Source organism: Embleya australiensis, from assembly GCF_051903075.1.
Taxonomy (GTDB): domain Bacteria; phylum Actinomycetota; class Actinomycetes; order Streptomycetales; family Streptomycetaceae; genus Embleya.
This window is the reverse complement of record NZ_CP182422.1, coordinates 3,040,594-3,097,576: the sequence shown is the minus strand read 5'-3', so window position 1 is coordinate 3,097,576 and position 56,983 is coordinate 3,040,594. Positions and strand designations below refer to the sequence as shown.

Below are 56,983 nucleotides of genomic sequence, written 5' to 3'. Positions count from 1 at the left end.
TATCTGGGCTCGGCCGAACACCGCGAGGCCGCCGGACGCGCGCTCGGCGTGGTCCGGGTGCTGGCGGCCCAGGCGCCGCGCGGGATCGGCTGGGGCCTGGCGGTCGCCGAGGCGTGGCTGGACGGCCCGCGCGAGATCGCCGTGGTCGGCCCGCGCGACGACGACGCGACCTGGGCGCTCTACCTGACCGCACTGATGACCACCGCGCCCGGCGCCGTGGTCGCGATGGGCGACCCGGCCGAGGACCCGCCGGTGCCGCTGCTGCGCGACCGCACGCCGGTGGGCGGCAGGCCGGCGGCGTACGTGTGCCGGCACTTCACCTGCGACGCCCCGGTGACCGACCCCGAGCAACTGGCCGACCAGGTTCTGGCCAAGGCGGTCGCCCGAGCCTGAACCCACCCGCCTGAACCCACCCGCCTGAACCCACCCGCCCGGGCCCGACCACCGGGTCCGGGCCCACCCGGCCCGAGCCCGCCCCGACCCCGTCACGGCCCCTCCCGCAACCCCGCCTCCAGGATCCCCAACGCCCGGTCCACCAGCACCGCCGGATCCCCGACGCAGCCGCCCTCCGCCCAGGTCAAGATCGCGTCCGCCATCGCCGCGTTGATCGAGGAGACGGCCACCCGGAGGTCGAAGTCCTGCGCCGAGCGCCCGGTCCGGGCCGCGTACGTCTCGGCCATCAGCCGCCACGTCTCGATCTGCTGTTCGTAGCTGCGCCGCCGCAGCGCCGGCACGCCGACCACGAGCGACATCCGGGTGATCATCTCCTCGCCCTCCTCGCGCATGATCCGCCGCAGCGCGTCCACCACGCCGGTGCGCACGATCCGGATCAGGCTGGTGCCCTCGGGGGCGCTGCGCAGGATCTCCACGAGCATCGGGTCGTACTCGTCGGTGAGCACGACGTCCTCCTTGCTCGGGAAGTAGCGGAAGAAGGTGCTCGGCGAGATCTCCGCGGCCTCGGCGATCTGGTCCACGGTGGTCGCGTCGTAGCCGTGCTCGCGAAAGAGCCGATAGGCCTCGCAGCGGATCGCCCGCCGGGTCTTGATCTTCTTGCGCTCGCGCAGCCCCGCGGGGGCGACGGGCAGGTCAGGGATGGAGGACTCCTTCGCGGTCATGCTCCGATTCTCCCGGTCCGGCCGCACCGTCTGCTCCCGGTCCGCCCGCGCCGTCCGTCGGAGCCGGGGCCGTCGCGGCGCGGCGAGGCAGGAAGACCGCCACCGCGGCGGCCAGCACCAGTGCGGTGACGCCGCAGATCAGCAGGCTCAGGTCCATGCCGTGCACGAACGCGTCGCGGGCCGAGTCGAGCAGCGCGGGGTCGGCGCCGTGGCCGGCCACCTTCGCCGCGCCGCCGATCGACTCGCGCGCGGTGTCGGCGACCGGGTCGGGACGCCCGCCCGTGTCGATCCGGTCCACGTAGGCCGACGCGAGCACGCTGCCCAGGATGGCCACCCCGAGCGCGCCCGCGACCTGGCGCAGCGTCTGCACCAGGGCCGACCCCATCCCGGCCCGCTCCGGCGCGACGCCCGCCATCACCGCGTCCATCGCGGGCACCAGGGACAACCCCAGGCCCATCCCCGTCAACACCAGCCAGCAGGCCGTCCACCCGTAGCCGTCGTCGGCCGAGCCGGTCGCGCCCAGGAGCAGTCCGCAGCCGAGCAGGAACATCCCGCCGGGGATGACCACCTTGTAGCCGAAGCGCGGCGCGACCCTGTCGCTGGCCAGCGCGGTCACGAACAGCCCGCCGAGCAGCGGCAACAGCCGCAGCCCGGTGCCCAGCGCACTGCTTCCGTCGACGCCCTGGAACCGCTGCGGGACCAGGAACAACACGCCCGACATGGCGAAGGACGGCACCAGCGCGGAGATCGTGGCCCACAGGAAGTTGCGGTCGCGGAAGAGCCCGAAGTCGATCATCGGCCGCCGGGCCCGGCTCTCGCGCACCGCCACGCTCGCCGCGAGCAGCGCCGCCGCGCCGAACAGGGTGAGCACCCGCGCGTCGCCCCAGCCCCACTCGGGCGCCTCGATCACCGCGAAGATCAGCGTGGTCAGCGCGGCGGTCACCAGGACCGTGACCGCGACGTCCACCCGGGGTGCGTCGGCGGAGCGGGAGACCGGCAGCAGGAACCCGCAGACCAGCAGGGCGAGCCCGACCATCGGGATGTTGATCAGGAACACCGAGCCCCACCAGAAGTGCTCCAGGAGCAGCCCGCCCAGGATCGGTCCGAGCGGGATGCCCAGCGCCGTGCTCGCGGCCCAGATCGAGATCGCCCGGCCACGCTCGGCGGCGGGGAAGAGCGAGGGCAGGATGGACAACGACAGCGGCATGATGAACGCGCCGCCGACGCCCATCAGCGCGCGGGCCGCGATCACCCCCTCGACCGAGCCGACGAGCGCGCCGACCACCGAGCCGACGCCGAACACGGCGAGCCCGACCAGCAGGAAGCGCCGCCGGCCGTAGCGGTCGCCGATCAGTCCGGCCGGGAGCATCAGCGCCGCGAACACCACGATGTAGGAGTCGGCGATCCACTGGAGATCGCCCGTGCTCGCGCCCAACTGATCGCTCATCGTCGGCATCGCCACGTTGATGATCGTGGTGTCCAGGCCGACCACCAGGAGGCCGACCACCAGCGCTCCCAACGCCCACCATCGCCTGGGATCCGGCGGCCCCTCGGCCTCGGTCGTGCGGGTCGGCTCGTCCGTCGTCGCTTCCATGACATCTACCTCCTATTGAGTGCTTCTACTTTATGACAGTAGCTCTCAAAAGTCAGTGGCAGTCACTTCTCTCGGCAAAGGGCAGCCCAAGCTCGGGGGAAAATCCGGAAAAGCCCGAAGGCCCGCAACTCCCGGGGGAGCGGCGGGCCTTCGGGCCGACGAGTGTGGGTCGGGTCAGCGCAGCGCGACCAGCGCGACGGCGACGAAGTGGCTCGCGAACGCGAGCAGTGTGAAGGCGTGGAAGACCTCGTGGAAGCCGAACCACTGCGGCGACGGGTTGGGCCGCTTGATCCCGTAGACCACCGCGCCGAGGCTGTAGAGCACGCCGCCGACGATCACCAGGACCACCACCGCGACGCCGCCCTCGCGCATGAACTCGGGCAGGTAGAACACCGCCGCCCAGCCGAGTACGACATAGATCGGGGTGTAGAGCCAGCGGGGCGCACCGATCCAGAAGACCCGGAATCCGATGCCGGCGAGTGCCCCGATCCACACCGCCCACAGGAGTGTTTGGTCGCTTTTGCCCAGCAATAGGATGGTCAACGGGGTGTAGGTGCCCGCGATGATCAGGAAGATGTTGGCGTGGTCGAGGCGCCGCAACACCGCCTCGCCGCGCGGTCCCCAGTTGCCGCGGTGGTATACCCCCGACGTGCCGAAGAGCATCGCCGCGGTCAGTGCGAACACGCCGCACGCGACGCGGGATTTGGCGTCGTCGGACAGCGCGACCAGGACTATGCCCGCGGCCACCGCCAGCGGAAAGGTGCCCGCGTGGATCCATCCGCGGAGCCTGGGTTTGATGGGCGACAAGGGCGCCGTGAAGCCATGTGCGTCCACACTCATGGGCCCGAGTGTACTTACGCAGACGTAGGTTACCGGCAAGTACGGAGTGAGACGCATCACGGGAGATCTTGTCCCGGAGGGGCGCGAAAGCGCACGTCTTTGGGGTTTTCGGTCCGGGACGGGGCACAACTTCCAGGTGGGGGCCTGATCCCGGGCGGTTCCGTGTTCGACCGACCGGATAAAATCCCCGCAACCCTCAACCCGACGCCGGGGACTCGCCGTCCCGGGCGCGAAATGGAGCGATCGTGGCCAACGAGGTCCCGACGAAACACAGGCAGCTGCTCGACTGGGTGAGCGAGATCGCCCGGCTGACCCAGCCCGACCGAATCGAATGGTGTGACGGTTCGGAAGAGGAGTACCAGCGCCTCGCCGACCTCCTCGTCGAGAAGGGCACCTTCCGCAAGCTCGACGAGAACAAGCGCCCCAACAGCTACTACGCGACGTCCGACCCTCGGGACGTCGCGCGTGTCGAGGACCGGACCTTCATCTGCTCCGAAAAGGAGGAGGACGCGGGTCCGACCAACAACTGGATAGCCCCGGCCGAGATGCGCACCAAGCTCGACGGGCTGTTCGCCGGTTCGATGCGTGGTCGCACGATGTACGTGGTGCCGTTCTGCATGGGTCCGGTCGGCTCGCCGCTGGCCGCCTACGGCGTCGAGATCACCGACTCCGCCTACGTCGCGGTGTCGATGCGCACGATGACCCGCATGGGGCAGGCGGTCCTGGACTACCTGGGTACCGACGGCGAGTTCGTCAAGGCCGTGCACACCGTCGGGGCACCGCTCGCCGAGGGCGAGGCGGACGTGCCGTGGCCGTGCAACACCGAGAAGTACATCACGCACTTCCCCGAGGACCGGGAGATCTGGTCCTTCGGCTCGGGCTACGGCGGCAACGCCCTGCTCGGCAAGAAGTGCTACGCGCTCCGGATCGCGTCGGTCATGGCGCGCGACGAGGGCTGGATGGCCGAGCACATGCTGATCCTGAAGCTCACGCCTCCCTCGGGCGCCGAGCCGAAGTTCATCGCCGCCGCCTTCCCCTCCGCGTGTGGCAAGACCAACCTCGCGATGCTCCAGCCGACCATTCCGGGCTGGACGGTGGAGACCGTCGGCGACGACATCGCGTGGATGCGGTTCGGCGAGGACGGCCGGCTCTACGCGATCAACCCCGAGGCGGGCTTCTTCGGGGTCGCGCCGGGCACCGGCGAGCACACCAACGCCAACGCGATGAAGACCATGTGGGGCAACTCGGTCTTCACGAACGTCGCGCTCACCGACGACAACGACGTCTGGTGGGAGGGCATGACGGAGGAGCCGCCGGCCCACCTGATCGACTGGAAGGGCAACGACTGGACGCCCGAGTCGGAGACTCCCGCCGCCCACCCCAACGCGCGCTTCACCGTCCCGGCCGCCCAGTGCCCGACGATCGCGCCGGAGTGGGAGGACCCGAAGGGCGTGCCGATCTCGGCGATCCTCTTCGGTGGCCGTCGGGCCAGCGCGGTGCCGCTGGTGACCGAGTCCTTCGACTGGCAGCACGGTGTCTTCCTCGGCGCGAACGTCGCCTCGGAGAAGACCGCCGCCGCCGAAGGCACGGTCGGCGAGCTGCGCCGCGACCCGTTCGCGATGTTGCCGTTCTGCGGCTACAACATGGGCGACTACATGGCGCACTGGCTGGACATCGGCCGGGCGACCTCGGCCGACAAGCTGCCGAAGATCTACTACGTGAACTGGTTCCGCAAGGACGCGGACGGCAAGTTCGTGTGGCCGGGCTTCGGCGAGAACAGCCGGGTGCTCAAGTGGATCGTCGAGCGCCTGGAAGGGCTCGCCGACGGCGTGGACACCCCGATCGGCGTACTGCCCACGCGCGAATCGCTGGACCTCAAGGGTCTGGACCTGAGCGACGCGGACCTGGACCTGCTGCTGAGCGTGGACCGGGAGATCTGGAAGCAGGAGGCCGCACTGGTCCCCGAGCACCTGGAGAAGTTCGGCACCCACACCCCGCAGGGCCTGTGGGACGAGTACAACAAGCTGGTCGCGCGACTCGACGGCTGAGCCGGCCCCGCGCCGACATCGAGCGGACGGTACGCCGACGGGTGAGCTGACTCGACGTCAAAATACCGGTACGCTCCGGGCCCGGCGGGATCTCCTCCCGCCGGGCCCTCGGCGTTTCGACCGGTTCCTTCCCCGGCCGGGACCCGGCCGGCCCCGAAGCGCGTGTCGTGGCGCGACACGCCGTGCGCGGGCCGACCTTCACCGCATCTTCACGCCCCTCCTCCGCCGCGTGAGATCGAGCGGGCGTCGGACGGGAGTAGGGTTTTCGGCGCGGGTGATCACGGACGGAGGAGCAGGTGGACATGGGCCTGCGGGACCTCGCATACGGCGCGTACGGCAAGCGCATCGAGGCGTCGCTCGACCGTACGGTGATACCGCGTCACGTCGGCGTCATCCTCGACGGCAACCGCCGTTGGGCGAAGGCGTACGGCGAGCAGGTTGCCGAGGGGCACCGCAAGGGCGCCGACAAGATCCACGAGCTGCTCACCTGGTGTGAAGAGGTCGGTGTCGAGGTGGTCACCCTGTGGCTGCTGTCCACCGACAACCTCAACCGGCCGCCCGACGAGTTGGCCGACCTGATGGTGATCATCGAGAACGCGGTCACCGACCTGGCCGCCGCGCGGCGCTGGCGGGTGCACCCGGTGGGCGCGCTCGACCTGCTGCCCGAACACACGCGCGAGGTGCTCAAGCGATCCGAGGCCGAGACCGCCGACCTGACCGGCGTCTTCGTCAACGTCGCGGTCGGCTACGGCGGTCGGCACGAGATCGCCGACGCGGTGCGTTCGCTGCTGGTCGAGCACGCCGGCAAGGGCACCTCGATCGAGGAGTTGGCCGAGGTGCTCGACGTCGAGCACATCGCGGAGCACCTGTACACGCGCGGGCAGCCCGATCCGGACCTGGTCATCCGAACCTCGGGTGAACAGCGGTTGTCCGGCTTCCTGTTGTGGCAGAGTGCGCATTCGGAGTTCTACTTCTGCGAGGCCTTCTGGCCGGACTTCCGAAAAGTCGACTTTCTCCGGGCGTTGCGCGACTACTCCGCCCGCCATCGCCGCTACGGGGCCTGACGCCTCGTCACCGGGCTTGTCGGAGCCAGGGGTTCCACCGGTGTGTGATCATCCGGTTTGTGTTGGACCCCCCGCGGCCGGGCATAACCCCGTCGGGCCGGCGCACATCATGTGGGCCGGTGCGATATGTGGGTGACACCCCGTCACCTGCCCGGGAGGCCCTTCCGTGCACTTCAAGCTCCACTGTTCACGGCGACAGGAGGGTCGGGCACCCGGCCTTCGGGCCGGGGCCCGGACTCCGAGCGATCAGGGCGCACGGTGCGCGTGCCCTGAGAGGGGGCGAGGCACTCCGTGGCCACGATCCAACGCCGTGCTCCGCAGCACCGGACGTATGTCCTCGACACCAGCGTGCTCCTTGCCGATCCGTCGGCGCTCTTGAAGTTCGACGAGCACGAGGTGGTTCTGCCCGTCGTCGTGATCACCGAGTTGGAGGCCAAGCGGCACCACCCGGAGCTGGGCTACTTCGCCCGGCACGCGCTGCGGATGCTCGACGAGCTCCGTACGCAGTACGGGCGGCTCGACGCGCCGGTGCCGATCGGCGAGTCCGGCGGCACCCTGCGGGTGGAGCTCAATCACATCGACGCGACGGTATTGCCGCCCGGCTTCCGCCTGGGTGACAACGACTCGCGGATCCTGGCGGTGGCCAGGCACCTCATGGCCGAGGGGCACGATGTGACGCTGGTGTCCAAGGACGTCCCGATGCGGGTCAAGGCCTCCGCCGTGGGGCTGAGCGCGGAGGAGTACCGCGCCGAACTGGTGAACACCTCGGGCTGGACGGGGATGGCCGAACTCCAGGTCGACTCCGCCGACATCGACGCCCTGTTCGAGCACGACCGCACACACATCGAACAGGCCGCCGACCTGCCCTGTCACACCGGTCTCGTGCTGGTCTCCGAGCGCGGCAAGGCGCTCGGCCGGGTCACCGCCGACAAGCAGGTCCGACTGGTGCGCGGCGATCGCGACGTGTTCGGTCTGCACGGGCGCAGTGCCGAGCAGCGGATAGCGCTGGATCTGTTGCTCGACCCCGACATCGGCATCGTGTCCATGGGCGGCCGGGCCGGCACCGGCAAGTCGGCGCTGGCGATGTGCGCGGGCCTGGAGGCGGTCCTGGAGCGCAATCAGCACCGGAAGGTGATGGTCTTCCGGCCGCTGTACGCGGTGGGTGGTCAGGAACTCGGCTATCTGCCGGGCACCGAGAACGAGAAGATGAGCCCCTGGGCCCAGGCGGTCTTCGACACGTTGTCGGCGGTGACCACGTCGGATGTGATCGAGGAGGTCGTCGCGCGCGGGATGTTGGAGGTCCTGCCGCTCACCCACATCCGCGGGCGTTCGCTGCACGACGCGTTCGTGATCGTCGACGAGGCGCAGTCCCTGGAGCGCAATGTGCTGCTGACCGTGCTGTCGCGGATCGGCAGCAATTCGCGGGTGGTGCTCACCCACGACGTCGCCCAGCGGGACAACCTGCGGGTGGGTCGGCACGACGGAGTGGTCGCGGTGGTGGAGAAGTTGAAGGGGCATCCGCTGTTCGCGCACGTGACGCTGACCCGATCGGAGCGCTCGCCGATCGCGGCCCTGGTGACCGAGATGCTGGAGGACCTGCCGGGCTGACGGATGCCTGGTGAACGACCCGCGGGAGTGCTTCGACCGGCCCCGTCGGCGACGTCTCGACTGCTTCGAGACGTCGGCGGCGGGGCCTCGACGTGTCCGCATATTCCGGGTGGAAACGGTCTGCGGCGAAATGGAAAAGGCTTGGCGATTCCCGGAGTTGTGATGTTCGCCACGTCTCGGGAAATTTGCTTCCCGATGTTTGGCTGAGGCAGGCTGCTGGACTTGTAAGACCTCCGCGTACAGCTCGGCCCAAAAACTCAACACATGACCTGCTGTACGCCACCCACGGCACGCGCCCGGCGAACGATCAGGCGCGCAGGCCGAAACGCCCCCCGAGGGGGCGGGGGAGACCGGAGGTTGGACCCGTTCGCCGCTTGGATCGCGGTGCACGCCTGCCGGAAGGAACGTGTGTGAGCCGGATCTCGGTTCGGGGGATAGCCGTGGCGTCAGCCACCGCTGTCACGGCCGTTGGCGCCGTGGTCGGATTCAGTGGCACGGGCGTTTCCGCGTCCGCCGACGCCCAGACGGCAGACGAAGCGAGCACCACGAAGCTTCTCGAGGTTCCCTCGGCCCCCGCGGCGCAGCAGTTGAGCACCGGTATCACCCACCAGGCCGACGCGCAGACCGCCGCCTACGACGAGGCGCAGCGGGTGCAGGCCGAAGAGGCCGCCCGGGTCAAGGCCGAGCGCGACGCGGCCGACAAGGCCGCCGCGGAGAAGGCAGCGGCCGACAAGGCGGCTGCCGAGAAGGCCGCCGCCGAGAAGGAAGCCGCCCAGAAGGAGGCCGACCGCAAGGCGGCCGCCGAGCGCGCGGCGCGATCCGACAACCGCGGCGCGGTGGAGAAGGTGTCGGCGTCCGCCGCCGACGCCCAGGCGATCGCCAAGTCGATGATGAGCGCGAGCTCGTACACGTGCTTCAGCAACATCGTCGAGCGCGAGAGCGGCTGGCGGGTCAACGCCACCAACTCCTCCTCCGGCGCGTACGGTCTGATGCAGGCGCTGCCCGCGAGCAAGTACGCCTCCGCCGGCGCCGACTGGCGGACCAACCCCGCGACGCAGATCAAGTGGGGCCTGAGCTACATGAACGAGCGCTACGGCAGTCCGTGCCAGGCGTGGACGTTCTGGCAGAACCACAACTGGTACTGAGCCGGCCGCGGGTCTCCCGACCCGCCCCGCCGCATACGACCGAGCCCCGCCCGCCTTTCGGCGCGCGGGGCTCGGTCGTATGCGGCGGGCGTCTCAGATGCGTTCGATGATGGTGCCCGACGCGTTGGCGCCGCCGGCGCACATCGTCACCAGCGCGAACTGCTTGTCGGTGCGTTCGAGTTCGTACAGCGCGGTGGTCAGCAGTCGGCCGCCGGTGGAGCCGACCGGGTGGCCGAGCGCGATCGCGCCGCCGTTGACGTTGACCTTGTCCAGGTCGGCCTTCTGCACCTGGGCCCAGGACAGCACGACGGACGCGAACGCCTCGTTGACCTCGAACAGGTCGATGTCGGACATGGTCATCCCCGAGCGGGCGAACAGCCGCTCGGTCGCGTCGTTCGGGCCGTCGAGGTGGTAGTGCGGGTCGGCGCCGACCATCGCCTGCGCGACGATCCGCGCGCGCGGGCGCAGGCCCAGCGCGCGGGCCCGGGCCTCGTCCATGATCAGCAGCGCCGCGGCGCCGTCGGAGATCTGCGACGAGTTGCCCGCGGTGTGGATGCCGTCGGGCAGGACGGGCTTGAGCCGGGTCAGGCTCTCGATCGTGGTGTCGCGCAGGCCCTGGTCGCGGTCGACCACGGCGGTCTCACCGGTGGGGTTGCCCTCGGCGTCCAGGATCGGGGCCTCGACCGGGATCACCTGCGAGGTGAAGCGGCCCTCGTCCCAGGCACGTTTGGCGTTGGCCTGCGAGCGCACGCCGAGCGCGTCCACGTCGGCGCGGGTGATGCCCCGGTTGCGGGCGATCCGCTCGGCGGCGGTGAACTGGTCGGGCAGGTCGACCGCCCAGTCCTCCGGCTTCGACTTCTGGCCGGGCTTGGCGGTGTGGCCGAGCGGGTTGCGGCTCATCGACTCGATGCCGCATGCAACTCCCGCATCGATGGCGCCGGTCGCGATCAGCCCGGCGATCAGGTGTACCGACTGCTGGGCCGATCCGCACTGGCAGTCGATCGTGGTGCCGCCGGTGCGGTGCGGCAGTCCGGCGTAGAGCCAGGCGTGCTTGACGATGTCGCCGGACTGCTCGCCGGCCTGGGTGACGCAGCCGCCGATCACCTGGTCGATCAGCTCGGGGTCGATCCCGGCCCGCTCGATCAGCCCGCGCTGTACGGCCGAGAGCAGCTGCACCGGGTGCAGCCCGGCGAGCCGGCCGTTGCGCTTGCCGATCGGGGTGCGCACGGCTTCGACGATGACGGGGTTGCCCATGGGTCGCTCCTAGCGAGTCCTGAGTGGCTGGTCCCGGGGGCCGGGCCACGGTGGCGACGGGTTGCCGGCCCGAGCCGACCAGCCTGATCTCACCCTGCACCAGTTGTATGACTAAGTCAAGGATATGGCAATGTCCGACGAGTTCGGCGGGGGTGCCGAAGTGGTCGATGATGGGGCGGATGGGGCGGGCAGGGACTACCGGAACGTGAGACTCCGCATGGGAATCCCAGGCGTACTACGCTTGCCCCGTGTTGAGCGATCGAGCGGGTGCGGAGCGTCACATCAAGCCGCGAGCGGATCGACGCGCGGAGATCATCAGACACGCCTGCGCGCTGTTCGCCAAGCGCGGCTACGGCGCCACGACGGTTCGTCAGATCGCCGAGTCCGCCGACATGCTCTCGGGCAGCCTGTATCACCACTTCCCGTCCAAGGAAGCGATGTTGCTCGAGGTGCTCGACTCCTTCTTCGCCGACATCATGAGCCGGCAGCGCGCCACCGTCGAGCGCGGTGACGCCCCCGTCGAGACTCTGCGCGGGCTGCTGCGGGACAGCCTCGAAGTGATCGGCAACAGCCCCGACGCGGCGATCGTGGTCGTCGGCGAGTCGCGTCGGCTCTCCGGGAGTGACAGTTTCGTGTGGCTGTCCGATCGCACCGTCGAGGCATCCGCGCTGTGGGGACGGGTGTTGCGGCGCGGCGTCGAGGAGGGCAGCCTGCGCCGCGACCTGCATCCCGTACTGCTGTCGCTGATGCTCCAGTCGGCGGTGTGGGGGATGGCCCAGTGGTACCGGCCGAGCGGGCGCTACGACCCCGACGCCGCCGCCGGTCGGCTCGTCGACCTGTTCGTGCGCGGCATCGTCCGGCCCGGACGCTACGCGTCGCAGCGCATCTGCACCCTGCTCGGACCGGCCCGCCACACGATGCCCACGCTGCGCCGGAACGGCTCCGGCGACGACGTCCGGGTCGAGGCCGAGCGGCGCATGGCCCGGGTGCCGCGCCGCACCGACGCGCGCACCCGGATCCGGATCGCCTCCAACCTGCTCTTCGAACAGGACGGGTACGCCGGTACCACGGTGCGCCGGATCGCCGATCTGGCCGGTGTCCCGGTCGGCAGCCTCGCCCATCACATCGGCTCCAAGGAGCAGTTGCTCGGCGAACTCCTCGGCGAATTCCTCGGCGATCTGCGCACCGCCTTCGACAAGGACGCCGCGGATCGGCCGGAGCCGGTCCAGCGACTGGCCGGTCTGATCGGACACACGGTGGAGGCGCACGCGTGCCACGGCGTGTCGACGGTGCTGGCGATAAACGAGGTGCGCGGCGACGAACTGCCCGCGTGCCGACTGACCGCGCAGCGCGCCAAGGTCTCCGAGACGTGGACCCGGGCGCTGGTCGCCGGCATCCGCTCGGGCGACTTCCACCCGGACCTGGACCCGGTGTTCACCCAGCGGGTGTTGCGCACGGCGATCTCGACCGGGAGCCGGATCTATCGGGGGATGGGCGTGCGGGACGCGGTCGGGCTGTATCGGGAGGTCGCGTTGGCGGGGATGGCGGCGTCGTGAGGGCGGGGATCGGCGCGGGTGCGCGGCCGGTGTCGGCGCGGCTGCGGTGGACGGCCCGGTGGTGGCGGGCGACCTGGGTGCGCGGGGTGGTACGGGTGCGGTGGACGATTCGGTCCCGGCCGGTGGGGTGGTCGCGCGCGGGGCGGTGAGGGGTGGTCGGGGGCGATGAGCGGCGTGACGCGGGAGAGCCCGCCCCCGGGTGGGGACGGGCTCTCTCGGGTCGTTCTCGCGTGCTGTGCGCGGGTGTTCGGGCTTGGGGCGTGCTCGGCCCCGGCCCGGACTCCGGCGGGTCAGCCCTGCTCGGACTCCAGCGTCACGCCGACCGCGTGGATCACGGCGGCGATCTTGATCGCCTCCTGGATCGTCTCGCGCGGCATGTTCTCCTTGCGCAGGACCTGCTCGTGCGACTCCAGGCACCGACCGCAGCCGTTGATCGCCGAGACGGCGAGCGACCACAGTTCGAAGTCGGCCTTCGGGGCACCCGGGTTGGCCATGATGTTCATCCGCAGCCCGGCCCGCAGGTTGCTGTACTCCGGGTCGCCGATGAGGTGCATCGACCGGTAGTAGATGTTGTTCATCGCCATCACCGCGGCGGCGGCCTTGGCGGCGTTGTACGCCTCCTCGGACAGCCGGCTCTTGGCCTCGGGCTCCAACTCGGCGAGCACCTTCGGGCTGCGCGTGGCGATGGCCGACACCAGCACCGTGCCCCAGAGCGTCTGCTCCTGGAGCTTGGAGTTGCCGACGACCGAGCCCAGGTTGAGCTTGAGGTCCTTGGCGTATTCGGGCAGTGCGGCCTTCAGGACGTCGAGACCCATGGATCAGGCGTCCATCAGCTTGGCGGCGTCGAGGGTCTCGCCGCCCTTCTGCCAGTTGCACGGGCACAGCTCGTCGGTCTGCAGCGCGTCGAGGACCCGCAGGACCTCGTCGGGGTTGCGGCCCACCGAGCCGGCGGTGACCATCACGAACTGGATCTCGTTGTTCGGGTCGATGATGAAGACCGCGCGGTCGGCGACACCGTCGGCGTTGAGCACGCCGGCGGCCGAGGACAGCTCGCGCTTGAGGTCGGACAACATCGGGAACGGCAGGTCGGTCAGGTCCGGGTGGTCCTTGCGCCAGGCCAGGTGCACGAACTCGGAGTCCACGGACACGCCGAGCAGCTGCGCGTCACGGTCCTGGAAGTCCTCGTTGAGACGGCCGAACGCGGCGATCTCGGTCGGACACACGAAGGTGAAGTCCTTCGGCCAGAAGAACACGACGCGCCACTTGCCGTCGTACGACTTGTTGGTGATCTGCTCGAAGGCCTTGTCCGCCTCCAGCGACACGACGCCGGTGAGGTCGTACTCGGGGAACTGGTTACCGACAGTAAGCACTGGATCTCCTCCGCAGGGGGGCCGGGGAGGCAGGTTCACCACCCCGGTCGGACGTACGTTGATCACGATGTCACAGCCAAATTGATAGATGAAATAAGCAACGCTTCATCTATTGATCGTGATCACTTATCAGTGCGGGAGAGGTGGCGAACGGCCAGCTCAATCCATGCGCGCGGATGTTCGACGGCCGGTGGAGGGGCCGGGAGGAGCATACGCGTCACTCTCGCGAGTGCCGAATCGGCCTATTTCGGAGGGTGTCCGGTCCGGGTGCCGAGCGGGTGGGCGCGGGTGGTCGTGGGCGATCAGAGCGCCTCGCGACCGAATGGATGGATGGGTCGGGTCGGTCACGGAATGTGGCCGACCCGACCCGGCTAGCCCGCCGGGTAGAAGAGGAACAACGTGCAGCCGGTGGTGGTCGACGGAAGGTGCCACGACCCGGCGGGGGCGTGCAGGAAGGTGCCGGCCGGGTAGTCGCGTGCGCCGTCGTTGAAGGTGCCGGCGACCACGTAGACCTCCTCCGGGCCGGGCTCGTGTACGTCGCGGCGGGGCCAGGCGGAGTTCGGGTCCATCTCCAGCACGCCGGCGTGCGCACCGGTCGGCGCCTTCCACAACGGGCGGAACCGAACCCCGGGGAAGAGCGTGCGGATCGGGGCTTCGTCGACGGACGCGGACACATAGCCCGGCTGGGCGAGGATCTCGGGATGCATGCCCTCCACGGTGCCGTGGGTGGGCCGCGGCGGGACAGGGTCCGGACGGGCACCATGGGGTACGTTCCTGCCATGCATCGTGTGGTGGCCCTGGTGCGGCCGGTGCAGTCGACGTTCGAACTCGGCTGCGCGGTCGAGGTCTTCGGCACCGAGCGGGCCGGGGTGCCGCAGCACTACACGTTCGAAACGTGCACCGAGACGCCGGGGCCGGTGCCGACCACCGGCGGATACACGATGCACGTGCCGCAGGACCTGGCGGCGCTCGACCGCGCCGACACCGTGATCGTCCCGGGGTGGTTGCCGGTGGAGACGCCGCTCTCCGCCGACGTGCGCCGCGCGTTGTTGCGAGCGCACGCGCGTGGGGCGCGGCTGGTGAGCATCTGCTCGGGGGTGTTCGCGCTGGCCCGCACCGGCCTCCTGGACGGCCGCTCGGCCACCACGCACCGGGCGCGCGCCGAGCAGTTGCGCCGGGAGTTCCCCCGGGTGCGGGTGGAGCCGGACCGGCTGTACGTGGACCACGGCGACGTCGCCACCAGCGCGGGTGCGGGCGCGGGCCTCGATCTGTGCCTGCACCTAGTCCGGCGCGACCACGGGGCCGCGCACGCCGCCCTCCTCGCGCGGGACATGGTGCTGCCACCGCATCGCGAGGACGGCCGGGTGCGGCCGGCGCCGGCGCCCGAGGACGGCCTCGACGACCTGTTCGCGTGGGCCGACGAGCGCGTCGGCACCCCGCTGACCGTGCACGACCTGGCCGCCCACCTCGGCGTCTCGCCCCGCACGCTGGCCAGGCGCTTCGCCGACCGCCTCGGCACCAGCCCCGGCGCCTGGCTCCTGTCCCGCCGCGTGGCCGCGGCGCGCACCCTGCTGGAGGAGACGGACCTGCCGATCGAGGCCATCGCCACCCGAGTCGGCCTCACCTCCGCGGTCAACCTCCGCCGCCGCTTCCGCACCAGGGTGGGCACCACCCCGGGCGCATACCGCCGAGCGTTTCGGACACCGGAGAGCGCCACGGGCCAGGCCACGCGGCACGCGTGAGGGCCGGCGCCCTGGCGAGGGGGCGGCCCCCTACGGGCTCACCTGGATCAAGGCGTGCGTGCCCGTCGTGCGCCATGGGGTCGTGCCTGCGTCGAGGGTGGTCAGGGTCGGTGTGGTGAGGCCGATCACCACGTCGGACTTGAGGGTGCGCAGCGCGGCCACCGGGCTCGGGAAGTGGGTGACGCGGTCGGCGAAGGGCGTGGTGGGGGGCCAGTGGTGGTCGCCCACCAGGCGGCGGTAGTTGAGGTCGCCCTTGAGGATCGTCAGCGTCGCCGTCGACAGGTCCCGGCGCAGGTCGTCGGGCATCGCCTCATACGGCGACGGGGCGCAGAAGAACGGGTGGGCGCCCACCCCCAGCCGGCCCGCGGACAACGCCGACCACAGCCGGGCGCCGACGGCGGCGGCCCGTCCCGGCGCGGCACGCAGCCGGTCCAGCGCGGCCAGGAAGTCGGCCGTGACTGCGTCCGAGACGAAGTACGGGTACGGCTTGAGGTGGAGCACGGCCCGCGCGGCCCGGCCCGTGTGCAGCAGGTGGTCGAGCAGGACCAGATCCGGGATCAATTCGCGCCCGGCGTTGTCCGCGATCAGGTGCACCTCGGCCGCGCCGCCGACCGGGAGCCGCGACCACAACCGGGCGCTGTCGTCCGCGACCAGGTGCGAAGCCGCCGTGTCGCCCCCCGACGCGGACATCCGAAAGCCCAGGTCCGCCCGATTGCCCCACAGCGCGCCCCGCAGGAGCGCCTCACCCGACGATGCCCCGACCTCGTCGAGCGCCGCCAACTCCTCGTCCACCACCGCGCCGCGCAACTCGTCCCGCTTGAACGGCCCGAAGGGGTCGACCCCCCGCCACGGACCGGGCTCGAAATAGCCGGTGGCCGCGAGCAACCGACGGTAGAAGTAGCTCTCCGCCCACAAGAACGGTGCCTCGAACCACGAACGCCCCACATGGGCGCCCCACTCACCGGCATCGGGCGCATCCGCCGGCAGCGGCGCGATCACCCCGCCGGAGACCTCGCCGAGCAGGTCGTCCAGCGCCCGCCGGCGCTCCGGCGGCCACGGAAACGCCGCCGACACCCGCCCCAGCAGCGCCGGATGCCGCTCCGCGAGCACCGACCGCGCGAACGACCCCGGCTCGGCGCCCGTGACCACCGGAGCCTCGTCGGCGCTCACGACACGATGTCCTTGCGGCCGAAGTGGCGGAACGCCAGGGCCAGGAAGACCACCGCGTACGAGACCGACACCGCCGAGCCCTTGATCATGCCGTCCCACTGCGGGTCGGTCTGGAGGACGTCGACCCACGCGAACTGCCAGTGCGTGGGCAGGTAGTCCCGCCACGACCCGAGCGCCGTCACCGCGTCCACGATGTTGGAGACCACCACCAGGCCGACCGCGCCGCCCACCGCACCCAGCGGGGCGTCGGTGACCGTGGACAGCCAGAACGCGATGCCCATCACCACCAGTTGCGCCACCACGCCGTACGCGACCACCACCGACATCCGCCCCAGCGCCTCGCCCGTGGGCAGCGACGCCCCCACCGGCAGGTCCAACGGCCCCCATCCGAAGGCGATCGCGCCCGCGATCATCGCCATCAGCGGGAGCAACACCAGGGCCAGCACGCTGTAGCCGAGCGCCACCACGAGCTTGACCCGCAACAACCGGGCACGCGGCACCGGAGCGGCCAGCAGATACCGCAGCGAGGACCAACTCGCCTCGCTGGCCACGGTGTCGCCGCAGAACAGCGCGACCGCCACCACCAGCAGGAACCCGGTCGAGACGAACAGGGTGAACGCGGTGAAGTTCAGCGCGCTCCTGGTCGCCACGTCCACCAGCGTCGGCACCGAGTCCGCCGACGGATCTCCGCCGATCTTGAACGCGGCGACCAGGATCCACGGCAGCGCGAGCAGCAGCCCGATCATGAACAGCGTGCGTCGGCGCCGGAATTGGCGCACGGTCTCGACCCAGATCGGCAGGGTGTGCCGGGGGCGATAGCCGTGCGCGTGGGCCGCGCCCGGGATCGGGTGCGCGCCCTCCTCGGTCGGCAACTCGGGGAGCGTACGGGTCATCAGGACTCCCCAATCAGCGTCAGGAACGCGTCTTCCAACCGGCGGCGCGCGGTCACCCGGTCCACCGCGACGCCGGCGCCGACGAGTTCGGCCACCAGGGCGGAGGTCCGCGCGCCCGCCAGGTGCACGAGTACGCCGCCCTCCTCGGGCTCCACCGAGCCGACGCCCGGCAGGTCCTTCAGGGTCGCGATCGCCAGGTCCGGTACGGGTGTTCCGATCACCAGCGTGTTGCCGTTGCCGACGATCTCGCCGACCGGACCGGAGGCGATCAGCCGGCCCCGGTGCATCACCACGACGTGCGTACAGGTCTGTTCGACCTCGGCCAGCAGGTGGCTGGAGACCACCACGGTGCGGCCGGTGGCCGCGTAGCCGATCAGCACGTCGCGCATCGCCCGGATCTGCGGCGGGTCGAGCCCGTTGGTCGGCTCGTCCAACACCAGCAGGTCCGGCAGGCCGAGCATGGCCTGGGCGATGGCCAGCCGCTGGCGCATGCCCTGCGAGTAGGTGCGTACGTTCCGGTCCAGCGCCTCGCCGAGCCCGGCGATCTCCAGCGCCTCGTCGAAGTGCGCGTCCTCGTGCGGCCGGCCGGTGGCGCGCCAGTACAGCGACAGGTTCTCCCGCCCGGACAGGTGCGGCAGGAAACCCGGGCCCTCGACGAACGAGCCGAGCCGGGACAACACCGGCGCGCCGGGCCCGACCACCCGGCCGAAGATCCTTATCTCGCCGTCGTCCGGCAGGATCAGGCCCATCAACATCCGCAGCGTGGTGGTCTTGCCCGCGCCGTTGGGGCCGAGTAGACCGAGCACCTGGCCCGCCTCGACCCCGAAGGACAGGTCGTCGACGGCGAGCTTGCCGCCCTTGTACCGCTTGGTCAGGCCGCGGATCTGCAGCGGGACGTCGGCCAGGTCCGGATCCGGCGCGGTCGCCGCCGCCCGGCGCCGCCCGGTGAGCAGCAGGGCCGCCGCGGCCACGACCGCGATCAGCGGCAGGCCCCATGTCCACCAGGGGTAGCCGGTCGAGCCCACGTGCAACCCCGGCACCGACGGCAGCGTCAGCGGCCCGGCGAGCGCGACCCGGTAGCTCGCGGGCGCGTTCGGCGACGCGAAGCCCAGGTCGGTCGCGGTCAACACGAGCCGCAGCCGGTGACCCGAGTCCACCTCACGGTCGATCGCCGGCAGCCGGATCTCCACGTCCCGCCCGCCCTGCGCCCCGCTCACCCGGATCGGCGCGGCCAATTGATGTGGCAGCACACTCGCCCCACCCGGCGCGATGTCGTACAACTTCGCGAACAACACGATGTCGTCGGCGCCCGAGACCCGCACTCGCGCGGTCGGCGAACCGGTGATGTGCACACTGCGATCGATCCGGTCGCTCTGGAAGAACGCGCTCTGCCCGGGGAGGTCGAAGGCGATCCCACCGAGATCGCCCGCGCCGGCGGCCAGCGCGGCCGGCCCACCCGAGCCGGCCAACAGGCCGAGGCCCGGCAGCCCGGACACCGACGTCGGCGCGCCCCCCGGCGGATTGGTCACGGTCTGCTCCGGCCCCGCGAGCGTCACCTCACGCTGCCGGGTCCCGTCCAGGCCCGGGTAGTGGTCGGTGCCGGCGATCCGCAGCCGCTGCTCCCGGGTCGCACTGTCCACCCCGCCGGAGCGGGTCACCCGGAACGACCCGGCGGCGGCCGGCGCACCGGCCTTGGGCGCGGGCCCGCTCGGCTTGAGCCACCGGTCGAACCACCCCGTGACCCGGTCGCGCACCATCGCGCTCTGCGGCCGCCCGCCGTCGTGCCCGCCCGCCGTCCACACCATCTCCACCGGCGCGCCGTTGCGGGCGATCGCCGCCGCGTTGCGGTCCGCCTGGTCGAGCGGGAACAGCGAATCGTTCTGGCCCTGGATCAGCAGCGTCGGCACCGCGATCCGGTCCGCGACCGAGACCGGACTGGCCCGCCGCAGCAGGTCGACCGCCTGCGGCGTGGACTTCCCCGACACCGCCACCTCGCGGTAGATCGCGCAGACCCGGTCGTCGAACCGACCGCACCCGGTCTTCGCGTCTATCGGCGCGAGCCCGCCCAGCGGACTGGTCCCGGAGGAGAAGAACAACCCGGCCCACATCTTCTTGAACACACCCTCGGCCGGCCCGCCGCCCGCCGCGTTCGGCAGCAGCGCGTCGGCGAAGTCGTGCCAGGTGATCTGCGGCGCGATGGCGTCCACGCGCGGGTCGTAGGCGGCGGTCAGCAGCGAGAGCGCGCCGCCGTACGAGGCGCCCGCCACGCCCACCCGCGGATCGCCGGGACCGTCCAGGCGCACCTCGGGCCGCGCGGCCAGCCAGTCGATCAGCGCCCGCGCGTCGGCCACCTCGTAGTCCGGCTGGTCCAGCATGATCTGCCCCGCCGAGCCGCCGAAGCCGCGCGCCGAATAGGTCAGCACCACATACCCCGAACGGGCCAGCGCCTCCGCGTCCCGGCGCAACTCGGCTTTGCTGCCGCCGAATCCGTGCGCGAGCAGCACCGCGGGCGCGGGTCCCCGCACGCCGGGCGGTACGAACAGCGTGGTGTCGATGCCGATCCGGGCCGGATCGCCCGGCCCCGCGGCCACATCCACACGCTGTTCGGTGGCGCGTACCGGCGTCGCGGCGTCGTCCCCGACGAGCACGCCGACCCCGAGGACCGCGATCACGACCACCACGAGGGCGAGGACACCGGCCACGACCCGCGACCGACGCGTGGTCAGTCGCGTGCGCACGGCGGCGAAGGGGCGGCCGAATGCCGTCCGGAGGCTCATGCGCAGACCCTACGTGGCAACCACGCACGTCGGAGACCGGCCCCGATCCCGACGCCCCGCCGCGCCCCCGTCACACGACCGGACGCGCCCGGCGGGTCTGGCCGGGCGTGCGCCACGGGACGTCCGTACAGTCGATCGAGGAGGTAAATCGTGCGTCTTGCCCTTTTCATCACGTGCTTCAACGACACGCTCTTCCCGCAGACCGGCGCGTCCGTGGTCCGGGTGCTGCGGCGCCTCGGACACGAGGTGGAGTTCCCGTACGGCCAGGTGTGCTGCGGCCAGATGCACTTCAACTCCGGCTACCGGCGCGACGCGGTACCGCTGGTCCGGTCCTTCGCCGAGGCGTTCGAGGGCTACGACGCGGTGATCGTGCCGTCCGGGTCGTGCACCGCGATGGTGCGCGAGTATCACGCCACGGTGGCCCGCGCGGCCGGTGGCACGCTGCCGGAGGCCGTCGCGCGGGTCGCGCCGAAGGTGTACGAACTCAGCGAGTTCCTGGTCGACGTGCTCGGGGTGACCGACGTGGGCGCCTACTTCCCGCACAGCGTCGCCTACCACCCCACCTGCCACTCGCTGCGCATGTTGCGGGTGGGCGATCGGCCGACCCGGCTGCTGCGCGCGGTGCGCGGGCTGACCCTGGTCGACCTGCCGCGCGCCGACGAATGTTGCGGCTTCGGCGGCACCTTCGCGGTCAAGAACGCGCCGACGTCGGTGGCGATGGGCGGCGACAAGGTGACCGCCGTGCTGGAATCCGGCGCACAGGTGTTGTGCGCCGGGGACAACTCGTGCCTGACCCACATCGGCGGACTGATCTCCCGACAACACGCGGGCATCCGGGTACTGCACCTGGCGGACATCCTGGCCCGCACCGACGCGCTGCCGGACGTGCCGGTGTACCGACCGGGCCTGCCCGACGCCTCGGGCCTCGTCGTCGGGCATGCCCCGGGACCGGAGGCGACACGATGACCGCGGCGGTACACAGGGAACCCACCTTCGTCGGCATGCCGCCCTTCCCCGAGGCGGCCGAGGCCGAGCTGGCGAACCCCGTCCAGCGGGCCAATCTGCGCGCGGCCACGCACACCATCCGGGCCAAGCGCGACGCGGTGGTCGCGGAGCTGCCCGACTGGGAGCTGCTGCGCCGGGCCGGCGAGGCGATCAAGGACGACGTGCTGGCCCGGCTGCCCGGCCTCCTGGAACACCTGGAGGCGGCGGTACGCGCGGCCGGGGGCGTGGTGCACTGGGCCCGGGACGCGGCCGAGGCGAACTCGATCGTGGTCGACATCGCCCGGGCCAAGGGCGTGGACGAGGTGGTCAAGGTCAAGTCCATGGCCACCGAGGAGATCGAGCTGAACAACGCGCTGGCCGCGGCCGGGATCCACGCGTGGGAGACCGACCTCGCGCAGCTGATCGTGCAGCTCGGCGACGACCTGCCGTCGCACATCGTGGTGCCCGCGATCCACCGCAACCGGGCACAGATCCGGGAGATCTTCATCCGCGAGATGGGCCGCGTGGGCCGGCCGGCGCCCGAACGGCTCAGCGACGAGCCGGCCGCGCTCGCTGCCGCCGCGCGGCTGCACCTGCGGCAGAAGTTCCTGCGCGCGAAGGTCGCGGTCTCCGGCGCCAACTTCGCCATCGCCGACACCGGCACGGTGTGCGTGGTCGAGTCGGAGGGCAACGGGCGCATGTGTCTGACCCTGCCCGAGACGCTGATCACCGTCCTGGGCGTGGAGAAGCTGTTGCCCACGTGGGGCGACCTGGAGGTGTTCCTGCAGCTGCTCCCGCGCAGTGCCACCGGGGAGCGGATGAACCCCTACACGTCGATGTGGACGGGGGTCACCCCGGGGGACGGACCGCGGGAGTTCCATCTGATCCTGCTCGACAACGGCCGCTCCGACGTGTTGTCCGACCCGGTGGGCCGCCAGGCGCTGCGCTGCATCCGGTGTGCGGCCTGTCTGAACGTGTGCCCGGTGTACGAGCGCACCGGCGGGCATGCGTACGGGTCGGTGTACCCCGGGCCGATCGGCGCGATCCTGACGCCGCAACTGCGCGGCATCGCCCGGCATCCGGTGGACGCGCAGACCGCGTCGTTGCCGTTCGCGTCGACGCTGTGCGGGGCGTGCTTCGACGCCTGCCCGGTGCGGATCGACATCCCCGAGGTGCTGGTGCATCTTCGCGCACAGGTTGTGGACGGCGGGCGCGGGCCGCACGACCGGGCCGAGGACGCCGGGATGAAGACGCTGCGGTGGACGTTCGAGAAGCCGTGGCGGATCGGCTTCGCCCAACATGTGGCCGGGGTCGGCGCACACTTCGTGCGCCACGGCGTGATCGGTCGCGTCCCGCTGCCGAAGCGCATGTCCGGGCCGGTCGGCGCGTGGTTCGCCGACCGGGACGCGCCGGCGCCTCCGGCGGAGTCGTTCCGGTCCTGGTACAAGCGCACCGAAGGGGGTCGGGAGCTGTGACGGTGGAGTGCCACGAGGCGGACCGCGAGGCCCGGACGGTGGTCCTGGACCGGCTCCGCGCCGCCCTCGACGACCGGCCCAAGCCGCCCCCGGTACGCCGGACGTATCGGCGCGAGCGCCCGGCGGGCCTCGACCCGGTCGCCCGGTTCGCCGCGCGGCTGGCCGACTACGACGCGACCGTGCTGCGCGTACACGACACCCGGGACCTGCTGCTCGGCGCGAGCGACCTGCTGCGCCAGGCCGGGGTCACCCGCCTGGTGGTGCCGCGCGGGAACAAGCTGGCCTGGCTGAGTCGGCTCGGCGCGGAGCTGGTGGTGGACACGCCCGAGCTGAGCCGGGACGAGATCGGCGCGATCGACGCGGTGGTCACCGGGTGCGCACTCGCCGTCGCCGAGACCGGCACGATCGTCCTGGACACCGGCCTCGACCAGGGCCGCCGGGTGCTCACGCTGCTGCCGGACTACCACCTGTGCGTGGTGCGCGCCGATCAGGTCGTGGGCACCGTGCCGGAGGCGGTGGCCCGGCTCGACCCGCGCCGCCCGCAGACCTGGATCTCCGGCCCGTCGGCGACCAGCGACATCGAACTGGAGCGGGTGGCGGGGGTGCACGGGCCGCGGACGCTGCACGTGTTGCTGATCGGGTAGCGGGTTCGGGGCGGCCTGGGCCCACCCGCGACCGCCCGGGCCCGCCCCGACCGTCCGGTCCACCCCGCCGGCCGCCCGGCCCTACCCCGCAGGAACAGGCCGGGCCGAGAAGCCGTTGTCGCCAGGGAACGCTTTCTAGGAGGCCACAGCGATGTCCGAGGCAGCAGCGAGCGCGGAGCCCACCGCGGAGCCGACCGCGGGTCCGGGGGCGGACCCGTCCGGCGAGTTCCGCGTCGAGCACGACTCGATGGGGGAGGTCCGGGTGCCGGCCGCCGCCAAGTGGCGGGCGCAGACCCAGCGCGCGGTGGCGAACTTCCCGATCTCCGGGCAACACCTGGAACCGGCGCACGTGGAGGCCCTGGCCCGGATCAAGGGCGCGGCGGCCCGGGTGAACGCCGAACTGGGCGTGCTGGACAAGGAGACGGCGGAGGCGATCGAGCAGGCCGCGGTCGAGGTGGTCGGCGGGCGCTGGGCGGACCAGTTCCCGGTGGACGTGTTCCAGACCGGGTCCGGCACGTCGTCGAACATGAACATGAACGAGGTCCTGGCCACTTTGGCGACGGAGCGACTGGGCCGGGACGTACATCCCAACGACCACGTCAACGCGTCCCAGTCGTCCAACGACGTCTTCCCCTCCTCGATCCACATCGCGGCGGCGCTCGCGGTCACCCACCGGCTGATCCCCTCGCTCGACCACCTCGCCTCCTCCCTGGAGTCGAAGGCGACCGAGTTCGCCGACGTGGTCAAGTCCGGCCGCACCCACCTGATGGACGCCACGCCCGTGACCCTGGGGCAGGAGTTCGGCGGCTACGCGGCGCAGGTGCGCTACGGCGTGGAACGACTGCACGCGACGCTGCCGCGCGTGGTCGAACTGCCGCTGGGCGGCACCGCGGTGGGCACCGGGATCAACACCCCGCCCGGCTTCTCGGCCCGGGTGATCGCGGAGATCGCGGCGGCCACCGGGCTGCCGTTCGTCGAGGCGCGCGACCACTTCGAGGCGCAGGGCGCGCGGGACGGACTGGTCGAGCTGTCCGGCCAGTTGCGCACCGTCGCGGTCGGCCTGAACAAGATCGTCAACGACCTGCGCTGGATGGGCTCGGGGCCGCGCACGGGCCTGGCCGAGATCCGGCTGCCGGACCTGCAGCCGGGCAGCTCGATCATGCCGGGCAAGGTCAACCCGGTGATCCCGGAGGCGGTCGGCCAGGTCGTCGCGCAGGTGATCGGCAACGACGCGGCGGTGGCCTTCGGCGGCGCGGCGGGCAACTTCGAACTCAACGTGATGTTGCCGGTGATCGCCCGCAACCTGCTCGAATCGATCCGCCTCCTGGCCAACGTCACGCGGGTGCTGGCGGATCGTACGGTGGCGGGTATCGAGGCCGACGTCGAGCGGATGCGCGAATACGCCGAGTCCTCCCCGTCGGTGGTCACGCCGCTGAACCGCTTCCTGGGCTACGAGGAGGCGGCGAAGATCGCCAAGCAGTCGCTGGCCGAACGCAAGACGATCCGCCAGGTGGTCATCGAACGCGGCCACATCGCGGCCGGGCGCCTCACGGAGGCCGAACTCGACACGGCGTTGGACGTGTTGGGGATGACGCGGCCGTAACGGCCCGATAGCCGGCGCGCGACGCCGGCCGCGAGCGAGGTCACCCGCGCCGTTCGCGACCGGCGGTTGTGCGCGTCGAAACCGTCGGCGTGCCCGGCGTGGCGACGCGGACTGCCCGAGTCAGACCGGAAGTTGCCAGGACGGGCCTTCGGGGCCGCCGATCCAAACGGTCTGGGTGAGGTCGGCGGCGACGGTGAGCCCGAAGGCGGACTGGTCCGGTGAACCGACGCCTTGCCAGGCGATCAGCGCGTCTTCCACCTGGTCCCACAGCCGGAGTGGGCCATGTTGATGGACGACCGGGCCGGCTCCGTTCGTCTCGATCCACGCCTGCGAACCCGTGGCCACGTCCCGAAGGATCAGGCCGTCGCCGGCCGTTACCAACTCGGCCGAAGGCGCGGCCAGTTGGGCGACGAAGGCGCCGGTCCATCCCTCGATCAGGTCGGGGTCGACCCGGCACTCGCGAACCGTGCCCGCGTACCGCTGGAAGACGGGACGAGGCGGCCGCTCGTGCGGGCGCGCGAGCATGAAGGAGACCGTGTCCCCGAGGAACCGACCCGACGCGATGTCGGTGTCGCCGAGGGTGAGTCGTAGCAGACCCGAGGCGGGCAACCAGCCGCCGAGGGTGGTGGTGATACTGCCGGTGTCGGTCACCTGCCACAACCACGGAACCGGGATGTGCCGCACGGAGCACGTGGCGACGACCGCGTCGTACTCGCCTCCGGTCCGGTACCCGAGCAGCCCGTCGCCCACGACGAGATTCGGCGTGTATCCCGCCGCACGCAGGTTCTCGGCCGCCTGCCGCGCGACGCCGGGGTCGTACTCGATCGACGTGACATTCGCGTCGCCGAGCCGATGGCACAGGATCGCGGTGGAGTAACCGGTCCCGGTGCCGATCTCCAACACCCGATCGCCGTCCCGAATGCCGGCCACCTCCAACATCCGCACCACCAACGACGGCAACGTCGACGAGGACGTGGGGCTGCCCACCACCGGCCCGTCGACATCGGCGGCATGGACCCCATCCACACGGGTCACCCACGTCTCGTCCGAGTAGACGAGCCGCAACCAGGCCTCCTCACCAACCTCCGCCCGCCGAACGGACTCCCAACGAATCCCATCCGACCGAAACACGGCATCCCCCAAAAACCTCTCCCGAGCCACCCCCTCCACCGCCCTGCGCCAAACGGAATCGAAGGACACGTTCTTTTCGGCCACCCGCTGGGCAAGGCCCGTACGAAGGGAAACGGGATCATGGGTCATCTCGACCTCCGAACTGAAGTTGCTCGGCCAAGGCGACCGTAATGCAGTCTGTGATGCGATCGGGGAACCACGCCCACTGGCCGTTGGGGTTGCATTCGTAGAACCACCACTGCCCGTCGACATCCAGCCCGAAATCGAATGCGCCGAACACCAGGCCGAAGGTGTCGAGATATCGACCGATGCCTTGGATGACCTCGGACGGAACGGCCACCAACGTGTAGGAAAGCGCGTCGTATTCGCGGCGCCAGTCCAGCCCTCGGGCACCGTCGATGCGCACTGCGAACAGCTCACGGCCCACGGCAGTCACCCGAACGTCGGCGACCTTCTTCACCCGCTCCTGAAAGAGGTGCGTGGTGACCGAGACCCCGCCGTCGAGGGTGGAAGGGTCTACCTCCTCCACCCATACCGTCTGCGCACGCCCGTCCGCTCCGAAATAGTCCCCGTTCCACAGTGGCTTGTAGATCACAGGTTCGGCTCGTGACGCGAACCGGCGGGCCTCGACAGGGTCGTTCGTCACCAAGGTCACCGGCACGGTGAGACCGCACTGTGCGGCCGTCGACAACTGAATCGGCTTGTACTCCGCGTCGCGGTTTCGGTGAGGATGATTGACATAGTGCGCCCCCGGGAGTGACGCCAGGATCCCGCCGAGTCCAAAGCGAGCCTGCTCGACGCACCACCGCGCATCCTGGGCTTCGAGACCGGGAGCATCGTATGCACCCGGTCGACGCCAGTAGACGGAACGAATTTCATGCAACGCGATGTTGCGACTGGCCGTTCGGAGGGTGCCCGCCATTCCGCGACCACCGAAAGTCGCGCTCACCGTGACCGCACCAGGGAAATCCCCGGGGTCGAGGCGTACAACGGGTACTCCCCGCTTGCCGAGTTCCATGACGACCAGATCCCCGGTGACATCGTCGAGGCGTGTAACAACGAGCACCGGCGAACCGAGACTTGCGCTACGCATCAATCAGTGTCCCCTTCCTGATCGCTACCCTGGTCCGAGTTGCCGTCGAGGCTGGTCTTGGTCTTGGTCTCGCGCGACGTCTCGGTCCTCTTGTGGCGATCCATCAGTGGGACTTCGGCACCTTCCGCCGTAAGCCACCGACCCGTCTGGGTATCCGCGTCCAGCACGACCCGGGTATAGGGGACGACCTCTGCGGGAGGGAAGGGTTCCATCCGACGAACCCCCCAAGGCGTTGGAGGCTTCTCGATGAACTCGGCTTCCACGCATGTTCCGGTCGACGTCTCCGTCATCCTGCTTCCTCCTGTACGCGGAACGAGTCAAGGTGAATCGGCCGGCATCGGCATGGTGGCCGACAGATGACTCCATAAGGCAGTCGTGTGCCTACAGAGAGTCTGCACCGGGCAGGGCTGTGATCACAAGGAGTGTGGTGCGATTCGTAAATTGCAAATATGGAGCCGCTGGTGAGAGTGGACTCGCGACTTGTAGCAGGAATGACGAAGGGCCTCCCGGTGGGGAGGCCCTTCGTGCGGAGCGGGCTACTTCTTGATGGCGTCCACGAGCGAAGCCCAGGCGGTCGGGGTGAACAGGTGCGCCGGGCCGGTCGGGATCTTGGAGTCACGCACGCCCGTGAGTCGTCCAATGGGCGCCGCCTCGATACAGGAGTTCTCCACCCCTCCGCTGTACGTCGACTTTCGCCACTCGGCCGCGACAACGCCGGCATCGACTACGTGCATCTCAGGTCCTCAGTTCCTTCACTATGCTTTCGATGAACCTGCGGGACTCCAGCACCGGCATGGCCCCTGCGGTAAGTCGCCGGAAAGCTCGGTCGTAGTGGGCGACTTGTTCGGCGTCCTCTACGAAAATGCCGCTTGTGCCAGTATCTTCGTACGCCACGTCAGCTTCCCCCGCCTGGAAGCTGAGCAGGTTGAACGAGCCTCCTACGGCAGCATAAAGACCGCTTGCGATCGGGAGAACCTGGAGTTCGACGCGAGGGAGTTCCGAGACCTCGATCAAACGCTGCAACTGCTCGATGCGCACATGCGGTTCGCCGATCTCGTGCCGCAGAACGGCTTCACCCACGATGAACCACAGCTCGACATCCCCCTCGTGGCCGCTGCTTCCTCGCCTGGCCACGATCGCTTGTCGCTTTTGTCGAACCTTCACGAAAGCGTCCACCTGCCGCGGGTCGGTCACCCGACCCGTTTCCTTGTAGACGGCCCGAGCATAGGCTTCGGTCTGGAGCAGTCCGGGGACGAGTTGGTTCTCGAAGGCGCGGATTCTGGAGGCTTCCTCCTCCAACGCCACGAACGACGCGAAGCTCTTGCCGAGGGAGTACTGCACCCACCATCCGCGCCGCCTCGACTGGCGGGCAGCCTGGACCATCTCCTCGATCTCGGCTCCGTCGGTCATGCCGTAGAGCGCGAGCAGTGCGCGAAGGTCCATGGGGCGGACGCCTGACCGCCCGGTCTCGATGCGACTGATCTTCGAGTCGTCGCACTCCAACACCCTTGCGACGTCTTCCTGATCCAGACCGGCGGCCAGGCGCAAGGCGAGCAGTTTCTTCGCAAGCTGGCGACGTCGCACCGTCGGTGCCTCAGCCATGTCTTCCCCTTCTCCCGGCAGACGAGCAGCAGTGTGGTCGCTGTGGCGTCGAAGTGTCACATCGGCGTGAGCATCAACTTCAAGTTACGACTTGCACATCACGAGTTGCGTGGGACATGCTCACTGCAACAGCCTTTTTACGCACTGTGTGAATCAGTTCACGCTGTGCGCCGATGCTGTCGTGCTTCCCATCAGGAGCGACGCATGGTCACGACCAGATCCGGCTCATCACGCTTGATGCCCGACCGCGTGGCAAGTCGAAGACCGATCCCAGAGCTGGTTGCCGGGCTCTACCAACGAATCGATCCACGACCCACCCGCCTGCTCGTTGCGGGCGCGATGGGCCGGTCGGCCGCCACGCCCACCGCGATCGGTGACGCGCTTCGATGCGCGGCGGAAATCCACGGCAACGCGGTACAGCACACCGAGTACGGCCCTACATCCGTCCAGGTGTGGCACCTCCCGGCGACGCGCCAAGCGCTCGTCGCAGTGGGCGATAGCGGCCTGGCCGCGCCCATCCGTCGCTTCGGGAATGACGTCGAAGACGAGAGCGGGCGCGGGTGGCGCATCGTGGAAGCCCTGTCCGATGCCTGTGGATACGTCGTCCGAAAGGACGGAAAGCACGTGTGGTTCGCCGTCTCGCTCTGTCGAGTCGAGATGGCGCAACTTGGCATCACGCCGGACGCCTCTCATGGCAGCGACCAGCGCCACCGCTACCCCAACAGACGGGGCGGAAGGCAGTCGCTCTCCGGTTGGGATGACCCACCGTTCGTCTCGAACTCCGGTGCAGACGCGGACGCGTGAGTGCTGCCCGATGCGTTGGCCTTCGTGATGGGGTGCCGGCTCGTTCCTGGTGCGTCAGTGGCGGGTGAAGGTGGTGATTGTGACGTCGTTGGGGAAGGTGGTGCGGGTGGTTGATTTGAAGGAGGTCGGGGTGAACTTTCCGTTGAATGCCGGGATTCCGGATCCGGCGACCACGGGGTAGCTCTTGATGATCAGTTCGTCGATTTCCGGCAGCAGGGTGCCGGCGAGGAGGCCGCCGTCGCAGAGCCAGATGTCCAGGCCGTCCTGCTGCTTGAGGTCGCGGACCCCGGCGAGCGGGTCGCCGTCGACCACTGTGACCGCCGGGTCGGGGGACGAGGTGAGGGTGCTGGACACGACGTACTGGCGCAGGTGGGCGTAGGGGCTGGGGAAGCCTGCTCGCAGGCCGGGGCCGTAGGTGCCGAGCCCCATCAGGACGGTGTCGAAGCGCCGGTTGGGGGTGTCCGTCAAGCCGTGGGCGGCGCGCATGAAGGTCGGGACCGTCTCGGGGTAGCGGGCATTGACCCACTCGGCATAGGCGGCGGCCTGCCGGGAGTCCGATGACGAAGTGCGGGCGGTGGAGGGCTGACTTGGCGGCGTCGGGAGCGGGGCGGCGGCGCCGACCACGCGGCGGCGCCCGTACCCGGATGTTCTTCGCATGATGACCCACCCGTAACATGACTCACGGTCAGGTGTCACGGGCGCTGGGTACACCAAGCTCATGTCTAACATCCTGCGCATGCACGAGCACTTCGAGGATCCCCGTTCCGCGGCCGGCACCTGGTCTTCCGGCGACCAGGTGCTCTGGCGTTATCTGCGCGGCGGCCAGGTCCTGGACTGTCGGCCGGTGACCGTGGTTCGCGACGACCCGGACCAACTCGCGGTCTGGCTCGCCGGCGGCACCTCACGGGTCAAGCCGATGTTGCCGGACGGATCGGACATCCGGACCGCGCCGATCGAACGCAGATTCAGGCTCGGCCGGATCCCCTCGGTCGTCGAGTGGCACGGGACGGGCGTGTTGATGCTGGCCCGGCCGGGCGAGCCGTGGTCGGTCTGGCTGTTCTGGCAGCCCGGCTGGCGGTTCTCCGGCTGGTACGTCAACCTCGAACGCCCGCGCACCCGTTGGGCGGGCGGCGTGGACACCGAGGACCACGTGCTGGACGTGTGGGTCACCCCGGATCGCCGCTGGGAATACAAGGACGAGGACGAACTCGCCGCCTCCCGCGAGGCGGGCCGGCTCACCGATCGCCAGGTCGAGGCGATCGAGGCCGAGGGCCGGGCCGCCGTCGCGGCGATCGAGGCGTGGGGCGCGCCGTTCGACCAGGGATGGGAGAACTGGCGTCCCGACCCGGCCTGGCCGCTGCCGCAACTCCCCGACGACTGGGCGGACAACGCCCGCATCGCCTGACCGCCGCCGCGGCAAGTCTCCGTTTCCGGGCCCGACTTCGGTCGGGCCCGACGCGTGTGCGGATCGGTTCGTCCTCGGGTGCAACCCTTTCGCCCCTCGGTCGCTCTGAACGGGGTGAACCGAAGGGGGCCGAGATGCCGACAGCCGGACGGCGAGATTTCGAGGAGTACGCGCGGGCGCGCCAACATCAGCTCTACCGCACCGCGTACCTGCTGTGCGGCGACGCGGATCGGGCGCAGGACCTGGCCCAGACCACGCTGGCCAAGCTGTTCCAGCACTGGAAGCGGGCGAGCCGGGCGGAGAACCTGGACGCGTACGCGAAGACCGTGCTCAGCCGCACGTTCCTGAGCGAGCAGCGCGGTCGCCGACGCGAGTACGCGGCGCATGAACTCCGGGCCGCGGGACCGCCGTCCGCGCGGCACCCGGACCTGCGGCTGACCCTGCTCGCCGCGCTGGCGACGCTGCCTCCCAAGCCGCGCGTGATGGTCATCCTGCGCTACTGGGAGGACCTGAGCGTGGAGAACGTCGCCGCCCTGCTGCGCTGCAGCACCGGCAACGTGAAGAGCCAGTGCGCCCGTTCGATGGCCAAGCTCCGGGCCGAACTCGGAGACCTCCACCTGTACGCGACGGAAAGCTGAGGCGGTGTCATGCACGACGACGGGTACGAAGAGCACGCGGGTCGGGATCTGCGCATGGTGATGGACCGGGCCACGGTCGAACTGCCCCCGCTGCCGGACCTGGTGGCCGACGCGATCCGGGACGGGCGCCGCCGCAGGGTGCGTTCGCGGGCGGTGCTGAGCGCGGTGGTGGTCGGCGCGGTGGCGGCCGTCGCCGCGCCGACCCTGCTGCTCGGGCCGCCGGCCGGGAAGGACACCGCCGGGGCGGGCGCCTCGCGAAGCGGCGGGGAACTGCCGTTGGCCCCGGCGAACTGGCCGACGGGCCAGCCGCTCGCCGTGCCGACCAAGGCCTATCCGACGGTGCACGTCGAGGAGACGGGCGGGTCCGACCCGAAGTCGCGAATGACCAGGGAGCAGACCGAACTCCGGTACGCGTTCAAGCAGAAGGCCGCCGACGTGCTGACCAAACTGCTGCCGCCCGACGTGGGCGAGATGCGGATTCCGGACAACGGCGCGCAGAGCTATCGGCTGGTGTCGGGCGACAAGACGTACGACATCACGTTCCGCGTCGACGTGTCCGGCGGCGGCCCCGCGAGCATCGCGCCCACCCCGGCCGGCGGGGCCGACACAGGCGGGGCGGCGCCGCCCTCGTCGGTGAACGGCACGTGCGCCGAGACGGCCGTGTTGCGTCAGAGCAAGACCACGGAGATCTCCTGCACCGACGCCAAGCTGCCCGACGGCACGGCGATCTCGATCACGAGCCGGCCCGCGGCGCGCGCGGGCACGGTGATGAGCCCGCCCGTGCCGATGGCCGTGTTCAGCTACCGCGGGGCCGACGTCATGCTCGCGCTGTTCGCCGACGTGAAGACCAACACGGCGCCGGCGGTCGGCAACGAGCAACTGGCCAAGGTGGTCACCGACCCGACATTCCTGGAACTGGTCGACTTCTGGCGGGACAACCGGATCGGCCGCTGAGGGCCGACCCGAACGGCGCCGTCACGACCCGGTGCCGGCCCTCACCGCACCACCCGTACCGGCAGATCGCCCACCGCGCGCCGCAGCGCGACCGCCAGGTCGGCGAACTCCGCGCCCCGCCCCGTGCTGGAGCGCATCACCAGGCCGATGCGTCGGTACGGGGCGGGCGCGGCGAAGCGGGACACCGCCAGTTGTGAGCCGGGGCGGGTCTCCACGTCGATCGCGGTCTGCGGGAGCAGGGTCACGCCCAGGCCGCCGGCGACCAGCTGGACCAGGGTGGGCAGGCTCGCCGCACGGGTCGCGCCCGCCTCGGACGCGCCGACCTCGCGGCACACGTCCAGCGCCTGGTCGCGCAGACAGTGGCCCTCGTCCAGGAGCAGTACGTCGAGGCCGCGCAGCGCGTCGCGGGGCAGGTTCCGGCGGCCCGCCAGCTCGTGGCCCTCGGGCACGATCAGGGTGAAGTCCTCCTCGTACAGCGGGATCTCCTCGACCCCGCCGAGCCCGGGGGAGGGCAGCGCGAGCAGGAGCAGGTCCAGCCGGCCGCCGGTGAGGCCGTCCATCAGCGAGCCGGTCTGCTCCTCGTGAACGTAGAGCTGGAGGTCCGGGTACTCCTCCCGGGCCAGCCGCAGCAGCGCCGGCAGCACATACGGCGCCACCGTCGGGATCACCCCCAGGTGCAGCGGCCCGGTGAACGGGCGCCGGGCCGATTCGGCCTCGTCCACCAGGTCGGCGAGCGCGTCGAGCACGCGGCGGGTGTGCCGCGCGACCCGCTCGCCGGCCGGGGTGAGCAGGACCCGCCGCGTGGTGCGCTCCACCAGCTGGGTGCCCAGGGCGTCCTCCAGAGCGGCGATCGCCCCGGACAGCGCGGGCTGACTGGTGCCCACCGCCGCCGCCGCGTCCCGGAAGTGCAGGTAGTCGGCCACCGCGGCGAAGGCTCTGAGCTGCGACAACGTCGGCGTGCGAGTACTGATGGGAACCACCTGTCGGGTGCGTGTGGGCGGCCGATCCCCCGGCTCCTCCACGATAGGGCAACCGTCCGGACCGGCCCCGCCCCGCGCAGGCGGCCCGCCGGTCCGGTCGGGTGCCGGCCGACCCTTGTGCCGCAAGTCACTTCTCTTCCGGTGTACCCACCGGTAGCTTGCTCTCGCTCCACTGTGCCCAAGTCCTCTTTGGGCGGCTCGTGCGTGTTCCTTCCATGCCACGAAGGCGAGGGTGCATGTCCAGATTCGAGCGGGTGCGGACGCTGGGACGGGTGCGCGGCAAGGTGTTGCCGGTGGCGCTGATGGCGACCCTGATGGGTCTCACCGGCGGCCTGACCACGACCGGGTCGGCCGGTGCGGCCCCGGCCGCGGCCACCGCACTGTCCCCCCAACTGGAGGCGATCCGGCAGGCCGAGGCCCAGGCGCTCTACGGGAGTACCGGGATCAAGCCGATCACCGAGCGCAAGACGTCGCTGATCTCGCTCGGCGACAGCGAGATCGCCGGCGAGGGCGTCGGCGTGTACGAACCCGGCACCGACGGCCCGGACAACTGGTGCCACCGGTCGCCCGAGGCGGCGATCCACAAGACCGGGATCCCGACCGACCTGACCTACAACGTGGCCTGCTCCGGGGCGTCCACGGTCAACATCAGGATCGGCGGCAGCAAGCAGTACGCCGACGAGTTGGTGCAGTCGGACAGCCTGGCGATCAAGGCGCGCAATACCCGCGTACAGCTGATCCTGCTGGTCGCCGGGGCCAACGACGACATCCAGTTCGGCCCGACCATGACCGACTGTGTGACCAGGCGGGTGTTCTTCCAGGGCGAGTGCTACGGCACGTACCAGCCCGGCTGGCAGGCGCGCGCGGACGCGATGCGGCCCAAGGTCGAGCAGACCGTGCGCGATCTGAAGACGGTCATGGCCGACGCGGGCTACGCGAGCGGCGACTACAAACTCGTGCTGATGGGCTACCCGTCGCCGATCGCGCCGGACGTGGAGGACAACCCCGACTTCCCCGGCTGGTACGCCGGCGGCTGCGTGGGCTATCTGCGCGACGCGGCGTGGGGGCGCAACGAGGCGGTGCCGATCTTCGAGCGGGCCGAGCGCCAGGCCGCGGCGAACACCGGTGTCACCTACCTGGACAACTCGCGGCTGTTCCACGGCCACGAGGTCTGTACCGACAACACGTGGGCACGCGGCCTGTGGTTCGCCAACCCGAACGTGTTCGACCCGAACACGACCCGGCAGAGCTTCCACCCCAACGCGCGCGGCCACCTGGCGTTCGCGTCCTGCCTGACCCAGCTGTACACCTCGGGCTGGAACCAGGCCGGCTGCGCGGACTCGGCAAGCACCGGGCAGGCCAAGCTGTATCAGGGTGTGCTCAGTGCCGACTTCCGGCAACTGCGCAACGAGGGAACCGGGTTGTGCGCCGACGCGTACGGCTTCTCCTCGCGCAACCAGACCCCGGTGGACCTGTGGCCCTGCCACGGCGGGCGCAACCAGGGCTTCCGGTACGACGCCACGAACCAGTCGCTGCACACCGAACTCAGCGAGGACCGGTGTGTGGATCCGCTCGGCGGAGGGCGCGCCTCGGGCACCGCGCTGGTGTTGTGGAACTGCAACGGCGGTACCAACCAGCGCTTCGTCGAGGTCGCGGGCACCCTGCGGCCGGCCGACACACAGACCCTGTGCGTGGCGGCGCCGGCGGCCGACGCGACGCTCGGCGCGAAGCTGGTGCTCGCCGGGTGTGACGGCTCGGCGGGGCAGCGATGGGTGAAGGAGCCCGCCGCGCCGGTACGGTTCGCCGAACTCGTCTCCGGCGCCAAGTGCCTGGACGTGGACGGCGGCACGATGTCGTCCGGGCGGGCCGTACTCGCCTGGGACTGCACCGGCAACACCAACCAGAAGTGGTGGCGCAACCCGGCCACCGGCCAGGTGCACAGCCTGAAGGACCCGGCGTACTGCCTGGACAACCGCGGCGCCACGGCGGCGGGCGCGGGCCTGGGCATCTGGCGGTGTGACGACGCGCACGGGGCGTACCTGAACAACCTGCGCTTCGACACGGACGCGGCCGGCCGCCTGATCAGCCGGGTCTCCGGTCTGGCGGTCACCGCTCCGGCGGGCAACGGCGCGGTCACCCAGCAGCCGGTGGGCGCGTCGCCGGCGCAGACGTGGACGGCGGGGGCCTCGGTGGCCCTGCCCTACTCGGTGATTCCGTACGACGCGTACTGAGCGCGCGCGCACCACGCGGCCCCCGTCCGGATGCCGGGACGGGGGCCGCGGCCGCGGTCGGTTCCGGGGCGCGGCTCAGTCGCGGTCGGGGTCCTTGCGGAGGGGGTCCTCGCGGCGGACGGGCTCGTCCTTGCGGAACATGTCGCGCTCGCGGCCCCGGTCGAGTTCGGGGCGGTACTCGGTCTCCGGGGGCAGGTCCCGGACGCGGTCCGCCTCCATCTCGCGGAAGCGGTCCGCCTTCATTTCGCGAATGCGCTCCATGTCCATCTCGCGCTTGCGCTCGCGTTGTTCCTTGCGCCGTTTGACCCGCACCGAGACGCCGCCCATCACGGCGAGGCCCTTGACCACCACGACGGGTGCGCGCGGGTCGTCGGTGTACTGCTCGTGCACGTCGAAGCTGCCCATGAAGCCGAACCCGTGGTCGCGCACGGTGACGCCCTCCGGGATCTTGATGTCGATCCCGCCCCAGATGGTGAACACCCGGATCACCAGCTCGGGTTCGTCGAACACCGCGTCGGTGAGGTCGATGTCCACCCCGCCCATGATCGCGACGGCGTTCAGCTTCCCGCCCGCGCGCCAGCGGCCCTTGCGGGTGGAACCGCTCCAGAACGCGAACATGTTCGACCGCGCCGGCGTCGGCGACACCGACGTGGCCGCGGCCGGCTCGTAGCCGATCGGGGCCGGGGCCGGCAGGTCGGCGATCAGCGGTTCGAGCTGGCTCACCGTCCTCGCGGCCAGCGCCGCGTCCACCCGTTCGGCGTGTTCGTCGGCGGTCAGGCGGCCCTCCGCGAGCGCGTCGCGCAATACGTTGACGTAGCGGTCGCGGTCCGCGTCGGACGCCCGCAACTCGGGTATGGGCGGTTGGGATCGACGCTCTGGGCTGGTGTCCACGAGGTCAAATCTAGCCCGGGGGTGCATTCGCCGGGAGTACGGACCGCGCGAGCAGCCGGACGGCCTCGCGCAGCCGGTCCGGGGACAACCCGGCGTAACCGATGATCACCGCCGGCGGACCGGTCGCGAACGCGCGCAGGTCGGCCATCGGCTCGACCCGCACGCCGAGCGCCGCGGCCCGGCGTACCGTGGCCGACTCGTCGGAGCCGGGCGGCAGTTCGACGTAGAGGTGGATGCCCGCGGCGACGCCGTGCACCCGGGCGGCCGGCAGGTGTTCGGCCAGCGCCTCGACCACCGCGTCGCGACGGGCGCGGTAGTGCGCGCGCATCGCCCGCAGGTGCCGCTCGTACGCGCCGGTGGCCAGCATCCGGACCAGGGTCAACTGGGGGAGGGTGGCCGAGCCGAGGTCGGCGTTGGTCTTCAGATCGTGGATCTGCTCGATCAGCGGTGCGGGCAGTACGGCCCAGCCCAGTCGCATCCCGGGCGCGAGCGCCTTGCTGGTCGAGCCCAGGTGCACCACCCGGTCCGGCGCCAGGCCCTGGAGGCAGCCGACCGGGTCGCGGTCGTAGCGGAACTCGGCGTCGTAGTCGTCCTCGACGATCAATCCGTCGTGCGTGCGGGCCCAGGCGACCAGGGCCGCGCGGCGGCGGGGGGACAGGACCACGCCGGTGGGGTACTGGTGCGCCGGGGTGACCAGCACCGCCCGGGCGCCGGTGCGGGCCAGCGCCGCGACGTCGAGACCCTCGGCGTCGGTGGGGGCGTAGGCGACGGCCAGGCCGTGGGTGGTGAAGATGCCGCGCTGCCGGTCGCTGGAGGGGTCCTCCACGGCGAGTACGTCCCGGCCGAGTCGGCGCAACGCCTGGGAGACCAGGGACAGGCCCTGGGCGACGCCGTTGACCACCACGATGTGCTCGGGCCGGGCCTGGGCGGCACGGACCCGGCCCAGGTAGTCGGCCAGCGCGGCGCGCAACTCGCCCGCGCCGGACGGGCCGGGGTAGCCGAGCGCCCGGTGCGGGGCGGTGTTCAGCACGTGCCGGGTCGCGGCCAGCCACGCGGAGCGCGGGAACGCGGACAGGTCGGGCACTCCGGGCTTGAGGTCGTGGGTGATCGGGACCGCCGTGCCGGGATCGGGCGCGGCGGCCGGCTGGGGCGCGGTGCAGGCGGCGGTGACCTGGGTGCCGGACCCGTGCCGCGAGAGCAGGTAGCCCTCGGCGACCAGCTGCTCGTAGGCGTCGACGACCATGCCCCGGGAGACGTCCAGGCTCTCCGCGAGCGCACGGGTGGACGGCATCCGGAATCCGGCGGGCAGCCGGCCCGAGCGGATCGCCTCGCGCAGGCCCGACTGGACCTGGGCGCCGAGGCGGCCCGCGGATCGGTCGAGGTGGACGAGGAGTTCGCGCATGGGTGCCTGCCCTGGGAACGGCCGGGGTCGTGCGCCCGCCCCGGACGGGAGGGCGGTGGGGCGCACCGTCCCGAAGTGGTCCGGTTTTTCGGGGTGGAAGTGGCTCTGCCGAGCGCTCCACCGGCTTCCTAACGTTACGGCACATGACGTTCTCCTCGATGTCCCCCCGCTCGATCGGTCTGCTGTGCGCGGCCTCCGCGCAGGGGCTGATCGGCGCCGCCGCCGGCGTCTCCGCGGTGCTGCGCGACTATCCGGTGACCGGCGGCCAGATGCTCCGCTACACGCTGGCCGCGCTCGTGTTGTTCGGGGTGTTGCGGGTGCGTCGGATCCCGCTGCTGCGGCCGACCCGGCGCGAGCTGGTCCGGCTCGGGCTGCTCTCGCTGTCCGGGCAGACGGTGTTCAACCTGTGCCTGTTCGCCGCGCTCGACCGGGCCGACCCGGCCACGGTGGGCAGCATCCTGGGCGCGACGCCGCTGCTGCTCGTGCTGGTCGCGCCGCTGCTCGGCGGGCGCCGGCCGAGTCGGTCGGTGTTCGCCGCCGCGGTGCTCGTGGTGGCGGGGGCGGCGGTGGTGCAGGGGCTGGGCGGCGGGACGGCGGTCGGGTTGGTGTTCGCGTGTGGGGTGGCGCTGTGCGAGATGGGCTTCACGCTGATCGCGGTGCCGCTGCTGCCGCGGCTGGGTGCCTGGCGGATCGCGGCGTACGCGACGGCGATGGCGATTCCGCAGATGTCGGTGGTGGGGGTGTTCACCGATGGCGCGGACCTGATCCGGACGCCGTCGGGCACCGAGCTGGTCGCGCTGCTCTACCTGGCGTTGCCGCTCACCGCCGGGGCGTTCCTGCTCTGGTACTCGGCGCTGGCCCGGGTCGAGCCGGAGCGGGCCGGGCTGTTCATGGGCCTGGTGCCGGTGACGGCCGCGCTGTCCGGCCTGGTGCTCGGCACCGGTACACCCACGATCGGCCAATTCGCCGGCGCCCTCCTGGTCGGCGTGGGCGTGGTCCTCGGGCTGCGTGCGGAGGAGGGTGAGCCGGAAGCGCCGCTTGTGGAGCCGGCTGGGCGATCGGTCGAGGAAATCTCCGCGCCGGCCGCAACAACCGCGGAGCCGCCGCCCACAAACCGATGACAGTGTTCATCGAGGTTCACCGAACCGTGGAGGGCGTCTTGGCCGAGCAGGGCATTCGGGAGGTGACCGGGATCGCTCGCGACCCGGCCCTGCTGGAGGCGTTCTATCGGAGAAACATCGACGCGGTGAATCGCTTCGTGGCCCGCCGGGTCGGCGATCCGCACGCCGCCGCGGACCTGACCGCCGAGGTCTTCCTCGCCGTGCTCGACACGGCGTCGACCTACCGCGGCGGCCCGGGTGGCGAGCGGGCCTGGTTGTACGGGGTGGCTCGCAACGTGGTCGCGAGCGAGCGGCGGCGGGCCGCGCGGGAGGAGCAGGCGTCGCGGCGGATAGCCGGCCGGCGCCTGGTGGACGACGACGACCTGGTGCGGATCGAGGAGCGGCTTGACGCCGAGGCGGCGGCTCGGCGCACCTATCGGGCGATCGAGCGGCTGTCCGAGGCCGATCGCGCGGTGCTCGAACTGGTCAGCGTCGACGGGCTGGACGTGACCGAGGCGGCGGCGGCGCTCGGGATCCGGCCGGTGTCGGCGCGCGTGCGGCTGCACCGGGCCCGACGGCGGCTGGCCGAGGAGTTGAAGGGGGAGCCGAAGGAGGAGCCGGCGCGGGACCGGGAACCGACCCGCCCGGTGCCGCCCGAGGGCGGGCGCATCGGCGGCGCACGCGCTGCGACCCACCCGACGGACACCCCCGGCACGGCTTTGCGAGCGGAGGCGAAGGCATGAGCACCTTCGAGGAACGACTGCTGGACGAATTGCGGAAGGTGGCCGCGGCTGACGAGACGGTGCCGCCGCCGATCGAGCCCGGCCGGCGGTTCGGGCGAAATCGGCGGACGGTGTTCGGTCTGGCCGCCTCGGCGCTGCTCGCGACCGGCATCGCGGTCGGCGCGCCCCTGCTGGGCGAGGGCTCCTCGGCCGACGCCCGACCGTTCAAGGTGATCCGGAAGGACGACGGGCGGATCCTCTTCCGGGTGGTCGAGTTCCGCAACCCCAAGGCGCTCGAACAACGGCTGCGGGAGCTGGGCGTCGCGGTGGTCGTGGACTACGTGCCTGCGAGCAAGCGGTGCCGGGAGCCGCGCTTCGCCGAATACCCGATGTCGGGCGACGACCTCACCGCGATCTACCACTGGAAGGAGGTCCCGGTCGTGAACGGCGACGGGCTCGACGACGCCGCGCTCGAGGAGGCGAAGCAGAGGTGGCACGAACTGGTGCCCGGGTTGATCCCGCCCGGCACCACACTCGTGCTCACCGAGGGTTACTACGGCGATTCCGACCGTTCCGGATCCATCGGGTCCTACGCCCTCGCCACCGGTCCGGTGGGGCCGTGCGAACTCGAACCCAGGCCCGGCTACGTGCCGCCGTCGCAGCACGAGGACAACCGTCCGTACTCGCCGGGTGCGCACTACCCGACCCCGGCGGCGACCTCGAAGCCGTGAGCGATCCGGGGCCGCTCTACTCTGGACGAGGCCCCGTTACCGCATGAGTGAGGATCACGATGTCCGCCCCTGAGAACTCCTTCAGCGCCTACACGGATCTGCTGCCGCTCGGGGAGGACACCACGCCCTACCGACTGCTGACCGCCGACGGCGTGTCCACGTTCGAGGCGGGCGGGCGTCGGTTCCTCAATGTCGATCCCGAGGCGATGCGACTGCTCGCGCGCACCGCGATGCGCGACATCTCGCACCTGCTGCGCCCCGGGCACCTGGCCCAGGTCGCGCGGATCCTGGACGACCCCGAGGCGTCGGCCAACGACCGCTTCGTCGCGCTCGACCTGCTCAAGAACGCCAACATCGCGGCCGGTGGCGTGCTGCCGATGTGCCAGGACACCGGCACCGCGATCGTGATGGGCAAGCGCGGGCAGCACGTGCTCACCGACGGCCGGGACGAGGAGCACCTGTCGCGCGGCATCGCCAACGCCTACACCGAGCTGAACCTGCGCTACTCGCAGATGGCGCCGCTGACCATGTGGGACGAGAAGAACACCGGCAACAACCTGCCCGCCCAGATCGAGCTCTACGCGACCCCGGGCGAGGCGTACAAGTTCCTGTTCATGGCCAAGGGCGGCGGCAGCGCCAACAAGTCGTACCTGTACCAGGAGACCAAGGCGGTCCTGAACCCGCAGAGCATGCTGCGCTTCCTGGACGAGAAGATCCGCTCGCTCGGCACCGCCGCCTGCCCGCCGTACCACCTGGCGATCGTGGTCGGCGGCACCAGCGCGGAGCACGCGCTCAAGACCGCGAAGTACGCCTCCACCCGCTACCTGGACACGCTGCCCGGTCAGGGTTCGCCGCTGGGGCACGGCTTCCGCGACGTGGAGTTCGAGGCCGAGGTGCTGAAGCTGACCCAGCAGATGGGCATCGGCGCGCAGTTCGGCGGCAAGTACTTCTGCCACGACGTGCGGGTGATCCGGCTGCCCCGGCACGGCGCGTCGTGTCCGGTGGCGATCGCGGTGTCCTGCTCGGCCGACCGGCAGGCGCTGGCCAAGATCACCGCCGAGGGGGTGTTCCTGGAGGAACTGGAGACCGACCCGGCCAAGTACCTCCCGGAGACCACGCACGACGACCTCGACGACGCCGTCGTCCAGATCGACCTCAACCGGCCGATGAGCGAGATCCGCGCCGAGCTGTCCAAGTACCCGGTCAAGACCCGGCTGTCGCTGACCGGCCCGGTCGTGGTCGCGCGCGACATCGCGCACGCCAAGATCAAGGAACTGCTCGACGCGGGCAAGCCGATGCCGCAATACCTGCGCGACCACGCGGTCTACTACGCGGGGCCGGCGAAGACTCCCGAGGGCTACGCGTCGGGCTCGTTCGGCCCGACCACCGCCGGACGGATGGACTCCTACGTGGAGCAGTTCCAGGCCGCGGGCGGCTCGTTCGTGATGCTGGCCAAGGGCAACCGGAGCAAGCAGGTCACCGACGCGTGCAAGGCGTACGGCGGCTTCTACCTCGGCTCGATCGGCGGCCCGGCCGCGCGCCTGGCCCAGGACTGCATCAAGAAGGTGGAGGTCCTGGAGTATCCGGAGCTGGGCATGGAGGCGGTCTGGAAGATCGAGGTCGAGGACTTCCCCGCCTTCATCGTGGTCGACGACAAGGGCGAGGACTTCTTCGCCGACGTCACCACGCCGACGTTCCAGATCAACCGGCGGTCGTGAGTCCGGTCGGCTTCGTCGCGGCCCGGGTGTCGAGCGGGTTCGGCACCCGGGCCGCGGCCGTCAGGCCCCGGGCCCCTCGGCGGGGTCCGGGTCGAGCGGGGTGTCGAGGAGCGCGGCCAACTCGGCGGTGAAGGCCGCGGTGCGAGGGCTGCCGGGGCCGCCGAGCGGGGCCAGGAAACGTTCGTGCAACTCTCGGACGATGCCGATCGCGCGGCTGGTGACCTCACGCCCGTGCTCGGTGAGGGAGAGCCGTATCGCCCGGCTGTCGGCCGCGTCGCGGGTGCGCTCGATCAGGCCCGAGCCCTCCAGGGTGCGCGCCAGCTTCGAGACGTAGAGCGCCTCCAGGCCGGTGTGGTCGGCGAGTTCGCGCTGACTGGGCTGCCGGCCGGAGCGCGCCATGCCGTACAGCGAGGCCAGCAGCGAGTATTGCGCGTGGGTCAGCCCCACCGGCCCGACGGCCCGGTCCACCGCCACCCGCCACTTCATCGACAGACGCCACACCAGAAAGCCGGGCGTCGCCCCTTCGGTCGTCGTGCTCATGGCGAAAACAGTACATGGCTACCAAATACATGGACGCTGTTTTCCGCGGGTCGGAAAGTGGGGCCGTGGGCCCTCGGTTTCCTTGACGTTTCCTTGTGGTTACTTGTCGTCGCCTTGTCACGCCGGCACGCATGCCTGGGAATTCGTCGGGTAGGCGACACCCACCGAGCCCACCAGCCGACGTGAGGAGCACAGCGTGACAGAACGGATCGACATCATCCGCAGCGCCCGCGCGACCTGGACACCGCCGCCGTCCGGCGCGTGTGCGAGCGTGGACCGGCAGATCTTTCTCGGCTACCCCGGGGAACCCGTGGTCGCCCGGCTCGCCCGCGAGGAGGACGCCAAACGCGTCTGCGCACGCTGCTCGGTCCTGTTGGAATGCCGGGAGAGCGCCCTGGCCGAGACCAACCCGGTCGGGGTACGCGGCGGCCTGACGCCGAACGAGCGTGGGGCGGTGCGTCGCAGGCGCGCCTATCACTGACTCGCCGTCACCCCGGGTGCCGGTCCGCCTCGCCGACGATGTGGTCGTGCGGGGTGTCCGTCGTCAGCCGGGCCAACTTGCGCAGCAGCGCGCTCAGTTCCTCGGATTGTTCGGGTGACCAGTCCGCCATCACCTCGGTGAGCATCTGCCGACGGGCCTCGACCAGCGCCTCCAGCGTTTCGTGGCCCTTGGCGGTGAGCGCCATCGTGCCCTCGCCGAGCCGCTCGATGTGCCCGGAGAAGGTCAGTTCGTCGGCGTAGCGGCGGACCCTGGCCTCGGGCTCGTGGATGCGGACGGCGAGGTCGGGGATCGAGATCGGCCCGAGCTGGTCGAGTTGCACCAGCCCGTACGCGCACGGCACCGACAACTCCACGCCCGAGCGGGCGATCATGCGCTCGTAGCGCGACCAGCCGTTCTCCCGGTGCACCATCTGTGCCATCGCCCGCTCGATCTCGTCGACCGAACTGCGCGCGGTGGGCGACATCAACGGGGTCTGCTCGGTCTCTCGCGTGGCCTCGCGCAGCGGCACCTCGCGGAGCAGGAACGACAGCACGAACGCGACCAACACGATGCAGGAGGCGGCCAGGAAGACGGTTTGCAGCGACTGCGCGTACGCGTGGATGAAGCCGGTCTTGGCTGCGGGCGGCAGCCGGTTCAACTCGGCCGGGTTGATTGCGGACGAGGATCCCGGCGCGGTGCCGGGCGGCAGGCCCTCGCCGCGCGCGGCGGCCTCGCGCAGGTGGACCGCCAGGCGGTTGTTGAAGATGGTGCCGAAGATGGCCGCGCCGAACGAGCCGCCGATGGAGCGGAAGAAGGTCGCGCCGGCGGTGGCCACGCCGAGTTCGGCGTAGGGCACGGCGTTTTGCACGGCGAGCACGATGACCTGCATGACCAGGCCCAGTCCGACGCCGAAGACGAGCATGTACAGCGAGGAGGCGGCGGTGGTGGTGAACTCGTCCATCCGCGACATCAGGAACATGCCGACGGCCATGACGGCGGTGCCCAGGATCGGGTAGATCTTGTACCGGCCGGTCCGGCTGATCAGTCGACCGCTGACGATCGAGGTGACCAGGAGTCCGCCCATCATCGGCAGCAGCCGCAGGCCCGACTCGGTCGGCGAGGCGCCGTTGACGACCTGCATGAACAGCGGCAGGAAGCTCAGTCCGCCCATCATCGCGAAGCCGACGATGAAGCCGATGCCCGCGGTCACCGAGAAGATCCGGTTGCGGAACAGGGTCATCGGGAGCACCGGTTCGGCCGCGCGCCGCTCGACCACGACGAAGGCGACGAGCAACACCACGGCCGCGACGCCCAGTCCGACGATCTGTGCGGAGCCCCACGGGTACGTGGTGCCGCCGAAGGTGCTGAGCAGGACCAGGCAGGTGGTGCCGGCGGCCAGGAGGGTGATGCCGAGGTAGTCGATGCTCGGCCGGGTGTGCACCTCCTTGGTGTGCAGCGCGGCGGCGATCACCGCGAGGGCGATCGCGCCGATCGGGAGGTTGATGTAGAACACCCAGCGCCAGGTGAGGTGGTCCACGAAGAACCCGCCGAGCAGCGGCCCGGCCACCGAGGTCACCCCGAACACCGCGCCGAACAGGCCCTGGTAGCGCCCGCGCTCGCGGGGCGGCACCACGTCGCCGATGATCGCCTGGGACAACACGATCAGCCCGCCGCCGCCGAGTCCCTGGATCGCGCGGAAGGCGATCAACTCGGTCATGCCCTGGGCGATGCCGCACAGCACCGAGCCGATCAGGAAGATCACGATCGACGCCTGGTAGAGCTTCTTGCGCCCGAACAGGTCGCCCAGCTTGCCCCACAGCGGCGTGCTCACGGTCGACGCGAGCAGATACGCGGTGACCACCCACGACAGGTGATTGAGCCCGCCGAGGTCGCCGACGATGGTCGGCAGCGCGGTCGAGACGATGGTCTGATCGAGCGCGGCCACCAACATCCCGAGCATCAGCCCGGTCAACACCAACCCGAGCCGGGGCGCGGCCTCCACCCCGGCCGGACTGCTGCCATGCCTGCGCTGCGGCGCGCTCATCCGGTGGCCTCCTCGATCGACGCTCAAGGAGGATCCCCACAAACAGGTACAAAATCCGCACCTATTAGTGGGACAAGGGGCGAGGCCCGACCGAAAGCCGGACCGCGGCCCGGCAATCACGAAGCCTCGCAATCAACCCAAGCCTCCGCGCCAAACGCCGACCGAGCCAAAATCCAGCCCGGCCGGCGTTTGAGGCCACCTCGGCCGAAGGCCGGGTCGAAAACCCCCGGCCGCACGGCCTATCGCGCGTGGTCGAAGTCGATCGCGCTGTACGCCCGCAGCTTCGCCAGCCGATGCTGGCTGTCGATCTGCCGAATCGTCCCGGACTTCGACCGCATCACCAGCGACGAGGTCAGCGCCGTGCTCGCCCGATACCGCACCCCGCGCAGGAGTTCGCCGTCCGTGATCCCCGTGGCGACGAAGAAGACGTTGTCGCCGCGCACCAGGTCGTCGGTCAGCAGGACACGCGAGAGGTCGTGCCCCGCGTCGATCGCCTTCGCCCGCTCCGCCGCGTCCTTGGGCCACAGCCGACCCTGGATCACACCGCCCATGCACTTGATCGCGGCGGCGGCGATGATGCCCTCGGGCGTGCCGCCGATGCCGAGCAGCAGGTCGACGCCGGTGCCGTCCTTGGCCGCCATGATCGCGCCGGCCACGTCGCCGTCGGTGATGAACTTGATCCGGGCGCCCGCCTCGCGGATCTCCTTGACCATCGAGTCGTGCCGGGGGCGGTCCAGGATGCAGACCGTGACGTCCTCGACGGCGCTGTGCTTGGCCTTGGCCACCCGGCGGATGTTCTCCGCGATCGGCGCGGTCAGGTCCACCACGTCGGCCGCCTCGGGGCCGGTGACCAGCTTCTCCATGTAGAACACGGCCGAGGGGTCGTACATGCTGCCGCGCTCGGACACCGCCATCACCGCGACCGCGTTGTTCATCCCCTTCGCGGTCAGCGTGGTGCCGTCCACGGGGTCGACCGCGACGTCGCACTCGGGCCCGTGGCCGTCGCCGACGCGCTCGCCGTTGAACAACATCGGGGCGTCGTCCTTCTCGCCCTCGCCGATCACCACCACGCCGTTCATCGACACGGTGTGGATCAGGCTGCGCATCGCCTTCACCGCGGCGCCGTCCGCGCCGTTCTTGTCGCCCCGACCGACCCACCGGCCGGCCGCCATCGCGGCGGCCTCGGTGACCCGGACGAGTTCCAGCGCGAGGTTGCGGTCCGGAGCTTCCGGAGCGACTTCGAGTTGCGGGGGTACAGATTGGTCCGTCATGCGGCGGGCCTTCCTGTAGGGGAACCGGTCCGTGACCACGAGGGGTGCCCTGATCCCCCGGAGCCGTGTGCGCCATCGGGTGCGGGTGGCACGGCGATCGCGCGGCCCCGGTCCGGACTGGTTCCAACGGGATTGCCCCGATGTTATCGGTGGGCGGTGTTATCGGTGCGGGTAGGCCGTGCGGAACCGCCCGGCGGGCAATGCGACCATGTTCGGGTGGCGAGGAAGTCGGGTCGCGAGACCGTTCGAGACATGGTTCTTTCCCTGGGCGCGTGCGGCCTTGTGGTCGGTGCGCTGTTCCTGGTGGCTCCGCACAACGAGAGCGATCCCGTACGGCGGGTCGCCTACGAGACGTCGTTCCGACAGGCGGCCCGGGTGGCCCCGTACCCCCTGCTCGCCCCGCAGGGCCTGGACGAGCGCTGGCGGGCGACCTCGGTGGACTACCAGGGCTTCGACCGCAACCAGACCAAGTGGCACATCGGGTTCATCAACCCCGCCGAGAAGTACGCCGCGGTGGAGCAGAGCAACGGCTTCAGCGACGAACTGGTCCGGGACAAGGGCAAGCGCGGCCAACCGATCGGCGATCGGGACGTGGCCGGCGAGCAGTGGAAGGCGTACGACGGCCCCAAGTACCGCTCGCTGGTCCGGGTGCGCGACGGCGTCACCACGATGGTCACGGGCAACGCGACTTTCGAGGATTTGACCGTTCTCGCCGCATCCCTGCGTCCGGCCGCCGCCTGAGTCGAAATACGCGAGATCCGTCCGACGTATCGGGGCGATTCGGGCGGCCAAGTGCACATGTTGCGCAGGTGCTTGTAAAGGTTTTGTAAAGACCCAACGTCCTCCCCTGCCCCGTTCGTTGCTCCCGCCCCTAGGGTCCGGAAGCCCGGTCGAACATGCGTCGGCACCGTCGTGACCCGATGGTTGCCGGCACAGGTCCGCCGGGCTTTCCGAGTCGGCCCGACGCCGTGTGCGCTTGATCAGATCCCGCGCGGCGTCGCTTTGCGTCCGGGGGATGGCCCCCCGGTCGGAAAGGGGAGCACGTTGAGTCCATTGATACCCGGGAGGGGTGCGACGCCGCCCCAAGGCGTCCGGCGGGTGAAGCGCCGCGTGGCACTGCTGTCCGTGTCCGCGCTGGCGATCACCGGCCTCGCGGCCACGGCCGCGCCCTCGACATCCGCCACGCCTACGCGCGTGGACACCACAAAGGCGGTGTGGAACCCGGGCCCCGAGGACCACTACGTCAACTCCGTCGATGCGGCGATCGACACCAGCGCGCTGCCGGACGATCCGGCCAAGGCGGCGGCGCTCAAGGCGCAGAACGAGCGCAACGCCGCGACCAAGCGCAAGAATTCGGACGGCAACCCGCGCGCCGCCGCCCAGCTCAAGGAGCTCGAGGCCGAGGCGGGTCGCACGGGCAAGAGCCCGGCCGAGATCAAGGCCGAGCGCAGCGGCAAGCCCGCCGACGCCAAGCAGAACGCGAAGCTGCTCACCGTCCTGGTCGAGTTCAACGACCAGGCCAACGACGACTTCTCCGGGTACAAGCGCCCGACCAGCGTGTCGGACCCGACCTGTGTCACCGAGCCCCCCGGCACGGTGAAGAACGGGCCGCTGCACAACCAGCTGCCCAACCCGGCGCTGAACCCGAACGACAACAACACGCAGTGGGTGCCGAATTTCGACCAGGCCCACTACAACAAGATGCTCTACTCCAAGGAGGGCATCACCGAGCGCATGCGCACCGACCTCAAGGGGCCGGACGGCAAGCCGGGCATCAGCCTCGCGGGCCAGACCATGCGCAACATGTACGAGGAGATGTCGGCCGGAAAGTACTCCGTCTCCGGCGAGGCCACCTCCTGGATCAAGGTGCCGCACTCCGAGGCCTGGTACGGCGCGGGCGCCTGCGGCAACGCGCAGCAGGACAACAGCGGCAGCCCGCAGAACCCGCTCGGCGCGCAGCAGCTCGCCATCGACGCGGTGGACCAGCTGGCCAAGTCGCAGCCGAGCTTCCCGTGGGCGGATTACGACAAGGAAGACCCGGGCGACGCCGACCACGACGGCAACACCCAGGAGCCGGACGGCGTGGTGGACCACCTGGTCCTGGTCCACGCCGGCAAGGACAAGTCCGCCGGCGGCGGCGCCGAGGGCACCTACGCCATCTGGGCACACGCCTCCACCGTGCTCTTCGGACACCAGGTCCCCGGCAGCAACATCAAGATCGCCAACTACATCGTGCAGCCCGAGGACTCCGGAGTGGGCGTCTTCGCCCACGAATTCGGCCACGACCTCGGACTCCCCGACCTGTACGACAACTTCAGCGGCGGGCAGACGGACCTGAACTTCTGGGACCTGATGTCGGCCGGTTCGCACACCGGCCCGCTGTTCCAGTCGCAGCCCGCGCACATGGGCATCTGGGACAAGTACGCGCTCGGTTGGCTGACCCCGGACCTGGTCAAGGTCGGTGACCGGCCCAAGGTCGCCACCCTGGGTCAGGCCGCGAAGACGCCCAAGGGCACCTCGCGGGGCATCCGGGTCAACCTGCCGAACAAGCAGGTCGCGGTCGGCAAGCCGCACGGCGGCAACGGCATGTGGTACTCCGGTCAGGACCAGGCCTGGTCCGACGTCCGGATCGAGCGCAACATCGCGGTGCCGGCCGGCTCCGACGTGAAGTTCTGGATGTGGAACGACTACGTCATCGAGCAGGACTGGGACTTCGGCTTCGTCGAGGTGTCCACCGACAACGGCGCCACCTGGAAGCAGCTCGCGGTCAAGGACGAGGCGGGCGCGCTGGTCAGCACGCCGGCGGACTACCCGGACCCGCAGAAGAACCTGGCCACGTTCCGCAAGACCAGTGGTCTGACCGGCTCCAGCAACGGGTGGCGGCACGACAACGTCGACCTGACCCCGTACGCGGGCCAGAACATCAAGCTGCGGCTGGACCTCAACACCGACGCCGCCTTCATGGAGAAGGGTTGGTTCGCCGACGACTTCTCGCTCACCAACGGCGGCACCACGGTGTGGTCCGACGACGTGGAGCAGGGCGACAACGGCTGGACCGCGATCAAGGGCACCAACGCGATCACCAAGGGCGAGGGCTGGGGCCGGACCAACGGCACCTTCGAGCGGGAGCAGTACTACCTGCTGGAGTGGCGCAACCTGTCCGGCTTCGACGAGGGCCTGAAGTACGCGTACACCGCCGGCGAGAACGGCAAGACCAACCGGGTGCCGTACAACGCGCCGGGCATGCTGGTGTGGCTGCGCGACAACGAGTACCAGAACAACGGCGTCAACTTCAACATCAACAACGGGCCCTCATGGGGTCCGAAGGGTGAGCTGTTGATCGTCGACTCGCACCCGGACCCGCTGCGCTTCTCCGGCGACGCCGCGGCGCAGTTCCCCAAGCCCGACCCGAACACCCCGGGCATCGAGTCGAAGAACGTGTTCGGCAACCTCGGCTCCCGGTCGCAGTCGGCCAACGCGGCGTTCGGCTTCACCAAGACCACGCCGTTCACGGACTGCATCCCCGGTACCAAGTACTGCACCTCGTTCGAGGCGCAGAAGCCGGTGACGCTGTTCACCGACACGGTCGGCTGGGCGCCGGGCACCGAGATGTACAAGGGTCGCGCGCTGCCCAAGGACCGCTACGGCTCGGCCGTGGTCCCGGCGAAGGCGCCGTACACGACCAAGGTCACCAAGGCGGACGGCACGCCGGACAAGGACGCGTTCGGCAAGCTGTTCCACGGCTCCGAGTTGGGCACGGGCAACCCGGGCTTCGACAAGGGCTACGGCGTGACCGTGCTGCCGGTGGTCCCGCTTCCGGGCGGCTCCGGTGCGGTGGTCTGGATCCTGCCCGCGCAGAAGTAGGTTCCTCCGCGCGTGACGGTCGCGCGGCGGTGGAACCGGTAGGTCCGGTGGATCCGTTGGATCCGGTGGATCCGTGGGATTCGTAGGACGAAAGGGGCGCTCCCGAGTGGGGGCGCCCCTTTTGCCGTGCCGTTGGTGCCTCGGGTCGGTCGGCGGGTCAGTCGTCCCGCTCGGCCGACTCGTCCGGCGCGCCGTTGCTCGCGCCCGCGCGCTCGGCGCGGACCGCCGCGTCCAGGCGGGCCCGGGCGCCGTCGAGCCACTGCTCGCAGACCACGGCGAGCCGCTCGCCGCGCTCCCACAGGGCCAACGACTCCTCCAGGGTGATGCCGCCGGTCTCCAGGCGGCGCACGACCTCGATCAACTCGTCACGGGCCTGCTCGTAGGCCGGCGCCTCGTCCTCCGGTACGGATGCGGTCTGCTGCTCGCTCATGGCGCCAGCCTAGTTCGTGGGTGTCGGGGTCACGGGCGGGCGGAGGTGACCCGTACGGCGGCGCCACGGTTGGGGTCGCGTCCGGCCGGGCTCACCAGCGTGGCCGAGGCGCCGTAGGCGAGGGTGGGGCCGGGATCGCCACTGCCGAGCACGGAGCCCTGGTACGGCACGCCGTAGTGCTCGGGATCGGGCGAGCCGTCCGGAAGGACCACCCGGGTGCTGTACGGCCCGCGCGCGGGCACCACGGTCGACCCGTCGGTGAAACGGTCCACGGGCGCGCCGTCGACGTACTCCACGCCCGGCGCCCAGCCGCGTGCGTCGGAGAACGCGCGGACCGGTTCGCGGGCGGCGAAGTCCTGGCACCACGCGCCGTTGGAGTGGCACGCGACGAACGTCGGGGTGGGGGCGAAGCCGAACGCGGCGTCGGCGGACTGGGCCCGGCTGTCCAGGTTCTTCCGCGGGTTGCGCTTCACCGTGTAGTGCTCGGCCGCCTCGCCCGTCCAGCGGCGCGGGTCGGGGTGGGCGTCCACGAGCAGCGTCTGGCCCTTGGCGCCGTAGCTGGGCGGTGCGCCCAGATTGAAGTTCACGCCGTTGTTCTGGTATTCGGCGTCGCGCAGCCAGACCAGCATGCCGGGCACGTTGTAGCCCAACCGGCGGACCTGTACACCCCGTTCGTCGTTGTGCCCGGCGGTGTAGGCGTGACTCAGGCCGCGGTCGAAGCCGACCGGCGCGCGCCATTCCAGGAGGTAGTACTGCTCCCGCTCGACCTCGCCGGAGGTCTGCCCCCAGCCCGCGCCGCGGGTGACCGTGGTGCTGCCCCTGGTCGCGATCCAGCCGCTGTCGCCCCGCTCCACGTCGTCGGACCACACCGTGGTGCCGTCGGCGCCGCCCGTGAGCGTGAAGTCGTCGGCGAACCAGCCCTTCTCCATGAAGGCGGCATCGGTGTCGTAGGTCAGGCGCAGCTCGATCGTGCGGCCCGCGTACGGGGTCAGGTCGACGTGGTCGTGCCGCCAGCCGTTGGTGGCGCCGGTCAGGCCGTTCGTCTTGCGCAGCTCGGCGAGGTTGTGGTTCGGGTCGGGATAGTCGGGCGGGGTGCTCACCGGGTTGCCGGCCTCGTCGCTGACCGCGAGCTGGGTCCAGGTGGCGCCGTTGTCGGTGGAGGCTTCGACGAAGCCGAAGTCCCAGTCCTGTTCGATCGTGTAGTCGTTCCACATGGAGAAGGTCGCGGGGCCGCCGGTGGGGATCGTGAGGTCGCGGACGAGGCGGGCGTCGGACCACTCCTGGTCCCGCTCCGAGTACCACATGTGCGTGCCGCTGTGCGGGGTGCCGATCCGGACACGTTCGTCGGGCAGGTTCACCCGGACCGCGTCGCGGGTGCCGGGCGGCGGGGCGGCGGCGGCGCCGAGCAGCACGGTGGAGGGTGCGCCGCCGACCGGGACGACCGGGGGATCGATCCAGCCCAGCACGTACTTCGACCACGCGCCCATGTGCGCGGGCATGGTCTGGAACAGCGGGCCGGCGTGCGATCCGGAGGACATCAGGTCCCAGAAGTCGACGTCGGTGTCCCCGCCGCTGAAGTTGTCGTACAGGTCGGGGAGTCCGAGGTCGTGGCCGAATTCGTGGGCGAAGACGCCCACTCCGGAGTCCTCGGGCTGCACGATGTAGTTGGCGATCTTGATGTTGCTGCCGGGGACCTGGTGTCCGAAGAGCACGGTGGAGGCGTGTGCCCAGATGGCGTAGGTGCCCTCGGCGCCGCCGCCGGCGGACTTGTCCTTGCCGGCGTGGACCAGGACCAGGTGGTCCACCACGCCGTCCGGCTCCTGGGTGTTGCCGTCGTGGTCGGCGTCGCCCGGGTCTTCCTTGTCGTAATCCGCCCACGGGAAGCTCGGCTGCGACTTGGCCAGCTGGTCCACCGCGTCGGTGACGAACTGCCGTACCCCGCGCGGGTTCTGCGGGCTGCCGCCGTTGTCCTGGCGGATCGCGCCGCAGTGGCCGGCGGCGTACCAGGCCTCGGAGTGCGGGACGGTCACCCAGCCGGCCGCCTCGCCGCCGATCGAGTAGGAGCCGTGCGACATCTCCCGGTACATCGAGCGCATGGTCAGGCCGGTGAGGTCGATGCCCGGTCGGCCGTCGGGGCCGGTCAGGTCGGGGCGGACACGCTCGGTGATGCCCCGATCGGAGTAGAGCATCCGGTCGTAGTGATCCTTGCCGAAGTCCGCGACCCACAGCGTGTTGTTGTCCCCGCCGCCGGCCGCCGGGTCCGGCAGCAGATTGTGCCGGGGACCGTTCTTGACGGTGCCCGGCGGCTCGGTCACACAGGTCGGATCGGCCACGCTCGTGGGCCGGCGGAACCCGGAGAAGTCGTCGTCGGCGTGATCGTCGAACTCGACCAGGATGGTCAGCAGCCGCGCCTCGCGGTGCGGCGCCCCCTCCTGGGCCCGAGGACTGACCCCGGTCCGAGCGGCGACCGCCTCGGCCCGGGCAAGCCGGCGCGCGGCGACGGGATTCCCGGCGGCGAACTTGCGGTCGTACTCCCGCGCCCGCCGATCGGCCGCCAGGGCGCGTCCGCGGACCTCGGCGGAGGCGCCGGGTGGTCCGTCGGGCGGCAACGGGTCCCTCGGCGCGACGTAGTTGACGTAGGAGTCGGCGGCTGACGGATTCCACCGCGCGGGCGAGTCGTCGGCGGCGGCCACGGAGGACGTGGCGACGCCGGTGAGCAACAACGCGGACGCGGCGAGCAGATGACGCAACACATGCGCAAAATAAGCCGCTTCAGCCGCCGATCGGGTGAGATACGACGTCTTGTCCTACGAATGGGCCAAGCCGAACCGCCCCGCGACACCCGAACGAGCGGGACTCGGATGAGCGCGGCCCGGATGTCGCGAGCCCCCGTCAGTCGCCCGACGCCGATGGGCCGTCCGCCACGACCACGTCGAAGCGTCCCGTGGACACCCGCGCGGTCAGCTTCTCGCCCGCCGCCACCTCGGCCGGGTCCCGGACCGCGTGGCCGTCCGCGCGTTGCAGCACCGCGTAGCCGCGCTCCAGGGTGGCCGCAGGGGACAGCGCGACCACCCGCGCGCGGGTGTGCGCGAGGTCGCTCTCGGCCCGGTCCAGGAGGTGCCGCAGGGTACGCCGCGAGCGCTCCACCAGGGCGGCCACCTCCTCCGCGCGCAGGTCCACCATCCGGTGCGGGTCGGCCAGCACCGGCCGCGAACGGGCGGCCCGCAGGCCCTGATACTCCCGATCCAACCGCGCCCGGAGCGCGAGCCGCCCCCGATCGCGCACCTGGTGCACCTTGTGCAACTCCTCGCGGATGTCCGGCACGATCCGCTTCGCCGCATCCGTGGGCGTCGAAGCCCGAAAGTCCGCCACCAGATCCAGCAACGGCGAGTCCGGCTCATGCCCGATCGCACTCACCACCGGCGTCGTACAGGCGAAGACCACCCGCACCAATTCCTCGCTGGAGAACGGCAGCAAATCCTCGACACTGCCGCCCCCACGAGCCACCACGATCAGATCCACATCCGGATCCGCGTCCAACTCGCGGACCGCCGCCACTACCTGCGGCACCGCGCTGACCCCCTGCACCGCAACGTTCCGCACCGCGAACCGCACCGCCGGCCACCGCCGCCGCGCGTTCTCCAACACGTCCCGCTCGGCCGCCGAGGCCCGCCCGCAGACCAGCCCGACCCGGTGCGGCAGGAACGGCAGCGGCCGCTTGTGCCGAGGATCGAACAACCCCTCCGCGGTGAGCGAGCGCTTCAACTGCTCCAGCCGGGCCAACAACTCCCCGATGCCCACCGGCCGAATCTCCGCCGCCCGCAACGACAACGTCCCGCGCGCCCGATACCAGTCCGCCTTGGCGTGCACGACCACCCGCGACCCCTCGGCCACGATGTCCCCGACCGCGTCGAAGACCTTCCGATAGCAGGTCACCGAAATCGACACGTCCTGCTCGGCATCCCGCAGCGTCAAAAACACCACCCCGGCCCCCGGCCGCCGACTGAGCTGCGTGATCTGCCCCTCGACCCACACGGCCCCAAGCCGATCGATCCACCCCCCGATCAACCGAGAAACCTCAGCCACAGGAAGCGGCGCATCAACAGACGTCGAAAGGGCCATCTCCAGAGGTTATCCACCCGACCCCCACCGCCCGACAGCCGCCACGACCCATGGGATCGATCGGCGCTCGGGCACCTGCTCAGCGCTGCGGGGTCCATTTGTGGATCAGCTCGTGTCGGGCCAGGTCCTCGAAGTAGCGGTGGCGCGACCAGGCGGCGAGGTCGCCGATGACGATGAGGCGTCGACGGGCGCGGGTCACGGCGACGTTGAGGAGGTTGGGCTTTCGGGCGGCCCAGTTTCGGGATCCCACTTGGCCGGCGCCGGTGCCCAGCACCAGGATCACGATGTCGGCTTCCTTGCCCTGGGTGGTGTGCACCGTGCCGTAGCGCTTGGCGGTGAGAGACCCGCCGACCACCTTGCCGAGGCCGTGGACGACGTCGCGGAACGGACTGACGACGAAGACCGACTCGTTCAGGCGACGCTTGCGCTCGGCGGCGAAATCGCCTTCCGCGGCGTCACCGGGGTACACCTCGTCGGAGTACGAACCCTCCCGCCGGATCGCTTCGTCGATGCGGGTGCGGATCCGGTCGAGAGTGATCTCCAGGGCCCTCCCTTCCTCGGGGTTCCACTTCTCCTCACCCGGCAGGGCGCGAACGTCCCACCACACACTGCGCTGCACCGGCGCGAAGTCGTCCTGGTCCCGATCCACGCCGTAGACCATCATCCCGTCGTAGGCGATCGTGTTGCTGACGTCGAACATCAGGCGATCGCAGCGGCGGTGTACACGCAGGGGCGAGCCGAGCCAGATGTCCTCGCCGTCGTGGTCCTTCAGCCAGGTGCCGTACGGATTGAGCCGGTCGGCGAGGACCTGGACCGAGGTGGCGGCCGGGGCCCACTGGCGGTCCACCTCGAAGTGTCGGGCCAAGCGCTGCTGACCCGTCCACGGGAGGGTGACCACGGGTTCGAGCTGCAACGGGTCACCGACGACGACGGCACGGCGGACGCGCCACAACGCCCCGACCACCTCCTGCGGGGTGGCCTGACCGGCTTCGTCGACGAACAGCCATCCCAGGGCCTCGCTGCCCAACGGGGCGAACATTCGGCCGACCGAGGCGAAGGTCGTCGACACCACGGGAACCACGAGGAACAGCAACTGCCACGCCGCGAGCACGGTTTCGGCGGGCAGGTCCGCCGGCGCCTGACCCTTGACCACCTCCATCACGGCCTGCAGATTCCTGCGCATGCGCTCGGGCGCGGTGGCCAGGAGCGTGCGGTGCAGATCCAGGGCGGCGACGAAGAGTTCCGAGCGGGCCTCGGCGAACTCGGCGTCCATCCACGGCGCCGACCGTTCCCGGATCTCCATCGCCTGCCGGTCGTCGAGGGCCGCCAACCATTCGGCGCCCGGTACGCGGTCGCCCCAACGCCCCTTGGCCGCGGCCAACGCGCGGTGCTCCCGCTCCCGTTCGCGATGACGAAGGGCCACCTGCCGGCCGGCCTCGGCCGTGGTGGCGACCTGTAGCTCACGGGCCCGGTCGCACGCGTTCAGCCGGGACTCCGTACGCATGATCGCGGCCTGTGCGTGGTCCACACCGCCCTGGGCGGAGCGCAACGCCGAATGCCGTACGGCCAAGGCGGATTCCAGTTCGGCGAGGCGGTCGTCCGCGGCCTGTACCGCCGCCTTGAGCGGAAGGCGACCCGTCTCCCAGAGCCGCATCGGCTCACGGCTGACCAGTCTCCGCAACCGGCCGGGTTTGCGCACGTCGTGGGCACGCAGTTCCCACTCCGCCGTCCGGACACCCTCCTCGCCGTGGCGGACCGCCGCACGAGCCCGGTCGAGTCGTGTGCGCTCGGCGGCCAGCGTGTCCTGCCTGTGGGCGAACTCGATCCGGCGGTCCGCGAGTTCGTCTTCGACGCGCTGCTGCTCTCGGTGCAGGAGCAGCAGCGCGTCATGGGCACCCGACTCGCGGGCCGCCAGTTCCTCCAGGAGCGCGTCGGGGCCGGCGAGCC

The 56,983-nt window shown here is 70.7% G+C and carries 49 protein-coding genes (2 of these 49 running past the window's edge); 23 read left to right on the top strand and 26 right to left on the bottom strand.

Annotated elements, in window-relative coordinates; genetic code table 11:
- A protein-coding gene (locus ACMXN5_RS13055; protein ID WP_439675407.1) for a thioredoxin domain-containing protein crosses the window boundary here: on the top strand, window positions 1–393 show its end. The gene continues 1,671 nt to the left of window position 1, outside the view; the window shows 393 of its 2,064 coding nt (coding positions 1,672–2,064); its start codon lies beyond the left edge, outside the window; it ends in the stop codon at window positions 391–393.
- A 92-nt stretch (window positions 394–485) separates the two neighbouring features.
- Here ACMXN5_RS13055 and ACMXN5_RS13050 read toward each other — a convergent pair whose 3' ends face one another.
- From ACMXN5_RS13050 to trhA, 3 genes are all read right to left on the bottom strand, one after another.
- Complete coding sequence (locus ACMXN5_RS13050) at window positions 486–1,115, bottom strand: TetR family transcriptional regulator (RefSeq protein WP_439675406.1); 630 nt, start codon at window positions 1,113–1,115, stop codon at window positions 486–488.
- Window positions 1,087–2,709 (bottom strand): MFS transporter, encoded by a 1,623-nt coding sequence (locus ACMXN5_RS13045; RefSeq protein ID WP_439675405.1) that lies wholly within the window; start codon window positions 2,707–2,709, stop codon window positions 1,087–1,089. Before ACMXN5_RS13045 ends, ACMXN5_RS13050 begins: the two co-directional genes overlap by 29 nt.
- A 174-nt stretch (window positions 2,710–2,883) precedes the next feature.
- Window positions 2,884–3,549, bottom strand: a complete 666-nt coding sequence (trhA, locus tag ACMXN5_RS13040; RefSeq protein ID WP_439675404.1) for a PAQR family membrane homeostasis protein TrhA — start codon at window positions 3,547–3,549, stop codon at window positions 2,884–2,886.
- A gap of 245 nt (window positions 3,550–3,794) precedes the next feature.
- Here trhA and ACMXN5_RS13035 point away from each other — a divergent pair, with 245 nt between their 5' ends.
- The 4 genes from ACMXN5_RS13035 (at window position 3,795) to ACMXN5_RS13020 (ending at window position 9,414) form a co-directional block, all read left to right on the top strand.
- Window positions 3,795–5,597, top strand: a complete 1,803-nt coding sequence (locus ACMXN5_RS13035) for a phosphoenolpyruvate carboxykinase (GTP) (RefSeq protein WP_395794279.1) — start codon at window positions 3,795–3,797, stop codon at window positions 5,595–5,597.
- Window positions 5,598–5,899: 302 nt separating this feature from the next.
- Window positions 5,900–6,661, top strand: a complete 762-nt coding sequence (locus tag ACMXN5_RS13030) for an isoprenyl transferase (protein ID WP_078976826.1) — start codon at window positions 5,900–5,902, stop codon at window positions 6,659–6,661.
- 291 nt (window positions 6,662–6,952) lie between these two features.
- Complete coding sequence (locus ACMXN5_RS13025; RefSeq protein ID WP_379999596.1) at window positions 6,953–8,269, top strand: PhoH family protein; 1,317 nt, start codon at window positions 6,953–6,955, stop codon at window positions 8,267–8,269.
- Window positions 8,270–8,856: 587 nt separating this feature from the next.
- Complete coding sequence (locus tag ACMXN5_RS13020; RefSeq protein WP_395794282.1) at window positions 8,857–9,414, top strand: lytic transglycosylase domain-containing protein; 558 nt, start codon at window positions 8,857–8,859, stop codon at window positions 9,412–9,414.
- Between the two features lie 93 nt (window positions 9,415–9,507).
- Here ACMXN5_RS13020 and ACMXN5_RS13015 read toward each other — a convergent pair whose 3' ends face one another.
- Window positions 9,508–10,668, bottom strand: a complete 1,161-nt coding sequence (locus ACMXN5_RS13015; RefSeq protein WP_439675403.1) for a steroid 3-ketoacyl-CoA thiolase — start codon at window positions 10,666–10,668, stop codon at window positions 9,508–9,510.
- Window positions 10,669–10,916: 248 nt separating this feature from the next.
- Between ACMXN5_RS13015 and ACMXN5_RS13010 the strand changes: the two genes are divergently transcribed.
- Window positions 10,917–12,224, top strand: coding sequence for a TetR/AcrR family transcriptional regulator (locus ACMXN5_RS13010; protein WP_439675402.1), 1,308 nt, complete (start codon window positions 10,917–10,919; stop codon window positions 12,222–12,224).
- Window positions 12,225–12,514: 290 nt separating this feature from the next.
- Here ACMXN5_RS13010 and ACMXN5_RS13005 read toward each other — a convergent pair whose 3' ends face one another.
- From ACMXN5_RS13005 to ACMXN5_RS12995, 3 genes are all read right to left on the bottom strand, one after another.
- On the bottom strand, window positions 12,515–13,039 hold the full coding sequence (locus tag ACMXN5_RS13005; protein ID WP_379999604.1) for a carboxymuconolactone decarboxylase family protein: 525 nt from the start codon (window positions 13,037–13,039) through the stop codon (window positions 12,515–12,517).
- A 3-nt stretch (window positions 13,040–13,042) separates the two neighbouring features.
- The gene (locus ACMXN5_RS13000; RefSeq protein WP_078976832.1) at window positions 13,043–13,594 is read right to left on the bottom strand and encodes a peroxiredoxin; all 552 of its coding nucleotides are present in this window, start codon (window positions 13,592–13,594) and stop codon (window positions 13,043–13,045) included.
- A gap of 371 nt (window positions 13,595–13,965) precedes the next feature.
- Entirely contained in the window at window positions 13,966–14,301 is a 336-nt protein-coding gene (locus tag ACMXN5_RS12995; RefSeq protein ID WP_379999606.1) for a cupin domain-containing protein, read from the bottom strand.
- Between the two features lie 72 nt (window positions 14,302–14,373).
- Here ACMXN5_RS12995 and ACMXN5_RS12990 point away from each other — a divergent pair, with 72 nt between their 5' ends.
- Window positions 14,374–15,336, top strand: coding sequence for a GlxA family transcriptional regulator (locus ACMXN5_RS12990; RefSeq protein ID WP_439675401.1), 963 nt, complete (start codon window positions 14,374–14,376; stop codon window positions 15,334–15,336).
- Between the two features lie 30 nt (window positions 15,337–15,366).
- Here ACMXN5_RS12990 and ACMXN5_RS12985 read toward each other — a convergent pair whose 3' ends face one another.
- From ACMXN5_RS12985 to ACMXN5_RS12975, 3 genes are read right to left on the bottom strand one after another with little or no spacing between them, the layout of a single operon-like run.
- Window positions 15,367–16,506 carry a damage-control phosphatase ARMT1 family protein gene (locus tag ACMXN5_RS12985; RefSeq protein WP_439675400.1) on the bottom strand — a complete coding sequence of 380 codons (1,140 nt, stop codon included), beginning with the start codon at window positions 16,504–16,506 and terminating at the stop codon, window positions 15,367–15,369.
- Window positions 16,503–17,399, bottom strand: coding sequence for an ABC transporter permease (locus tag ACMXN5_RS12980; protein ID WP_395794300.1), 897 nt, complete (start codon window positions 17,397–17,399; stop codon window positions 16,503–16,505). Before ACMXN5_RS12980 ends, ACMXN5_RS12985 begins: the two co-directional genes overlap by 4 nt.
- A complete protein-coding gene (locus tag ACMXN5_RS12975; RefSeq protein ID WP_439675399.1) occupies window positions 17,399–20,176 on the bottom strand; it encodes a CocE/NonD family hydrolase in 2,778 nt (925 codons plus the stop codon). The genes ACMXN5_RS12980 and ACMXN5_RS12975 overlap by 1 nt, the downstream gene beginning before the upstream one ends.
- A gap of 150 nt (window positions 20,177–20,326) precedes the next feature.
- Here ACMXN5_RS12975 and ACMXN5_RS12970 point away from each other — a divergent pair, with 150 nt between their 5' ends.
- The 4 genes from ACMXN5_RS12970 to ACMXN5_RS12955 all read left to right on the top strand — a co-directional run bounded on the left by ACMXN5_RS12970 (window position 20,327) and on the right by ACMXN5_RS12955 (window position 24,882).
- On the top strand, window positions 20,327–21,142 hold the full coding sequence (locus ACMXN5_RS12970) for a (Fe-S)-binding protein (RefSeq protein ID WP_439675398.1): 816 nt from the start codon (window positions 20,327–20,329) through the stop codon (window positions 21,140–21,142).
- Complete coding sequence (locus ACMXN5_RS12965; protein WP_439675397.1) at window positions 21,139–22,635, top strand: lactate utilization protein B; 1,497 nt, start codon at window positions 21,139–21,141, stop codon at window positions 22,633–22,635. The genes ACMXN5_RS12970 and ACMXN5_RS12965 overlap by 4 nt, the downstream gene beginning before the upstream one ends.
- A complete protein-coding gene (locus ACMXN5_RS12960; protein ID WP_439675396.1) occupies window positions 22,632–23,279 on the top strand; it encodes a LutC/YkgG family protein in 648 nt (215 codons plus the stop codon). Before ACMXN5_RS12965 ends, ACMXN5_RS12960 begins: the two co-directional genes overlap by 4 nt.
- A gap of 151 nt (window positions 23,280–23,430) precedes the next feature.
- Window positions 23,431–24,882 (top strand): class II fumarate hydratase, encoded by a 1,452-nt coding sequence (locus tag ACMXN5_RS12955; protein WP_439675395.1) that lies wholly within the window; start codon window positions 23,431–23,433, stop codon window positions 24,880–24,882.
- Between the two features lie 120 nt (window positions 24,883–25,002).
- Here the strand turns inward: ACMXN5_RS12955 and tgmC are convergent, their stop codons facing one another.
- From tgmC to ACMXN5_RS12930, 5 genes are all read right to left on the bottom strand, one after another.
- Window positions 25,003–26,142 (bottom strand): ATP-grasp peptide maturase system methyltransferase, encoded by a 1,140-nt coding sequence (tgmC, locus tag ACMXN5_RS12950; RefSeq protein ID WP_439675394.1) that lies wholly within the window; start codon window positions 26,140–26,142, stop codon window positions 25,003–25,005.
- Window positions 26,132–27,106 carry an ATP-grasp ribosomal peptide maturase gene (gene tgmB, locus ACMXN5_RS12945; protein WP_439675393.1) on the bottom strand — a complete coding sequence of 325 codons (975 nt, stop codon included), beginning with the start codon at window positions 27,104–27,106 and terminating at the stop codon, window positions 26,132–26,134. The genes tgmC and tgmB overlap by 11 nt, the downstream gene beginning before the upstream one ends.
- Window positions 27,106–27,396: a putative ATP-grasp-modified RiPP gene (gene tgmA / locus ACMXN5_RS12940; protein ID WP_379999631.1), complete on the bottom strand. Its 291-nt coding sequence runs from the start codon at window positions 27,394–27,396 to the stop codon at window positions 27,106–27,108. The genes tgmB and tgmA overlap by 1 nt, the downstream gene beginning before the upstream one ends.
- A 246-nt stretch (window positions 27,397–27,642) precedes the next feature.
- On the bottom strand, window positions 27,643–27,840 hold the full coding sequence (locus tag ACMXN5_RS12935; RefSeq protein ID WP_439675392.1) for a DUF397 domain-containing protein: 198 nt from the start codon (window positions 27,838–27,840) through the stop codon (window positions 27,643–27,645).
- Between the two features lies 1 nt (window position 27,841).
- Complete coding sequence (locus tag ACMXN5_RS12930; protein WP_439675391.1) at window positions 27,842–28,708, bottom strand: helix-turn-helix domain-containing protein; 867 nt, start codon at window positions 28,706–28,708, stop codon at window positions 27,842–27,844.
- A 204-nt stretch (window positions 28,709–28,912) separates the two neighbouring features.
- On the opposite strand from ACMXN5_RS12930, the gene ACMXN5_RS12925 reads away from it, so the two are divergent.
- Complete coding sequence (locus ACMXN5_RS12925; RefSeq protein WP_439675390.1) at window positions 28,913–29,512, top strand: ATP-binding protein; 600 nt, start codon at window positions 28,913–28,915, stop codon at window positions 29,510–29,512.
- Window positions 29,513–29,566: 54 nt separating this feature from the next.
- On the opposite strand, the gene ACMXN5_RS12920 is transcribed toward ACMXN5_RS12925, so the two are convergent.
- Entirely contained in the window at window positions 29,567–30,169 is a 603-nt protein-coding gene (locus ACMXN5_RS12920; RefSeq protein WP_439675389.1) for a dihydrofolate reductase family protein, read from the bottom strand.
- Between the two features lie 61 nt (window positions 30,170–30,230).
- Between ACMXN5_RS12920 and ACMXN5_RS12915 the strand changes: the two genes are divergently transcribed.
- The 3 genes from ACMXN5_RS12915 (at window position 30,231) to ACMXN5_RS12905 (ending at window position 32,509) form a co-directional block, all read left to right on the top strand.
- The gene (locus tag ACMXN5_RS12915) at window positions 30,231–30,917 is read left to right on the top strand and encodes a DUF402 domain-containing protein (protein ID WP_395794316.1); all 687 of its coding nucleotides are present in this window, start codon (window positions 30,231–30,233) and stop codon (window positions 30,915–30,917) included.
- A 134-nt stretch (window positions 30,918–31,051) separates the two neighbouring features.
- The gene (locus ACMXN5_RS12910; RefSeq protein ID WP_439675387.1) at window positions 31,052–31,555 is read left to right on the top strand and encodes a SigE family RNA polymerase sigma factor; all 504 of its coding nucleotides are present in this window, start codon (window positions 31,052–31,054) and stop codon (window positions 31,553–31,555) included.
- Between the two features lie 9 nt (window positions 31,556–31,564).
- Window positions 31,565–32,509, top strand: a complete 945-nt coding sequence (locus ACMXN5_RS12905) for a hypothetical protein (RefSeq protein WP_439675386.1) — start codon at window positions 31,565–31,567, stop codon at window positions 32,507–32,509.
- 41 nt (window positions 32,510–32,550) lie between these two features.
- Here the strand turns inward: ACMXN5_RS12905 and ACMXN5_RS12900 are convergent, their stop codons facing one another.
- Window positions 32,551–33,459: a LysR substrate-binding domain-containing protein gene (locus tag ACMXN5_RS12900; protein WP_379999649.1), complete on the bottom strand. Its 909-nt coding sequence runs from the start codon at window positions 33,457–33,459 to the stop codon at window positions 32,551–32,553.
- Between the two features lie 266 nt (window positions 33,460–33,725).
- Here ACMXN5_RS12900 and ACMXN5_RS12895 point away from each other — a divergent pair, with 266 nt between their 5' ends.
- Window positions 33,726–35,720: a ricin-type beta-trefoil lectin domain protein gene (locus ACMXN5_RS12895; protein WP_439675385.1), complete on the top strand. Its 1,995-nt coding sequence runs from the start codon at window positions 33,726–33,728 to the stop codon at window positions 35,718–35,720.
- 75 nt (window positions 35,721–35,795) lie between these two features.
- Here ACMXN5_RS12895 and ACMXN5_RS12890 read toward each other — a convergent pair whose 3' ends face one another.
- Both ACMXN5_RS12890 and ACMXN5_RS12885 read right to left on the bottom strand, forming a co-directional pair.
- Complete coding sequence (locus tag ACMXN5_RS12890) at window positions 35,796–36,611, bottom strand: DUF1707 SHOCT-like domain-containing protein (RefSeq protein ID WP_439675383.1); 816 nt, start codon at window positions 36,609–36,611, stop codon at window positions 35,796–35,798.
- 10 nt (window positions 36,612–36,621) lie between these two features.
- Window positions 36,622–38,013, bottom strand: a complete 1,392-nt coding sequence (locus ACMXN5_RS12885; RefSeq protein WP_439675382.1) for a PLP-dependent aminotransferase family protein — start codon at window positions 38,011–38,013, stop codon at window positions 36,622–36,624.
- A gap of 143 nt (window positions 38,014–38,156) precedes the next feature.
- On the opposite strand from ACMXN5_RS12885, the gene ACMXN5_RS12880 reads away from it, so the two are divergent.
- The 4 genes from ACMXN5_RS12880 to ACMXN5_RS12865 are packed head-to-tail and all read left to right on the top strand — an operon-like array spanning window position 38,157 to window position 42,284.
- Window positions 38,157–39,134 carry a DMT family transporter gene (locus tag ACMXN5_RS12880; protein ID WP_439675381.1) on the top strand — a complete coding sequence of 326 codons (978 nt, stop codon included), beginning with the start codon at window positions 38,157–38,159 and terminating at the stop codon, window positions 39,132–39,134.
- 26 nt (window positions 39,135–39,160) lie between these two features.
- Window positions 39,161–39,856, top strand: coding sequence for an RNA polymerase sigma factor (locus ACMXN5_RS12875; RefSeq protein ID WP_439675379.1), 696 nt, complete (start codon window positions 39,161–39,163; stop codon window positions 39,854–39,856).
- Window positions 39,853–40,566, top strand: a complete 714-nt coding sequence (locus ACMXN5_RS12870) for a hypothetical protein (protein WP_439675378.1) — start codon at window positions 39,853–39,855, stop codon at window positions 40,564–40,566. Before ACMXN5_RS12875 ends, ACMXN5_RS12870 begins: the two co-directional genes overlap by 4 nt.
- A gap of 59 nt (window positions 40,567–40,625) precedes the next feature.
- A complete protein-coding gene (locus ACMXN5_RS12865; RefSeq protein WP_439675376.1) occupies window positions 40,626–42,284 on the top strand; it encodes a fumarate hydratase in 1,659 nt (552 codons plus the stop codon).
- A 60-nt stretch (window positions 42,285–42,344) separates the two neighbouring features.
- Here the strand turns inward: ACMXN5_RS12865 and ACMXN5_RS12860 are convergent, their stop codons facing one another.
- Window positions 42,345–42,824 carry a MarR family winged helix-turn-helix transcriptional regulator gene (locus ACMXN5_RS12860; protein WP_439675374.1) on the bottom strand — a complete coding sequence of 160 codons (480 nt, stop codon included), beginning with the start codon at window positions 42,822–42,824 and terminating at the stop codon, window positions 42,345–42,347.
- Between the two features lie 196 nt (window positions 42,825–43,020).
- Here ACMXN5_RS12860 and ACMXN5_RS12855 point away from each other — a divergent pair, with 196 nt between their 5' ends.
- The gene (locus ACMXN5_RS12855) at window positions 43,021–43,305 is read left to right on the top strand and encodes a WhiB family transcriptional regulator (RefSeq protein ID WP_380034410.1); all 285 of its coding nucleotides are present in this window, start codon (window positions 43,021–43,023) and stop codon (window positions 43,303–43,305) included.
- A 7-nt stretch (window positions 43,306–43,312) separates the two neighbouring features.
- Here ACMXN5_RS12855 and ACMXN5_RS12850 read toward each other — a convergent pair whose 3' ends face one another.
- Both ACMXN5_RS12850 and glpX read right to left on the bottom strand, forming a co-directional pair.
- Entirely contained in the window at window positions 43,313–45,349 is a 2,037-nt protein-coding gene (locus tag ACMXN5_RS12850; protein WP_439675373.1) for an MFS transporter, read from the bottom strand.
- A 239-nt stretch (window positions 45,350–45,588) separates the two neighbouring features.
- Window positions 45,589–46,620 (bottom strand): class II fructose-bisphosphatase, encoded by a 1,032-nt coding sequence (gene glpX / locus ACMXN5_RS12845; protein ID WP_379999669.1) that lies wholly within the window; start codon window positions 46,618–46,620, stop codon window positions 45,589–45,591.
- A gap of 156 nt (window positions 46,621–46,776) precedes the next feature.
- Here glpX and ACMXN5_RS12840 point away from each other — a divergent pair, with 156 nt between their 5' ends.
- Window positions 46,777–47,361: a DUF4245 domain-containing protein gene (locus ACMXN5_RS12840; RefSeq protein ID WP_439675372.1), complete on the top strand. Its 585-nt coding sequence runs from the start codon at window positions 46,777–46,779 to the stop codon at window positions 47,359–47,361.
- A 369-nt stretch (window positions 47,362–47,730) separates the two neighbouring features.
- Complete coding sequence (locus tag ACMXN5_RS12835; protein ID WP_439675371.1) at window positions 47,731–50,484, top strand: immune inhibitor A domain-containing protein; 2,754 nt, start codon at window positions 47,731–47,733, stop codon at window positions 50,482–50,484.
- Window positions 50,485–50,641: 157 nt separating this feature from the next.
- On the opposite strand, the gene ACMXN5_RS12830 is transcribed toward ACMXN5_RS12835, so the two are convergent.
- The 4 genes from ACMXN5_RS12830 to ACMXN5_RS12815 form a co-directional block, all read right to left on the bottom strand.
- On the bottom strand, window positions 50,642–50,914 hold the full coding sequence (locus ACMXN5_RS12830) for an exodeoxyribonuclease VII small subunit (protein WP_439675369.1): 273 nt from the start codon (window positions 50,912–50,914) through the stop codon (window positions 50,642–50,644).
- Window positions 50,915–50,943: 29 nt separating this feature from the next.
- On the bottom strand, window positions 50,944–53,667 hold the full coding sequence (locus ACMXN5_RS12825) for an immune inhibitor A domain-containing protein (protein WP_439675367.1): 2,724 nt from the start codon (window positions 53,665–53,667) through the stop codon (window positions 50,944–50,946).
- A gap of 139 nt (window positions 53,668–53,806) precedes the next feature.
- On the bottom strand, window positions 53,807–55,036 hold the full coding sequence (gene xseA, locus ACMXN5_RS12820) for an exodeoxyribonuclease VII large subunit (protein ID WP_439675366.1): 1,230 nt from the start codon (window positions 55,034–55,036) through the stop codon (window positions 53,807–53,809).
- A gap of 79 nt (window positions 55,037–55,115) precedes the next feature.
- Window positions 55,116–56,983, bottom strand: the 3' end of a protein-coding gene (locus ACMXN5_RS12815) for an AAA domain-containing protein (protein WP_439675365.1). Its footprint extends 1,984 nt past the window's final position; only the last 1,868 of its 3,852 coding nucleotides appear in the window; the start codon falls outside the window, past its right edge; its stop codon occupies window positions 55,116–55,118.

What these genes read in the sequence shown, in the direction of transcription:
- ACMXN5_RS13050 (WP_439675406.1), bottom strand. Translation starts at nt 1,115, where the DNA reads ATGACCGCGAAGGAGTCCTCCATCCCTGACCTGCCCGTCGCCCCCGCG.
- ACMXN5_RS13045 (WP_439675405.1), bottom strand. Translation starts at nt 2,709, where the DNA reads ATGGAAGCGACGACGGACGAGCCGACCCGCACGACCGAGGCCGAGGGG.
- trhA (WP_439675404.1), bottom strand. Translation starts at nt 3,549, where the DNA reads ATGAGTGTGGACGCACATGGCTTCACGGCGCCCTTGTCGCCCATCAAA.
- ACMXN5_RS13030 (WP_078976826.1), top strand. Translation starts at nt 5,900, where the DNA reads ATGGGCCTGCGGGACCTCGCATACGGCGCGTACGGCAAGCGCATCGAG.
- ACMXN5_RS13015 (WP_439675403.1), bottom strand. Translation starts at nt 10,668, where the DNA reads ATGGGCAACCCCGTCATCGTCGAAGCCGTGCGCACCCCGATCGGCAAG.
- ACMXN5_RS13005 (WP_379999604.1), bottom strand. Translation starts at nt 13,039, where the DNA reads ATGGGTCTCGACGTCCTGAAGGCCGCACTGCCCGAATACGCCAAGGAC.
- ACMXN5_RS12995 (WP_379999606.1), bottom strand. Translation starts at nt 14,301, where the DNA reads ATGCATCCCGAGATCCTCGCCCAGCCGGGCTATGTGTCCGCGTCCGTC.
- ACMXN5_RS12990 (WP_439675401.1), top strand. Translation starts at nt 14,374, where the DNA reads ATGCATCGTGTGGTGGCCCTGGTGCGGCCGGTGCAGTCGACGTTCGAA.
- ACMXN5_RS12980 (WP_395794300.1), bottom strand. Translation starts at nt 17,399, where the DNA reads ATGACCCGTACGCTCCCCGAGTTGCCGACCGAGGAGGGCGCGCACCCG.
- ACMXN5_RS12975 (WP_439675399.1), bottom strand. Translation starts at nt 20,176, where the DNA reads ATGAGCCTCCGGACGGCATTCGGCCGCCCCTTCGCCGCCGTGCGCACG.
- ACMXN5_RS12965 (WP_439675397.1), top strand. Translation starts at nt 21,139, where the DNA reads ATGACCGCGGCGGTACACAGGGAACCCACCTTCGTCGGCATGCCGCCC.
- ACMXN5_RS12955 (WP_439675395.1), top strand. Translation starts at nt 23,431, where the DNA reads ATGTCCGAGGCAGCAGCGAGCGCGGAGCCCACCGCGGAGCCGACCGCG.
- tgmC (WP_439675394.1), bottom strand. Translation starts at nt 26,142, where the DNA reads ATGACCCATGATCCCGTTTCCCTTCGTACGGGCCTTGCCCAGCGGGTG.
- tgmB (WP_439675393.1), bottom strand. Translation starts at nt 27,106, where the DNA reads ATGCGTAGCGCAAGTCTCGGTTCGCCGGTGCTCGTTGTTACACGCCTC.
- tgmA (WP_379999631.1), bottom strand. Translation starts at nt 27,396, where the DNA reads ATGACGGAGACGTCGACCGGAACATGCGTGGAAGCCGAGTTCATCGAG.
- ACMXN5_RS12935 (WP_439675392.1), bottom strand. Translation starts at nt 27,840, where the DNA reads ATGCACGTAGTCGATGCCGGCGTTGTCGCGGCCGAGTGGCGAAAGTCG.
- ACMXN5_RS12930 (WP_439675391.1), bottom strand. Translation starts at nt 28,708, where the DNA reads ATGGCTGAGGCACCGACGGTGCGACGTCGCCAGCTTGCGAAGAAACTG.
- ACMXN5_RS12925 (WP_439675390.1), top strand. Translation starts at nt 28,913, where the DNA reads ATGGTCACGACCAGATCCGGCTCATCACGCTTGATGCCCGACCGCGTG.
- ACMXN5_RS12920 (WP_439675389.1), bottom strand. Translation starts at nt 30,169, where the DNA reads ATGCGAAGAACATCCGGGTACGGGCGCCGCCGCGTGGTCGGCGCCGCC.
- ACMXN5_RS12915 (WP_395794316.1), top strand. Translation starts at nt 30,231, where the DNA reads ATGTCTAACATCCTGCGCATGCACGAGCACTTCGAGGATCCCCGTTCC.
- ACMXN5_RS12910 (WP_439675387.1), top strand. Translation starts at nt 31,052, where the DNA reads ATGCCGACAGCCGGACGGCGAGATTTCGAGGAGTACGCGCGGGCGCGC.
- ACMXN5_RS12905 (WP_439675386.1), top strand. Translation starts at nt 31,565, where the DNA reads ATGCACGACGACGGGTACGAAGAGCACGCGGGTCGGGATCTGCGCATG.
- ACMXN5_RS12895 (WP_439675385.1), top strand. Translation starts at nt 33,726, where the DNA reads ATGTCCAGATTCGAGCGGGTGCGGACGCTGGGACGGGTGCGCGGCAAG.
- ACMXN5_RS12885 (WP_439675382.1), bottom strand. Translation starts at nt 38,013, where the DNA reads ATGCGCGAACTCCTCGTCCACCTCGACCGATCCGCGGGCCGCCTCGGC.
- ACMXN5_RS12880 (WP_439675381.1), top strand. Translation starts at nt 38,157, where the DNA reads ATGACGTTCTCCTCGATGTCCCCCCGCTCGATCGGTCTGCTGTGCGCG.
- ACMXN5_RS12870 (WP_439675378.1), top strand. Translation starts at nt 39,853, where the DNA reads ATGAGCACCTTCGAGGAACGACTGCTGGACGAATTGCGGAAGGTGGCC.
- ACMXN5_RS12865 (WP_439675376.1), top strand. Translation starts at nt 40,626, where the DNA reads ATGTCCGCCCCTGAGAACTCCTTCAGCGCCTACACGGATCTGCTGCCG.
- ACMXN5_RS12860 (WP_439675374.1), bottom strand. Translation starts at nt 42,824, where the DNA reads ATGAGCACGACGACCGAAGGGGCGACGCCCGGCTTTCTGGTGTGGCGT.
- ACMXN5_RS12850 (WP_439675373.1), bottom strand. Translation starts at nt 45,349, where the DNA reads ATGAGCGCGCCGCAGCGCAGGCATGGCAGCAGTCCGGCCGGGGTGGAG.
- glpX (WP_379999669.1), bottom strand. Translation starts at nt 46,620, where the DNA reads ATGACGGACCAATCTGTACCCCCGCAACTCGAAGTCGCTCCGGAAGCT.
- ACMXN5_RS12830 (WP_439675369.1), bottom strand. Translation starts at nt 50,914, where the DNA reads ATGAGCGAGCAGCAGACCGCATCCGTACCGGAGGACGAGGCGCCGGCC.
- xseA (WP_439675366.1), bottom strand. Translation starts at nt 55,036, where the DNA reads ATGGCCCTTTCGACGTCTGTTGATGCGCCGCTTCCTGTGGCTGAGGTT.